This window comes from Pseudomonas frederiksbergensis, assembly GCF_017114915.1.
GTDB lineage: Bacteria > Pseudomonadota > Gammaproteobacteria > Pseudomonadales > Pseudomonadaceae > Aquipseudomonas > Aquipseudomonas frederiksbergensis_I.
Window position 1 is genome coordinate 224,320 of the sequence record NZ_JAAUOE010000001.1, and the last position, 56,091, is coordinate 280,410.

Below are 56,091 nucleotides of genomic sequence, written 5' to 3' on the forward strand. Positions count from 1 at the left end.
AGTAATGCACTGCGAATAACGCCGGGCCTTGCGCGCTCGCGTCGTGACTGACCGAAAGAATCTCCTTCAGATAGTTGCCACTGTCGTCCTTGGTAAAAAAGCGCCAGTCCTGGGCGGGGAACAACTTCAGATCGACCACCAACGCATTCCCTTTGAGCGCCAGGCCCTTGGGCAGTTGGTGAGCGTCATACGTTTGCTTGTCGATAGTCGCCAGGAACAACGGCATGGAACCCACCGCGTAGGCGGGTGTTTCTGCAAACAGATTCAGATCGTAGGTGATGCTGCTGCTTAACGGGTCGACCTGATACGCCTCAGGTGGCAGCTCGATCGGACCATCGCGCTGGCCCTTGCTGTCTTGGGTAAAGAACGTCACCGGGCTTTCGCCAGGATTGAAAGCGGTGCCGAGTAGTTCGTCATTGAAGCTTCTGGGGTGATCGAACTCGATGCGCGCGGCGCTCGGATCATCGACCGACTGGCGGATGCTGATGCTTTTTTTCAGTTGTTCCTCACTCAGCGTCGCCCCCTTGAGCCAGGTCGCAGCCTGGTCGTCATACACCACCACTGGCAAGGTCAGTGGCTGGATGGTTTTTTCCGTGGTGTGCGGGTCGAAACGGCGTACCGGCAGGTCCAGGTTCTTGCGGGTCACCGTGACCGCCGAGTAGTCCAGCAGGTTGACTTCAAGGGTGTCGATCGGCCCGTTGAAGTACACCTTGGTGTAATGCCGGGTCTGTTGCTTTTCAAACGCTCGCTGATCGTCGTCCAGCTGTTTTTCGAACGCTTCGCTCCAGGCCTTCTGCTGTTGCATCTGCGCCAGTTGTTTTTGATAGAACGCAATCTGCTCGGCGGTTTCGTTGATCGCGCCCGAGCGAGAGAGGAATTGCCCGGTGGCGTCCCTGGCCTGAACGATCAGCGGTTTGAGCGGTGTATCGTGGACCTCGGGGGCCGGCGGCGCACTGTTGCTGTATTCGATTTCGGCATGGTTTTTTTCAAGCTTCAGCAGGGTGACACTGAGGTTGTCGTTGGTGCGGGTCTGGCCGACGTCCTTCTTCGTCAGGTTGAAGCTGTAGAGTCGGCGCGGGGCGATGACTTCCACCTTGCCTTGCAGGCTCACCGGTTGTGGCAGGCTCTTTTTATCCACATCCAGGCCTTCGATGAAAGGGTAGGTCACTGTCAGATCGTCGGGGTTGGTCAGGTTGGAACTCGATGGGCTCAGTTGAATGCCGGGATCGGTTTCCGACCATTCCGGTTGAAACGCGATGACACGTTTGTTGCTGAGGGTCACCGATTGCCATTCCAGGCCATGAGGGAAAAGGAACGGGCCCGGAATGTTGAAGTTGAAGGGGAATACCGGTTGCAGATCGGTCAGGTAATCCGAGCTGGACTCCTTGTGCAGCACGAACAGACCGTTGATGTAGGTATCGACCAGCGCCTGGGGCGTGGGGTAGTGCTTGAGCACGGCGAGGGCATCTTCGCCGTATTCGGTGACCACCGGTTTGCTGTCGAGCTTGAGTTGCGCGCGCTCGAGCAGCAGCAGTGAGCCGCCGAGTTCGGTCACGACGTCCTTGAGTTTCGGATCCTCGATCGCCTCCAGAGACTTTTCGAACTGCGCGGTCTTTTCCTCGAGACTGACCTGGCGTTTCTCATCGCTGGGTGAACAACCACCGAGCAGCAATGCGAGGCAAAGTCCGGCGCTCGTTAAAGGCAATCGCCCATCCATTTCCAGTCTTCCTGTCCGACGTTCGCTGACCTGTCAATGATCTGGACACTAGCAGAAAAACTTTGTCACACACACGCAGGTTGCGGATTTCCGGGCGGTTTCTGGGTGTAACAGGCGGCTGTTATACTCGCCGCCATTTCCAGCCCCTTGTGTGAGATTCAATGGAACGCTTTATCGAAAATACAATGTACGCCTCCCGCTGGTTACTGGCGCCGATCTATTTCGGCTTGTCGCTGGGCTTGCTGGCATTGGCACTGAAATTCTTCCAGGAGGTCATCCACGTCATCCCTAACGTGTTCTCGATGGCCGAGTCGGATCTGATTCTGGTGCTGCTGTCGCTGATCGACATGGCGCTGGTGGGCGGCTTGCTGGTGATGGTGATGATCTCCGGTTACGAGAACTTCGTTTCCGAACTGGACATCGACGACAGCAAGGAGAAGCTCAACTGGTTGGGCACCATGGATTCGTCTTCGTTGAAGATGAAGGTTGCGGCTTCCATCGTGGCGATTTCGTCGATCCACCTGCTGCGGATCTTCATGGACGCCAAGAACGTCGATCCCGAGCATTTGCAGTGGTACGTGATCATCCACATGACCTTCGTGGTGTCGGCGTTTGCCATGGGTTATCTGGACAAGCTGACCAAGCACTGATCCGCGCCCTTACTTGCTTCATCACACCGCCCGTCTGTTGCGAAACAGACGGGCGGTGTCGTTTGTGGCTTGTACTTTGGCGCGTCGAGGCCTATCCATGTAAGGATCCTGGCTCGCCATTGCGTGAGGTGCGTTCATGAACCTGCAAGAGTTGAATGCGTATGCCATCGCCGGAAAGATCGATGAGCTGAACCTGATCTCGATGGAAGGCGTGTTCTATGTGCTGGAGGCGCGGATCAGTGGCGCGGCGCATCCATTACGCGATACCCATGGTGAGGTATTGCATCTGCGCTCGGTCGAGCATGCGCGTGAAGTGCTCCACGCCTTTCCCAAGTTGTCGTTCAACGTGGTGCACACCTCGGTTCAGGATGAAATGTGTGGTGCCAGCACCGAGGAAAGCCTGAAAGTACCGATCACCTTCCGTTCCGTGTAACAGGGCTGACGCCGCTCATCAACGTGGCGGCATCTGTGCTAGTCTGCTCGCCCTTTTGATTCCGGGCGCTCCGGAATGCGCTGTGCACGCACGGCAAGTTCCAGGGCCGTCCGCACAGCGGAGCAGTGTCATGTCCGAAGTAAATCTGTCCACCGACGAAACCCGCGTCAGCTACGGCATTGGCCGTCAGCTGGGCGACCAGCTGCGTGATAACCCGCCACCGGGCGTGAGCCTGGACGCGATCCTGGCGGGTCTGACCGACGCATTCGCCGGCAAGCCAAGCCGTGTGGGCCAGGAAGAAATGTCCGCCAGCTTCAAAGTGATCCGCGAAATCATGCAAGCCGAAGCCGCTGCCAAAGCTGAAGCCGCTGCTGGCGAAGGTCTGGCGTTCCTGGCTGAAAACGCCAAGCGCGAAGGCATCACCACCCTGGCCTCCGGCCTGCAGTTCGAAGTGCTGACCCAAGGTGAAGGCGCCAAGCCGACCCGTGAAGATCAGGTGCGCACTCACTACCACGGCACGCTGATCGACGGCACTGTGTTCGACAGCTCCTACGAGCGCGGTCAGCCGGCAGAATTCCCGGTGGGTGGCGTTATCGCTGGCTGGACCGAAGCCCTGCAACTGATGAACGCCGGCAGCAAATGGCGTCTGTACGTGCCGAGCGAACTGGCTTATGGCGCTCAAGGCGTTGGCAGCATTCCACCGCATAGCGTACTGGTATTCGACGTCGAACTGCTCGACGTTCTGTAATCCGGACTACCTGCAGGAGCCGGCTTGCTGGCGAATTGCATCCATACGGTTTCAAATATGTACCGCGTGGTTCGCATCGCTGGCAAGCCAGCTCCTACAGGGTTTTGTGTTTCTCATACTTCGATCTTGTTGTGCAGCTCATTCGTCGGGCGCAACGCCCGGGCATAGCAGAACAGAAACAGATTGCGCACCAGTTCCTTGAGTACCACCGGTTCGCTGGAACTCAGGCCGTTGACGTCCAGATCACCCTGATCCTGCAGCTCGTTCAAGGCCTCTTCTTCAAGTACCGCACAGACTTCCCCGGTCTCCCGATGCAGGATTCTGAGGTAAGGGTGTGGGCGGTCCAGCCAGGCATCGATCAAATAAGTCATGAGTCTCATCTCCATTGATAAGTTTCAATGAGAATAATTCCTATTCGTCAAATAGCAAGGGCCTATTGGTGGTTTGTGTTTTTTCTGTCGAGGGATTGCTGGAGGTCAAAACGACTGGCGTTTAGCGAATGCTGGGTGATGCGAGGGAGGGCGAAGCACCATCCCACGCCAGGCGCGGGATGGAATACAGCAGGCTCAGACTTTTCTGACGAACTCGGATTTGAGCTTCATCGGGCCGATACCGTCGATCTTGCAGTCGATGTCGTGATCGCCATCGCACAGACGGATGTTCTTGACCTTGGTGCCGACCTTGACCACCAGCGACGTGCCTTTGACCTTGAGGTCCTTGATCACGGTGATGGTATCGCCGTCCTGCAGGACGTTACCGACCGAGTCCTTTTTCACGGTGTCGTCGGACGCCACTTCGGCTTCGCCGTTGGCGGACCACTCATGGGCGCACTCCGGGCAGATCAGCTGTGCGCCGTCTTCGTAGGTGTATTCGGAATTGCATTTTGGGCAGGGTGGCAACGTGCTCACTAAAGCTCCTCGGATTCAGGATGGCTAAAAAGCGCACATTATATAGGGATTTCTGCGGGGCGGGGCGACACATGATTTGTAGGAGCGGGCTTGCCCGCGAATGCGGTGTGTCAGTCACATTAATGTCGACTGGTAGATCGCATTCGCGGGCAAGCCCGCTCCTACAGAGGGTGCGGATCAGTGCGTACGGGCGACTGCAAACTCGCTCAACTCCACCAGCGCATCGCGGTATTCGCTGGCGGGCAGGGCGTCGAGGCACTTGATCGCACGGGCCACGTAGTCGCGGGCCAGTTGCGCGGTGTAATCCAGCGAGCCGGAAGCTTCGACGGCTTCGCGAATGCTTTCCAGATCTTCGATGCCACCTTTCTGGATCGCCTGACGAACCAGTGCGGCCTGCTCCGGAGTGCCTTCGCGCATGGTGTAGATCAGCGGCAGCGTCGGTTTGCCCTCGGCCAGATCGTCACCGACGTTCTTGCCCAGGGTCTCGGCGTCGCCACGGTAGTCCAGCAGGTCATCGACCAGTTGGAACGCCACCCCCAGGTGATCGCCGAAGGTGCGCAGCGCTTCGCTCTGTTCCAGCGAGGCACCGGCCAGGGCCGCGGCACTGTGGGTCGAAGCCTCGAAGAGCATCGCGGTTTTGCCGCGGATGACTTCCATGTAGGTTTCTTCGGTGGTGCTGGCGTCGCGGACCTTCGACAACTGCAACACTTCGCCTTCAGCGATGATGCGCGTGGCTTGGGAAAGGATCTTCATTACCGGCATGGAGCCCAGTTCGACCATCATTTCGAAAGAACGCGAATACAGGAAATCGCCTACCAGCACGCTCGGCGCGTTGCCCCACATGGCATTGGCGGTCGAACGGCCACGGCGCATGCCGGACATGTCGACGACGTCGTCGTGCAGCAGGGTGGCGGTGTGCAAGAACTCGATGGTCGCAGCCAGCAGACGCAGGTCATCGCCTTCACGACCCAGTGCCTTGCCGCACAGCAGCACGAGCAAAGGACGCAGGCGTTTACCGCCAGCCGAGGTAATGTAGTCGCCGATTTTCGATACCAGCGGCACTCGGGAAGTCAGCTGTTTCTTGATGATGCCGTCGACGGCGCTAAAATCGTCCGCCACCGCGCGGTAGAAAGCTTGGGGTTGCATCAGCGACAGTTGCTCCAGAAGGGTTGCGCGGCATGCTAGGACCCGCGTCCGGGCCTGTCAAGGCGCGATGGGTGGCCTATTGCAAGGCGCTCGTGCCTTGCGTACAATCGCGCACCCTGAACTTCCTGGGCAGCACCTGCCTTACGCAATTGCAAGCGGGCCTTCCAGCCTCATGCAGCCATGCCAGCCAATACCTCTTCTTATAAAGAGCTGGGTGAGCAGGATTATCGGAGAAATACCATGTCTTATGCAGTAATCGTTACTGGTGGCAAGCAGTACAAAGTCGCTCCAGGTGAATACCTGAAGATCGAAAAACTGGAAATCGCTACCGGCGAATCCGTAACTTTTGATCGCGTTCTGTTGGTTGCCAATGGCGACGACGTGAATATCGGCGCTCCAGTTGTTCCTGGCGCTACCGTTGTGGCTGAAGTGATCTCCCAAGGTCGTCACGATAAAGTCCGCATCATCAAGTTCCGTCGCCGTAAGCACCACATGAAGCGTATGGGCCACCGCCAGTGGTACACCGAGATCAAAATCACCGGTATTCAGGCTTAATTTCAGCCTAATTCCTCACTAGGAGAATTGAACTCATGGCACACAAAAAAGCTGGTGGTAGTACCCGTAACGGTCGCGACTCAGAAGCCAAACGCCTTGGCGTGAAGATGTATGGCGGCCAGGTCATCAAGGCCGGCAACATCATCGTGCGTCAGCGCGGCACCCAATTCCACGCTGGCTACGGCGTTGGCATGGGTAAAGATCACACCCTCTTCGCGAAAATCGAAGGCGTGATCAAGTTTGAAGTAAAAGGCGCCTTCGGTCGTCGTTACGTGAGCGTCGTCGCAGCTTAATTGCGCGATCGCTGGAAAAGCCCTGTCTTGCGACGGGGCTTTTTCGTTTGTGGGGTGAGTCTCTTGCAAAGCTGTTTGTGATGGGCTCCAGCGCTGTATTGGCGGTCGTTGATTGAGGTCGCTGCGCTCATTTTTGCAAGAGTCTTATGTCTTGGTTGTTTTTCGGCTCGTCCGTATGGCGAGAGGCGTTTTGTTATGAAGTTTGTTGATGAAGTATCGATTCGAGTAAAGGCCGGCGACGGTGGCAACGGTTGCATGAGTTTCCGTCGGGAAAAATTCATCGAAAACGGCGGTCCGAACGGTGGTGATGGTGGTGATGGCGGTTCCATCTACATGATGGCCGACGAAAACCTCAACACGCTGGTCGACTACCGTTACACGCGGCACTTCGATGCTGAGCGCGGCTCCAACGGCGGCAGTACCGACTGCACCGGCAAAAAAGGTGAAGATCTGGTCCTGCGGGTGCCGGTCGGTACCACGGTGATCGACTCTGCCACCCAGGAAGTCATCGGCGACCTGACCAAGGCTGGTCAGCGTCTGCTCGTGGTTCAGGGCGGCTGGCATGGTCTGGGCAACACTCGTTTCAAATCCAGTACCAACCGCGCGCCGCGCCAGACCACGCCGGGCAAGCCGGGTGAGCAGCGCGACCTGAAGCTGGAAATGAAGGTGTTGGCGGACGTCGGTCTGCTCGGTTTGCCGAACGCTGGCAAAAGTACCTTCATTCGCTCGGTGTCGGCCGCCAAGCCGAAAGTCGCTGACTATCCGTTCACCACGCTGGTGCCGAACCTGGGTGTGGTCAGTGTCGATCGCTGGAAGAGCTTCGTGGTCGCGGATATTCCGGGTCTGATCGAAGGGGCTTCCGAAGGCGCGGGCCTGGGGATTCGCTTCCTCAAGCACTTGTCGCGTACCCGTTTGCTGCTGCACCTTGTCGACATGGCGCCGCTGGATGACACCAGTGCTGCGGATGCCGCTGAAGTGATCGTCAGCGAGCTGACCAAATTCAGCCCGTCCCTGGCCGAGCGTGATCGCTGGCTGGTGCTGAACAAGTGCGACCAGATCCTCGAAGAAGAGCACGATGCTCGCGTCAAGGAAATCGTTGATCGTCTGGAGTGGACCGGTCCGGTCTACGTGGTTTCGGCGATCGCCAAGCAAGGCACCGAGCGTCTGTGCCATGACATCATGCGTTACCTGGAAGATCGTGCCGATCGCCTGGCTAACGACCCGGCCTACAAGGAAGAGCTGGCCGAACTCGATCAGCGCATCGAAGACGAAGCTCGCGCCCAGTTGCAGGCGCTGGACGATCAGCGTGCCCTGCGTCGCAGTGGCGTCAAGTCGGTCCATGACATCGGTGACGACGATTGGGACGAAGAAGATGTGGATGACGAAGACGGTCCGGAAATCATTTACGTGCGTGACTGATTCGTTGCGATAAACTTAAGCGCCGCTCACTGGAGCGGCGTTTTAGTATCTGGAAATCGACTGTTGGTCACGAAGAACCACGAATAACGTCACGGGCAGTGCCAGGTCGCGCTGTCCTCAAGCTAAGGTTGAAGATGATGCGGAGCAAGGTGACAGGTGCGCAGCGTTGGGTCGTAAAGATCGGCAGCGCTTTGCTGACGGCGGACGGCAAGGGCCTGGATCGCGCGGCAATGGGTGTCTGGGTCGAGCAGATGGTTGCCCTGCACGAAGCAGGTGTTGAGCTGGTGCTGGTGTCCTCCGGGGCGGTGGCGGCGGGCATGAGCCGTCTGGGCTGGACCTCGCGACCCAGTGCCATGCATGAGTTGCAGGCGGCTGCCGCTATCGGTCAGATGGGGTTGGTGCAGGCTTGGGAGTCGAGCTTCGCCGAGCATGGTCGGCATACCGCACAGATTCTCCTGACCCACGACGATTTGTCCGACCGCAAGCGCTACCTGAATGCTCGCAGTACCCTGCGTGCGCTGGTCGAGCTCAAGGTCATCCCGGTGATCAATGAAAATGACACGGTGGTCACTGACGAAATCCGTTTTGGCGACAACGACACATTGGCGGCGTTGGTGGCGAACCTGGTCGAAGCCGATTTGCTGGTGATCCTCACCGATCGCGACGGCATGTTCGATGCCGATCCGCGCAACAATCCCGATGCCAAGCTGATTTACGAGGCGCGCGCCGATGATCCGGCGCTGGATGCAGTGGCTGGCGGCACCGGCGGTGCGCTGGGGCGCGGAGGTATGCAGACTAAATTGCGTGCCGCGCGTCTGGCGGCGCGTTCCGGGGCGCACACCATTATCGTTGGTGGGCGCATTGAGCGAGTGCTGGATCGCCTCAAGGCCGGCGAGCGCATCGGTACCTTGCTGTCGCCTGAGCGCGGCATGTTGGCGGCGCGCAAGCAGTGGCTGGCCGGGCACCTGCAGACCCGCGGCACGCTGGTGCTGGATGCGGGGGCGGTGACGGCGTTGTCCCAGGGCAACAAGAGTTTGCTGCCGGTGGGTGTGAAGTTGGTCCAGGGCAGTTTCCGTCGTGGCGAAATGGTGGTTTGCGTGGCACCGGACGGTCGTGAAATTGCCCGTGGCCTGGCCAACTACAGCGCCCTGGAAGCACAAAAAATCATCGGTCAGTCGTCTGAGGCGATTGTCGGTTTGTTGGGGTACATGGCGGAGCCGGAGCTGGTTCACCGCGATAACCTGATTCTGGTCTGAAGGAATACCTGAATGCGTGTGGCAAAAGGATTATTGGGCTTGTTGTTGGCGATGCCGCTGCTGGCCTCGGCCGAGGAGATCGGCCAGGTGTCGACGGTATTCAAATTCGTCGGCCCGAACGACCGTATTGTTGTCGAAGCGTTTGATGATCCGAAGGTGGATGGCGTGACCTGCTACTTGTCGCGCGCCAAGACGGGCGGTGTGAAGGGTGGTCTGGGGTTGGCTGAAGATCGCGCTGAAGCGTCTATTGCGTGTCGTCAGGTCGGGCCGATCAACTTCAAGGGTGAGCTCAAGGATGGCGAAGAAGTGTTCAAGGAGCGCACTTCGCTGGTGTTCAAGACCATGCAAGTGGTGCGATTCCTCGACAAGAAGCGCAATACGCTGGTGTATCTGGTCTATAGCGATCGTTTGATCGAGGGCAGTCCGCAGAATGCGGTGACGGCGATTCCGATTCTGCCGTGGGCTCACGCTCAGTAAGCTAGCGAAATGTGGGGGCAGGCCTGCTCCCACATTTTTTTTGCGGGGTATTTGGTAAATCGCAGGCAATAAAAAACCGACCCTGAGGTCGGTTTTTTAACGAGCGCGTCGCTTAGGCAGCAGCGGCAACGTTCAGGGCCTTGACGTGGCCATTCAGGCGGCTCTTATGGCGAGCGGCTTTGTTCTTGTGGATGATGCCTTTATCGGCCATGCGGTCGATAACTGGCACAGCCAGAACGTAAGCAGCTTGAGCTTTTTCAGCGTCTTTTGCGTCGATGGCTTTAACTACATTCTTGATGTAGGTACGAACCATGGAACGCAGGCTGGCGTTGTGGCTGCGACGCTTCTCAGCCTGTTTTGCACGTTTTTTGGCGGAAGGTGAGTTGGCCACCGTCGAGCTCCTCGAAAGACTTTTTAGGAAATAGCAAACAAAATAGGCCGCGAATCATGCCGATGAGTTGATGTCTTGTCAAGGGCGGTTGAAACGATCCGCTAAGTGGCAGGTATGGAACGTCGGGATATTTATTTCCGGCGTGCGACCTGTAAACTCGCGAGCTTTGGCTCTGTGCTGTTGCGGCGCGGAGTATCGCATAAGTGGGCGCATTGTTCGCCTGCTGTTTATCGACAGGCACAAACTCTTTCAATGAATCTGCTCAAATCGTTGGCCGCTGTCAGCTCTATCACGATGCTTTCCCGGGTGTTGGGGTTTGTTCGTGACACCCTTGTCGCCCGTGCATTTGGCGCGGGAATGGCGACCGACGCCTTCTTTATCGCCTTCAAACTGCCCAATCTGTTGCGGCGTATCTTCGCCGAAGGGGCATTTTCCCAAGCCTTCGTGCCCATTCTTGCCGAATACAAAAGCCAGCAGGGCGAGGAGGCGACGCGAACTTTCATTGCCTACGTCTCAGGGTTGCTGACGCTGGTGCTGGCGCTGGTTACCGCGTTGGGCATACTCGCCGCGCCCTGGGTCATCTGGGCCACGGCACCAGGTTTTACCAGTACCCCGGAAAAATTCCAGCTGACCGCCGACCTGCTGCGGGTCACGTTCCCTTATATATTGCTGATCTCCCTGTCCTCATTGGCCGGAGCGATCCTCAACACCTGGAACCGTTTCTCGGTGCCGGCCTTCGTACCGACCCTGCTCAATGTCAGCATGATCATCTTTGCGGTGTTCCTGACGCCGTACTTCGATCCGCCGGTGATGGCGCTGGGCTGGGCCGTTCTGGTGGGTGGCCTGGCGCAGCTGCTGTTTCAGCTACCGCACCTGAAAAAAATCGGCATGCTGGTACTGCCACGGCTGAACCTGCGCGATAGCGGTGTCTGGCGGGTCATGAAGCAGATGCTGCCCGCGATCATTGGCGTTTCGGTGAGCCAGATTTCGTTGATCATCAACACCATCTTTGCCTCGTTTCTGGTGGCCGGGTCCGTGTCCTGGATGTATTACGCCGACCGCCTGATGGAATTGCCCTCCGGTGTGCTGGGCGTGGCACTGGGCACGATTCTGCTGCCGACCCTGGCCAAGACCTACGCCAGTCAGGATCGCCACGAATACTCGCGAATCCTCGATTGGGGGCTGCGCCTGTGCTTCATGCTGGTGTTGCCATGCGCCCTGGCGCTGGGGATTCTGGCTGAGCCGTTGACGGCTTCGCTGTTCCAATACGGTCAGTTCAGCGCTTTCGATGCGGCCATGACCCAGCGTGCGCTAATCGCTTATTCCGTCGGCTTGCTGGGGATTATCGTGATCAAAGTGCTGGCGCCGGGCTTTTATGCGCAACAAAACATCCGGACCCCGGTAAAAATCGCGATTTTCACCCTGATCGTCACTCAGTTGTTCAACCTGGCGCTGATCGGTCCGCTGGCGCACGCCGGCCTGGCCTTGGCCATCAGTGCGGGTGCTTGCATCAATGCCGGGCTGCTGTTCTATCAACTGCGCAAGCAGCAGATGTATCAACCGCAGCCGGGCTGGGCGAAGTTCGGGTTCAAACTGCTGGTGGCGGTAGCGGTGATGTCCGCGGTATTGCTGGGTGCGATGCATTTTATGCCGGCCTGGGGGCAGGGCCATATGCTTGAGCGTCTGCTGCGTCTGGGCGCATTGGTGGTCGCCGGCGTGGTGGCGTATTTCGGCATGTTGCTGTTGATGGGCTTCCGTTTGCGCGACTTCAATCGCAAGGCCTTGAGCTGAGGCTTTTGTCTCGATAAGCACGGGCGAGCGGGCAGTTTTGTCGGCTCGATCACTTTGGGTTACGGTGTTGCCTGTCGTCGGCCGCCGGGTGTGGTTATAATCGACCACTTTATGAGCAAGAAGCGCGTTATGCAGCTGGTCCGAGGCCTCCACAACCTGCGCCCCCAGCATCGGGGCTGTGTCGCCACTATTGGCAACTTTGACGGTGTTCACCGTGGTCACCAGGCTATCCTGGCCCGGCTGCGTGAGCGTGCGCTCGAGTTGGGCGTGCCCTGCTGCGTGGTGATTTTCGAGCCGCAGCCGCGAGAATTTTTCGCCCCGGACACCGCCCCGGCCCGTCTGGCTCGCCTGCGGGACAAGCTGCAGCTGCTGGCTAAAGAAGGTGTCGACCGGGTGCTGTGCCTGGCTTTCAATCAGCGGCTGAGCAAACTCAGCGCCAGAGCTTTCGTCGATACCATCTTGGTGGATGGCCTCGGCGTGCAGCATCTGGAGGTCGGTGACGATTTCCGTTTCGGCTGTGACCGGCTAGGGGATTTCGATTTCCTGCAACAGGCCGGCGTCCTTCAGGGGTTTACCGTCGAAGCGGCGCGGACCGTCGAGCTGGACGGCATTCGTGTCAGCAGCACTCAGGTGCGTAATGCCCTGGCCGCTGCCGATTTTGCCCTGGCCGAGCGGTTGCTTGGTCGTCCGTTCCGGATTGTCGGGCGGGTCCTGCACGGCCAGAAGCTGGGGCGCCAGTTGGGTACGCCCACGGCCAATGTGCAGCTCAAGCGTCGTCGTGTGCCGCTGAGCGGGGTTTACCTGGTCAGCGTCAACATCGACGGCAAGACCTGGCCAGGCGTCGCCAATATCGGCGTGCGGCCAACGGTCGAAGGGGATGGCAAAGCCCACCTCGAAGTGCATCTTTTAGATTTTGCCGGCGATCTGTATGACCGGCGTTTGACGGTGGTTTTCCACCACAAGCTGCGTGAAGAGCAGCGTTTCGCCTCTCTGGAGGCGCTTAAGACGGCGATCAATGCGGATATCGCCGCCGCCCGTGCCCTGTCGCACCTAGCGCCAATCGCTAATGAAGAGCCTTAAATGACCGACTATAAAGCCACGCTAAACCTTCCGGACACCGCCTTCCCAATGAAGGCCGGCCTGCCTCAGCGCGAACCGCAGATTCTGCAGCGCTGGGACAGCATTGGCCTGTACGGTAAGTTGCGCGAGATTGGCAAGGATCGTCCGAAGTTCGTACTGCACGACGGTCCTCCGTACGCCAACGGCACGATTCACATCGGTCATGCGCTGAACAAGATCCTCAAGGACATGATCATCCGCTCGAAAACCCTGTCGGGTTTCGACGCACCTTATGTTCCAGGCTGGGACTGCCACGGTCTGCCGATCGAGCACAAAGTCGAAGTGACCCACGGCAAGAACCTGGGCGCCGACAAGACCCGCGAACTGTGCCGTGCCTACGCCACCGAGCAGATCGAAGGCCAGAAGTCTGAATTCATCCGTCTGGGCGTGTTGGGCGACTTCGCCAACCCGTACAAGACCATGGACTTCAAAAACGAGGCCGGTGAAATCCGCGCCCTGGCGGAAATCGTCAAGGGTGGCTTTGTGTTCAAGGGCCTCAAGCCGGTGAACTGGTGCTTCGACTGCGGTTCGGCCCTGGCTGAAGCGGAAGTCGAGTACGAAAACAAAAAGTCCGCGACCATCGATGTGGCGTTCCCGATCGCCGACGAAGCCAAACTGGCGGCCGCATTCGGTCTGCCGTCGTTGGGCAAACCGGCTTCGATCGTGATCTGGACCACCACCCCGTGGACCATCCCGGCCAACCAGGCGCTGAACGTTCACCCTGAGTTCAACTACGCCCTGGTCGACGTCGGCGACAAGCTGCTGGTGCTGGCCGAAGAGCTGGTCGAATCCTGCCTGGCCCGCTACGGCGTGGAAGGTTCGGTGATCGCCACCACCACCGGTAAAGCGCTGGAACTGATCAACTTCCGTCACCCGTTCTACGATCGCCTGTCGCCGGTTTACCTGGCCGACTACGTCGAACTGGGCGCAGGCACAGGCGTGGTTCACTCCTCGCCAGCCTACGGCGTAGACGACTTCGTGACCTGCAAAGCCTACGGCATGGTCAACGACGACATCCTGAACCCGGTACAAAGCAATGGCGTGTATGTGCCATCGCTGGAGTTCTTCGGCGGCCAGTTCATCTGGAAGGCCAACCCGGCCATCGTCGACAAACTGACCGAAGTCGGCGCGCTGCTGCACACCACCACCATCGAACACAGCTACATGCACTGCTGGCGTCACAAGACCCCGCTGATCTACCGCGCCACCGCGCAGTGGTTCATCGGCATGGACAAAGAGCCTGCGGCGGGCGACACCCTGCGCAAACGCGCAATCAAAGCCATCGAAGACACCAGATTCGTTCCTGCCTGGGGCCAGGCGCGTCTGCACTCGATGATCGCCAACCGTCCGGACTGGTGCATCTCCCGTCAGCGTAACTGGGGTGTGCCGATCCCGTTCTTCCTGAACAAGGAAAGCGGCGAACTGCACCCACGCACCGTCGAACTGATGGAAATCGTCGCCCAGCGCGTCGAAGTCGAAGGCATCGAAGCCTGGTTCAAGATGGACGCCGCCGAGTTGCTCGGTGATGAAGCGCCGCTGTACGACAAGATCAGCGATACCCTGGACGTCTGGTTCGACTCGGGCACCACGCACTGGCATGTCCTGCGCGGTTCGCACCCGATGGGCCACGAGAGCGGTCCACGCGCCGACCTGTACCTGGAAGGCTCGGACCAGCACCGCGGCTGGTTCCACTCGTCGTTGCTGACCGGTTGCGCCATCGATGATCACGCACCGTACCGCGAGCTGCTGACCCACGGTTTCACCGTCGACGAATCCGGTCGCAAAATGTCCAAGTCCCTAGGCAACGTGATCGCGCCGCAGAAAGTCAACGACACCCTGGGCGCCGACATCATGCGCCTGTGGGTCGCTTCCACCGATTACTCGGGTGAAATGGCGGTTTCCGAGCAGATCCTGCAACGCAGTGCGGACGCCTACCGACGCATCCGTAACACCGCGCGCTTCCTGCTTTCCAACCTGACCGGTTTCAACCCGGCCACTGACCTGCTGCCGGCCGAAGAGATGCTCGCCCTGGACCGTTGGGCCGTGGACCGCACCCTGTTGCTGCAGCGTGAGCTGCAGGAGCACTACGGCGAATACCGCTTCTGGAACGTCTATTCCAAGATCCACAACTTCTGCGTGCAGGAGCTGGGTGGTTTCTACCTGGACATCATCAAGGACCGTCAGTACACCACTGGCGCCGACAGCAAGGCCCGTCGTTCGTGCCAGAGCGCGCTGTTCCATATCAGCGAAGCGCTGGTGCGCTGGATCGCGCCGATCCTGGCGTTCACCGCCGACGAGCTGTGGCAGTACCTGCCGGGCGAGCGTAACGAATCCGTGATGCTCAACACCTGGTACGAAGGCCTGTCCGAATTGCCGGAAGGCTTCGAACTGGACCGCGCCTACTGGGATCGGATCATGGCGGTGAAGGTGGCGGTCAACAAGGAAATGGAAATCCAGCGCGCGGCGAAGGCCGTCGGTGGCAACCTGCAAGCCGAAGTGACGCTGTTCGCCGAAGACGCGCTGACCGCCGACCTGGCCAAGCTGAGCAACGAACTGCGTTTCGTGCTGATCACTTCGACCGCCAGCGTTGCGCCATTGGTGCAGGCACCGGCCGATGCCGTGGTCACCGAAGTCAGCGGCCTGAAGCTCAAGATTGTCAAGTCGAGTCACGCCAAGTGCGCCCGTTGCTGGCACTGCCGCGAAGACGTCGGCGTGAACCCGGAGCATCCGGAAATCTGCGGCCGTTGCGTCGACAACATCAGCGGCGTCGGCGAGGTTCGTCACTATGCCTAATGCCGTTGGCCGTTTCGGACGGCTGAGTTGGCTCTGGTTGAGCGTGCTGGTCCTGGTCATCGACCAGGCCAGCAAGTTCTACTTCGAAAGCTCGCTGAGCATGTACCAGCAAATCGTGGTGATCCCCGATTACTTCAGCTGGACCCTGGCCTACAACACCGGCGCGGCGTTCAGCTTCCTTGCCGACAGCTCCGGCTGGCAGCGCTGGCTGTTCGCCCTGATCGCAGTGGTGGTCAGCGCGGTGCTGGTGGTCTGGCTCAAGCGTCTGGGGCGCAATGAAACCTGGCTGGCGGTCGCCTTGGCGCTGGTGCTGGGTGGTGCGCTGGGTAATCTGTACGACCGCATTGCCCTGGGCCATGTGATCGATTTCATTCTGGTGCACTGGCAGAACCGCTGGTATTTCCCGGCGTTCAACTTTGCTGACAGTGCCATTTCTGTCGGTGCCGTGATGCTTGCACTGGATATGTTCAAAAGTAAAAAGACCGGAGAAGCCGTTCATGACTGAACAGGTATTGGCTGAGCAACGCATCGGCCAGAACACGGAAGTCACTTTGCACTTTGCATTGCGCCTGGAGAACGGCGACACCGTCGACAGCACCTTCGACAAAGCCCCGGCGACTTTCAAGGTCGGCGACGGCAACCTGTTGCCAGGCTTCGAAGCCACGCTGTTCGGCTTCAAGGCCGGCGACAAGCGCAGCCTGACCATCGAGCCGGAAAACGCCTTTGGTCAGCCTAATCCGCAAAACGTGCAGATCATCCCGCGTTCGCAGTTCCAGGACATGGAACTGTCGCCAGGATTACTGGTGATCTTCAACGATGCGGCCAATACCGAGCTGCCAGGCGTAGTGAAAGAGTTCGATGACGCGCAAGTGACCATCGACTTCAACCACCCGCTCGCCGGTAAAACCTTGACCTTTGACGTCGAGATCATCAACGTCAAAGCGCTGTAAACGCTGTTCTGTAGGAGCTGGCTTGCCAGCGAAGGGGCCATCAGGTTCGCCGCAACGCTCATGGGCCTCATCGCCGGCAAGCCGGCTCCTACAATGATCTAATTTTCCTTGCGCGCAAGACACGAGGCACAGCATGCAAATCAAACTCGCCAACCCCCGTGGCTTCTGCGCCGGTGTGGACCGGGCGATCGAAATCGTCAACCGCGCCCTGGAAGTCTTCGGGCCGCCGATCTATGTGCGCCACGAAGTGGTCCACAATAAATTCGTCGTCGAAGACCTGCGTGCCCGGGGAGCGATTTTCGTCGAAGAACTGGATCAGGTGCCGGACGACGTGATCGTGATCTTCAGTGCCCACGGCGTTTCCCAGGCCGTGCGCACCGAAGCCGCTGGCCGTGGCCTGAAGGTATTCGACGCGACCTGCCCGCTGGTGACCAAGGTGCACATCGAAGTCGCGCGTTACAGCCGCGACGGTCGTGAATGCATCCTCATCGGCCACGCCGGCCACCCGGAAGTCGAAGGCACCATGGGCCAGTACGATGGCAGCAATGGTGGCGCGATCTATCTGGTCGAAGACGAGAAAGACGTCGCCGCGTTGCAGGTGCACAACCCTGAAAGACTGGCCTTCGTCACCCAGACCACCTTGTCCATGGACGATACCAGTCGCGTGATCGATGCCCTGCGTACACGTTTCCCGGCGATCGGCGGTCCGCGCAAGGACGACATCTGCTACGCCACGCAAAACCGTCAGGACGCCGTCAAGCAACTGGCGGACGAATGCGATGTAGTGCTGGTGGTCGGCAGCCCGAACAGCTCCAACTCCAATCGTTTGCGTGAACTGGCCGAACGCATGGCCACTCCGGCCTATCTGATCGACGGCGCCGAAGACTTGCAAAAGAGCTGGTTCGACGGTGTCGAGCGTATTGGCATCACCGCCGGTGCCTCCGCTCCGGAAGTGCTGGTGCGTGGCGTGATCCAGCAATTGCAGGCCTGGGGCGCCACCAGTGCCGATGAACTGGCCGGTCGCGAGGAGAACATCACCTTCTCCATGCCTAAAGAGCTGCGCGTGCGTTCCTTGCTTTAACGTTTTTCCCGGGACACAACGCCTGCTCAGCCTTATGGCTGCGCAGGCTGACGCGGCCGGTCCGGGCCAGTACCACCTGGAGCTGGCTGACCGGCTCGCGGCTTGCGCAAATGTGCAACGTCCCCGCTTGAAAGGCCCGTCTGGGCATCAGCGGTTCGCCCAGACTGCTGAAACGCACGAAACGCCTGACCGCCCAATTGCCGACAATCGGCACCCGGGTGCTGCTCGCATGCTCAACCAGCAGCGGATTGCTGCTGTCCTCCGGTCCTTTGCCGCTGATATCCAGAATGATCCGCCAGCCCTGACCCCAGTCGCCGTTGATGCCGTGTATCACAACACTCTGATTGCGTGTGATAGCAGCGGTTCTTGCATTACGCATACCACTGATAATCGATTGCGCCGCCTGCTCCCGATGGTTCGATTCTGTCAGCGCGGCGAACGCTGGACTGACCAATAGCAGAACAATCCCGACAATTGTCAGTCCCATGAGCAGTTCGATCAGGCTGAAACCTTGCTGAGGCATGTCATCTCCCTCCGTGGAGTGCTGCGGCCCGCGCGATCCTTGCGCGAGTAATGGCAAAACAACCGTACATCTGCCGGTCGAATGTTCTAGCGTGTAGAAGCAGGTATAGCCGACGGCAACGGAGGGCACCGATGGATCATCGTACAAAAGGTTTCACACTGATCGAGCTGCTGGTCACGCTCGCGGTGTTTCTGATCCTGATCACCCTGGCTGTTCCGGCGTTTACCCGCTCGGTGCAAAGCACCAAGGCCGACACCGAGATCGGCGACCTGCAGCGCGCGCTCAACTACGCACGGCTTGAGGCGATTGATCGGGGCCTTACCACCCGGGTTCGCCCGACAGTCGGCGGCAGCGTCTGGACCGGCGAGTTGACCGTTTATGACGGTACTGGCAATCCGGCCAATGTATTGCGGGTTGTTCCAGCAATGAGCAGCGGCGCAACTCTGACGCTAACCTCAGGAGTGACCGCGATTGATTTCAACAATCTGGGCGGTTTGTCAGCGCCGTCCACGGCGGTGGTGATCAGTTATGTATTGGGGGCACAAAGCCGGACGCTGAATGTGTGCTTGAACGGACGAATTCTACTGGGTGGAAGCTGCGGATGAGGGGTTGGAGCAAGCGTGCACAGGAGGGCATGACGCTGATCGAGGTACTGGTCGCGTTGTTGGTGCTGGCTGTGGGTTTGTTGGGCGCGGCGGCGATTCAGCTCAATGCGCTGAAGTACACCGACAGCTCGCGAATGACCAGCCAGGCGAGTTTTATCGCCTACGACATGATGGACCGCATTCGCGCCAACTCCGGCGCCGATTACACCGTCACGCCACCAACCTCGGGCAACCTGAGCGTGGCCCGGGATCAGGACCTCTACGACTTCACCACCAACATCGCCAATTTTGGCGGCGCCACCGCTACCGGCAGCATCACCCGCAATCAGCGTGTGTACACCATCACCATTACCTGGGATGACTCGCGGGCCGCCAATACCGCGGACTCGCGTCGCAGTTTTGTCCTCACCAGTCGCGCCACCGTCGACCCGGCGACGACACCATGACCAGAGCCAGCAAAGGTTTCGGCCTGATCGAGTTGCTGATCGCCCTGGCGTTGAGTCTGGTCGTGGTGCTGGGCGTGGCGCAGATTTTCATCGCCGCTAAAAACACCTACGCCAGCCAGAACACCGCCGCCGGCATGCAGGAAGATGCACGATTCGTGCTGAGCAAAATGATTCAGGAAATTCGCATGGTCGGCATGTTCGGTTGCCTGGGCGCGATTACCGACGCTAGCTCGGCGGGGAGTTTCAATGCCAGTCAAATCACGCCGATCAGTTGGGACAATGCCAACCTCAAATTAACGCTGGTCACCGCCGATGTCGGCGACAGTGGCGGGGTGCCAACCTGGACAGTAGTTTCCGACTGCCGCAACACCGCGACGGCCTACGCCGGTAAACGCGCGCCGGTATCGGGGCAGCTGGCGTTTCCGATCCGGCGGCTGATCTACAGCTTCAACAACAATCAACTGCTGATGGGCTCCGGCACCGGCACGCCGACGCAGCAGGTGCTGGTGAACAATGTCAGAGCCTTCAATGTGAGCTTCGGCCTCGCCAGTTCGGCCACGGATACGGCCGCCTCTAGCTATAGCAGCAACCCATCCGACCCGGCACGAATCCGTAGTGTGCGCCTTACGCTGACCCTCAACGACCCAAACAATCGGGTCCACGATCAAACCTTCCACGTGGTTGCCGCTTTGCGCAACCGGTTGCCATGAGGGGAGGGCCGATGAGTATTTCTCCCATGACCTCTCATGCCGAACGCGGGATGGCGCTGTTGGTCAGCCTGGTGTTTCTCCTGGTGCTGACGTTGATCGGCCTTGCGTCGATGCAGAGCGCTACGTTGCAGGAAAAAATGGCCGGCAGCGTGACCCTGCGCAACCAGTCGTTCCAGGGGGCGGAAGCGGCGTTGCGCGTCGGCGAAAGCGCAGTGCAACTGGACAGCTATTCATTGCCGGTTTGCAGCGGTACCAGCCAGTGCGCGCCGCCGGCCGAGGCGTCGGTCATCACCGCGGCCGGGTTCAATTCCACCTCGGGGGTGACCTGGATCGCCGCCGGAAACGGCTTTTACGGGGTGCAAAACATCGGCACCACCCTGACGGCCGTGAACGTGCCGAGCAACACATCGGCAACGCTGTACCGGGTGACGGCTGTGGCCATCGTGGGCAATTCGCGCAGTGTGGTGGAGAGTATCTATGCGAAGTACTGAGGCCCGCACCGGCTGGCGCCATTGGTTGTTGCAGCTGTTCTGCGGCGTTGCGTTGAGCCTTTATCTGGCAGCCCCGACTTACGCCTTCACGCCCTCGGACTCGCCGCTGTTGAACGCTGCCGCCGTGGCTCCCAATGTGATGCTGTTGCTCGACGATTCGGAGAGTATGAACAGTATTATCTGGGCGCCGGGCTTCGACCCGACGGTCGCACGCACCCCGGTGACTATTTGCCTCTCCAATGGTTCGTGCAACAAAGGCCGTGAGCTTGACATGACCGATGGCAATATTCCCTTGTCGAGTTTGACTCATGGAACATGCTCGAAGGCCGGATGGTACGGTTTTTATAAAAACAGCTTCTCCGGTCTGGATTCGCATTGCCTCAAGCTTCCCGATCCGGTGGGGAGCGAGGACACTCTCTATTCGGCGAATTACCTGTCTTATCTGATAAGCCTGGCCAACAATTCCGACCGGGATTTCACCGATGGATCGATTCCCAATGATTACCGGATGAATGTGGCACGCAACGTTTCCAAGACGTTGGTGGCCAGCAATCGCTCGCTGCGCATTGGCCTGTCCACGTTCAACCTGAAGGTCGGCAACCATAAGAATGACGGCGGATATATCGTTCGTTCGGTCAGTGACTTGTCGCCCGTCAGCGGCACCGTCACCCAGGCTCAGGCCGATGCCAACTACAACGAATTGATCGCCGGAATCGACGAGTTGAGCGCGCAGGCCAACACGCCGCTGGCGGAAGCCTATTACGAGATCACCCGCTATTTCCGTGGCATTACGCCATACAACAACTCGACGCCCACCACCTACACCAGTCCGATTCAGTATCGCTGCCAGAGAAATTATGGGGTGGTGATCACCGGTGGTTTGCCGACCTTCGACCACACCTTTCCGACCGACGATCCGCAGGATGACAGCGCGTTACCGAACTGGGATGGTATCAGCAGTAACGATGGCGCAAATCCCTTGGGCGACAAGGAGGGCGACACCTTGTACCTGGATGACATCGCCAAGTTCGCCTTCGACATCGATATGCGCTCCACGGGAACCGATGCCGCAGGCAAAAGCTGGAACGCCGTGGATTTTCCCCGGCAGAACATGAATACCTATACCGTGGGTTTTACCGCGGTAAACCAGATGCTGGCAGATGCTGCGACCTACGGACAGGGAAGGTACTACCAGGCGATTGATGGTACGGGGCTGAACAGCGCACTTTCTTCGGCTTTAAGCGACATCACCGCCAAGGCCGGCTCAGGTGGCAGCGGCGTGGCCAGCGGCACCACACTGACCAGTAACTCAACCTACTTCCAGACCACTTACGACCCCAAGGACTGGCGGGGCACCATCAAGTCCTTTGGCTTCACGTCGGCGGGCGCGGTGAACACAGCCGCGGTGCTGTGGACTACCGATACCACCATCGTGCCCGGCGCCACCGCACCAACCTACCAGTCCTGGAACACGCAGACCAACGCTGCTGTCACCCTGGCCTACAGCAATTTCTCCCCGGCCCAGCAGACTTCCCTCAGCCAGAGCTTGCCCACCGGCATCACCGGCAGCGATCTGGTGGAGTGGAGCAAGGGCACTAACAGAACCGGGTTGAAAACGCGCAGCGTATTACTGGGCGACATCATCAATTCGCCACTTGTGCTGGCCGCGCCCACGGACCAGACCGCGTCCGATCTGGTGGGCGACACCACCTACAGCACCTACCTGGCCACCAAAGCAGCCAACATGAATGCCAGCCTGGTGGTGAACGCCAATGACGGCTTTGTAAATGTCATCAACTCGGCCAACGGTGTCAGGCGTTATGCCTACATGCCCTCCAGCGTGCTGCCATCATTGCGCTACATCGCTGATCCCACCTACATCAACGGTGTAAGCCACAAGTTTTTGGTCGACGGTCAGGTCGGTGTGTTCGATGCTCAACTCGATAGCGCCTGGAAAACCCTGGCGATTGGCGGAACAGGGGCGGGCGGCAAAACGTTCTATGCGCTGCAACTGTTCGACGCATCGGCCGGTAACGTGACTAAGGCGCTCTGGGAAATCAGTGCACCGGCCATGGCCAGTACGGCGAACGTTTTCAATGATCTGGGTTATGCCTATGCACGCCCGGAAGTGGCACGCTTGGCTGATGGGCGCTGGGCTGCGTTTATCTCCAATGGCTATGGCAGCAACTCCGGGGTGGCAGCGCTGTATGTGGTGGATATCCGCGATGGCTCGCTGATCAAGAAAATCGTGGTCGACAGCACGGAAACCACCAATGGCCTGTCGTCGGTGAAGCTCAGGGTCAACTCGCAGAATGTCGTGCAGGCCGCCTATGGGGGGGACTTGAAAGGGCGGTTGTGGAAGTTCGATTTGAGTGGCGCCGCCGCCGATACCTGGGGCGTGGCGTTTTCCGGCAAGCCGTTGTTCACCACGGCGGGCGGCGCGACCCAGCCGATTACCGCGCAACCGTTACTGGCGGATCACGCATCGGGCGGCAAGCAAGTGTTTTTCGGCACCGGCAAATTGAATGAGGCCGCCGACAAGACCAACAAGGATCTACAGGCGTTCTACGCGGTATGGGATGCCGAGGGGGGCTCAGGTCAAATCACTGTGTCCAGCTTGCAGGCGCAGGCGGTGACCGGCGTTTTTTCGGGCAGCACCGGGCAATTCATCACCACCAGCCAGAACGAGGTGACCTACCCGGCAAAGAAAGGCTGGTACTTGCCTCTGGTATACAACAACGTGCTGACGGGGGAGCGGGTGATCAATCAGGCCACTTTAGTCTCGGAGCGAATCGTTTTTACCACGGCCAGTATGGACACCACGGACCCCTGTGCCGGCTTCGGCAGCGGCAAACTGGTCGAACTCGATGCGTTCAGCGGTAAGATGCTCAATTACGCGGTGCTCGACACCAATGCCGACGGGAAGGTCGACAGCACTGATACGATTTCCAGCGGGGTGATCTTCACCGGCGGTATTCCGACCCTGAACGCGGTCGTCAATGACGCAACCGGCAAGATTGTGAACGACTCTGGTGGCGGCATCAGCACGCTGGTGGAAAAATCCGGTGGCGGTAGCGGCCGTCGCATCATGTGGCGACAAATACAGTAAGTGAGAGTTGAGGCATGCGCAGATCCAACCGAGGTTTTACCCTGATCGAAATCATGATCGTGATTGCGATCATCGGTATCGTTATCACCATTGGCTACCCGAGTCTCACCGAGTACGTGAAAAAGGGCCGCCGCACTGAAGTTGCCGGGTTGCTTTCCGAGCAGGCGCAGATCCTCGAGCGTTTCTATTCGAAAAATAACGTCTACACCAATGCCACCGGTCTGAGCACCGGCAATGATTTCTATACCATCACCCCAACCCTGACCGATCAGACCTTCCTGCTGACGGCCACACGCAAGGCCGGTTCGACCATGGCGAGCGACAAGTGCGGTGATTTCACCCTTACCAATACCGGTGTCAGGAGCATGGTCAATGCCACGTCCGGCCTGACCACCAAGGATTGCTGGGGTCGCTGAGTTTCTTTTTCGGGTGCCTTTTGCGCCCTCTGTCTATTGAACGGTTGGATCAAAACATGAGCAGGCAACAGCAAGTGGTGATTGTCGGTGGCGGGGTGATTGGCCTGCTGACGGCGTTCAATCTCGCGTCCGAAGTGCAGAGCGTCGTGCTGCTGGACCGTTCGAATGTCGGTCAAGAGTCGTCCTGGGCCGGTGGTGGAATCGTTTCGCCCCTCTACCCATGGCGCTACAGCCCGGCGGTCACTGCGTTGGCTCATTGGTCCCAGGATTTTTATCCACAGCTGGCGGAACGCCTGTTCGCCGCCACGGGTGTCGATCCTGAAGTGCACACCACCGGATTGTATTGGCTGGACCTGGATGACGAAGCCGAAGCGCTCGCCTGGGCCAAGCGGGAAAATCGTCCGCTGAAGGCTGTGGATATCTCTGCGGCGCACGATGCGGTGCCGGTATTGGGCACCGGTTTTTCGCGGGCGATCTACATGGCCGATGTGGCCAATGTGCGTAATCCACGGCTGGTGAAATCTCTCAAGGCAGCGTTGCTGGCGCTGCCGAACGTGACGATTCATGAGCAGTGCGAAGTCAGCGGGTTTATCCGTGAAGGCGCTGCGGTGGTCGGGGTACAGACCTCGATGGGGGCCATTGCGGGTGATCAGGTGGTTTTGACGGCAGGGGCCTGGAGCGGTGACTTGCTGAAAAGCCTGGGCCTGGAGTTGCCGGTCGAACCGGTCAAAGGCCAGATGATTCTCTACAAGTGCGCGGCGGACTTCCTTCCAAGCATGGTCTTGGCCAAGGGGCGTTATGCCATTCCCCGGCGCGACGGACACATTCTGATCGGCAGTACGCTGGAGCATGAAGGCTTCGACAAGACGCCGACCGACACCGCGCTGGAAAGCCTGAAGGCCTCGGCGGTGGAGTTGATTCCGGCGCTGGCGGATGCCGAGGTGGTGGGGCATTGGGCCGGGTTGCGGCCAGGGTCGCCGGAGGGGATTCCCTATATTGGCCGGGTGCCGGGATTTGACGGGCTCTGGCTCAACTGCGGGCATTACCGCAATGGGTTGGTGCTGGCGCCTGCGTCGTGTCAGTTGTTTGCGGATGTGATGCTAGGGCGGGCGCCGATTATCGATCCTGCGCCATATGCCCCAGTGGGGCGGATCTGACCGAGCGATATTTGTTGTTAGTCAGATCGCCTTCGCGGGCAAGCCTCGCTCCTACGGGGTTGAGTCGATCAACATGTTTGCGAATGACTGCCCGCGAAGGGGCCCTCAATCCAGCCCCAACTTCTTGAGCCTGTAACGCATCGACCGAAACGACAGGTTCAACCGCTGAGCCGCCGCTGTGCGATTCCAGCGGGTTTCTTCCAGCGCCTGGAGAATGAGTTTGCGTTCGATGTTTTCCAGATAGGCTTCCAGGTTGTCGATCTGTGTCAGGTCCGGCACGTCGCCGTCCGGGTTGCAGTTACCTTCGGCCAGTCGCAGGTCGCTGGCTTCGATCTGTTTGTCCTCGCACAGTGTGTGGGCCCGCTCAAGCATGTTCTCCAATTCCCGCACATTCCCCGGAAATCGATAATTTTTCAGTGCATCGAGGGCTTGGGGGTGGAGTCTTGCAGCGGGTTGGCCAGTGCCGGTCGCCAGTCGCTTGAGCATATTGTTGGCCAGAAGCTCAATGTCGTCGCGGCGTTCGCGCAAGGACGGCACCCGCAGTTCGATCACGTTGAGTCGGTAGTACAAGTCCTGGCGAAAGCGTTCGGCGGCGACTTCGGCACCCAGGTCTTTGTGGGTGGCGCAGAGGATGCGCACATCGACCACGGTTTCCTGTTGCCCACCGATGCTGCGAACGGCTTTCTCCTGAATCGCCCGCAGCAGTTTGACCTGCATCGCCAGCGGCAAGTCAGCCACTTCGTCGAGGAACAAAGTGCCGCCATGGGCGGCCTGGAACAGACCGGGTTTGTCTTCGATGGCGCCGCTGAAACTGCCTTTGCGATGGCCGAAAAATTCGCTTTCCATCAGTTCCGACGGGATTGCCCCACAGTTCACCGGGACGAACGGTCGGCTGGAGCGCGGGCCTTGTTCGTGGATCAGTCGGGCGACCAGTTCCTTGCCACTGCCGGACTCGCCACTGATGTACACCGGGGCCTGGCTGCGGGCCAGTTTGTCGATTTGTTTGCGCAGGTTGCGCATCGGCAGTGAGTCACCCAGCAGCCGACGGTCGATGGCGCTGCTGGCGCCGCCCGGCGCTGGCAAACTCAGGGCGCTGGTGACCAGTTCACGCAGGCGGGTGAGGTCGACCGGTTTGGTCAGAAAGTCGAAGGCGCCGGCCTTGAGGGCGTTGATGGCGGTCTCCAGGCTGCCATAGGCGGTGATCATCGCCACTGGCACTTGTGCATAGCACTGCTGGATGTGCTGCACCAGTGCCAGACCGGTGCCGTCGGGCAAGCGCATGTCGGTCAGGCACAGGTCGAACGTATCCCGAGCCAGCAGCGCCTGCGCCTCTGCGAGGTTGCGTGCGCTGAAGGTGTCGAGCTTCATCCGTCCCAGGGTTATTTCCAGGAGTTCGCGGATATCCGGTTCGTCGTCGACAATCAGGATTTTTTGCCGTGTGTTCGTGTTCAACTTTGTTTCCGTCCGTGAGCAAAGGTGATGCGAAAGCAGCCGCCGCCTTGGCGTGGTTTGAAGTCTAGGCGGGCCTGATTGCTTTCGCACAGCTCACGGGACAGATAAAGCCCCAGGCCAGTACCCTGGCTGCTGGTGGTGAAGAACGGTTCGAACAAGTGCGCGCGCTGGTCCGACGCCACACCGGGGCCATCGTCCAGGACTTCAAGGGTCGGCAGCTGGCTGTCCGGGTCGACAAACAATTCGAGCCAGGCCTGCGCCTTATCGTGATTCAGGGCGCTATGGCGCCAGGCATTGCGCAACAAATTGTCGAGAATCTGGGTCAGCTGATTCGGATCCATCAAGGTTTTGAAGTCTCCCGAACCGATGCGCAGGTGGATTTGCTGACCTTCGGTCGCTCTTTCGCGGGTTTCGGTGACGAAGTGCTCCAGCCACGGCTTCAAATCGAGCCGTTGCGGCACGGTTTGCTGGCGGCGAGACAATTGCAGGACGTTTTCGATTACCCGATTCATTCGCTCAGAGTGGTCTTGAATAATCTGCGTCAGACGCCGATCCGCGCCGTTCAGTTCCTCGGATTCCTGCAGTAGCTGCGCGGCATGACTAATGGCGCCCAGTGGATTGCGGATCTCATGGGCAATACCGGCGGTCAGGCGACCGAGGGCGGCGAGTTTCAGTTGTTGGGCCTGCTGGGCGATTTGGGCAAGGTCTTCGAGAAAGACCAGCGTCTGGTGGTGCGGGTTTTGGTCCAGGGCAATGAAGCTCGGTTGCAGGACCAGGCCATTGCTGGCGATTTTCAGGCTTTGCGGGCGCAACGTCGGGTTGTTGAACCACAGTTGGAGTCGCTCGACCAACGGCATCGAATGATCGTCGAGCAACTGACCCTCCAGTTTCTCCTGTCCCAGCAAGGTCAAAGCGCTGTGATTGGCCAATTGCACTCGCCGCTGGTCGTCGAGCACCAGAATGCCGGTGCGCATGCGCTGCAGGATCAGCGCGTTGAGCGCTTCGAGTCCGAGCACTTCGCTGGCTCGCTGCTCGGCCAGGGTTTCGCTGACCTCCAGTCGTCGGATCAAGCCTTGGACCAGCAATGCCGCGGCAAAACACAGGGCGCCGAGGGTGCCGGCTTGCAGGTAATCGTTGGGGCTGGCGGGGTGGCTGAAACTCAGCAGGAAGCTTAAACCCACGATACCGAGGGCACCGACCGCCGCAATCAACAGGCCGATTCGCCCGCGCAGCAGTGTATTGCCGATAGCCACCGACACGATCAACAAGTTGCCGATGGCGCTGGCCACGCCTCCTGCGGCGTAGAACAGGCCGCACAGCAGCAGGACATCGACCAGCGTCAGGCTGAACAGCTGCGCCGGACGCCGAGTGTTCCCCAGAAAGACCACCAGCAGGATGTTCAGCACCAGATACAACCAGCTGCCATTGCGCAGCAGGTCGTCATTGGCGAACGTCAGCAACTGGTTGTCCATGTTGCTGGAGATCAACAGCACCAGAGTGATGCCGACGCTTAAGCGGTAGAGGTGATAGAGGCGCAGCAGTCGCAGGGCCTGTTTGTTGCCGGGACTGGACGTCTCAGCGATCACGGGAGCCCGGGCCTTGCTCAAGGTGAGCCTGGCTGCAGTACCACTGTTGTTCGAGTTTCAGCGCGCGGTCACGGGGCAGATGCACACCGCAATGAGCGCAGCGAACCATGGGCGGAGCATCGTGCTCGCGCGGCGTATTGGTGACCGACGTCGGTCCCTTGAACTTGCGCCAGAACCATACGGCAGCGGCAATCAGAGCGATCCAGAACAATAGACGAAGCATGGTGGGCGGCTTTTTGATTAATGAATGGGCAGTTTAGCCAAGGACGGGGCAGGCGCACAGCGCAATACGCTCCCCTGAAATCGGGCAATAAAAAAGGCGCCTCGAAAGGCGCCTTCTCGGTACAACAACCCAGCGTCAGTCGAACACGCCAAAGGTCATGTAGCTGAACCACGAACGGTCGGTGCTGTTGGCTTCGGACTCGTGTTCCTCTTCTTCGATCACATCGCCGTGTTCATCTTTAGGCTTGAGCTCGTTCGGAATCGCGTCCTTGGCATCCTGGAACTGCTTCTGCACGTCCTGGTTGGCGCGGGTTTCGCCCGGCGGCAGCGGCGGACGGGATTCGATCAGGCCCAGGGTGGCCTTGCTCAACCACGAACGGTTGTCGGCTTCGTCTTTCGACGGCACGAACTGACCGTCCACCAGGCTCGGGTGGTTCGGGTAGTTGAGTTTCAGGGTTTCGAGGCTGGTCGCGGCCAGTTCGTCCAGGTGCAGACGCTGGTAGGCTTCGGTCATTACCGCCAGGCCGTCACCGACCGAAGGGGTTTCCTGGAAGTTTTCCACTACGTAACGACCACGGTTGGCGGCGGCGACATAGGCCTGACGAGTCAGGTAATAGTCGGCAACGTGAATCTCGTAGGCCGCCAGCAGGTTGCGCAGGTAAATCATGCGCTGCTTGGCGTCCGGCGAGTAGCGGCTGTTCGGGAAGCGGCTGGTCAGCTGCGCGAACTCGTTGTAGGAGTCGCGGGCAGCACCCGGGTCACGCTTGGTCATGTCCAGCGGCAGGAAACGCGACAGCAGGCCGACGTCCTGGTCGAAAGACGTCAGGCCCTTGAGGTAGTAGGCGTAATCGACGTTCGGGTGCTGTGGGTGCAGACGAATGAAACGCTCGGCGGCAGACTTCGCAGCCTCAGGCTCGGTGTTCTTGTAGTTGGCATAGATGAGTTCGAGTTGAGCCTGATCGGCGTAGCGACCGAACGGATAACGCGACTCCAGAGCCTTCAGCTTGGCTGTAGCGGCGGTGTAGCTATTGTTGTCCAGGTCGTGCTGAGCCTGCTGGTACAGCTCGACTTCGCTCAGGTTTTCGTCTACGACTTCCTTCGATGAGCAAGCAGCGGTCAATGCGAGGATGGCGATCAGCAGCAGGTGTTTCACTTGCATGGCGGCTTGCGTCCCTATGACGGCCGCTGTCTTGGGCGGGGCCGTCCTGTTATGATGAGTGCCCCGTTGAAAAGCCTCGGGGCAAAAGACGCCGTATTTAACCACAAGCGCGCAGCCGAAACCAAAGGCTGTGCCGACGCCTAGTCTGAGCATGTCCGATAAAATTGAACTTCGCGCAGAGGTGCCGTCCGAATTGGGCGGCCAACGCCTCGATCAAGTCGCCGCACAACTATTCGCTGAGCACTCGCGCTCGCGCCTTTCCGCCTGGATCAAAGACGGCCGCCTGACTGTGGATGGGGCGGTTATCCGCCCGCGAGACATCGTTCACGGTGGCGCCATTCTTGAACTGACTGCCGAGCAGGAAGCTCAGGGCGAATGGATCGCTCAAGACATCGAGCTGGACATCGTCTATGAAGACGACGACATCCTGGTGATCAACAAGCCTGCGGGCCTGGTGGTGCATCCGGCCGCCGGTCACGCCGACGGCACCTTGCTCAACGCTTTGCTGCACCACGTGCCGGACATCATCAATGTGCCCCGCGCCGGTATCGTGCATCGCCTGGACAAGGACACTACCGGTCTGATGGTGGTGGCCAAGACCATTCAGGCGCAGACACAACTCGTCACGCAATTGCAGAGCCGCAGCGTCAGCCGGATCTACGAGTGCATCGTGATCGGTGTGGTGACCGCCGGCGGCAAGATCAATGCGCCGATCGGTCGCCACGGCCAGCAACGCCAGCGCATGGCCGTGATGGAAGGTGGCAAGCAAGCCGTCAGCCATTACCGCGTGCTCGAGCGTTTCCGCTCCCACACTCACGTGCGGGTCAAGCTGGAAACCGGTCGTACGCACCAGATTCGCGTACACATGGCGCATATCAACTACCCGTTGGTCGGAGATCCTGCCTACGGCGGTCGTTTCCGTATTCCGCCGGCCGCCAGCGTGACCATGGTCGAATCCCTGAAGAATTTCCCGCGTCAGGCGCTGCATGCGCGCTTCCTGGAGCTGGATCATCCGACCACCGGTAAACGCATGAGCTGGGAATCGCCACTGCCGGACGACTTCGTCTGGTTGCTGTCGTTGCTCAAGCAAGACCGCGAGGCGTTCATCGGATGACCTGGCTGACGCCTGACTGGCCTGCGCCGGCCAGCGTCAAAGCCTGCGTTACCACCCGTGCGGGCGGCGTCAGTCTGGCGCCGTTCGACAGCCTCAACCTGGGCGATCACGTTGACGACAGTCCAGAAGCTGTCGCCGAAAACCGCCGTCGCCTCACCGATCATTTCTCGATTCAACCGGCCTGGTTGCAACAGGTACACGGCATTGCCGTGGCTGATGCCGACCCGAGTCGGGTAGTCACCGCTGACGCCAGCTGGACGGCAACGCCCGGTATTGCCTGCGCGGTGATGACCGCCGATTGCCTGCCGGCGCTGTTCTGCGACCGTGCCGGCACCCGCGTTGCCGCCGCCCATGCCGGTTGGCGCGGGTTGGCGGCGGGTGTGCTGGAAGCAACCCTCGACAGTCTGGCTGTGCCGCCCGAAGACATACTGGTCTGGCTTGGTCCGGCCATTGGTCCACAAGCCTTCGAAGTCGGCCCCGAAGTGCGCGAAGCCTTCGTTCAGCAACTGCCCGGAACCGCTAACGCCTTTGTGCCGAGCCACAACGCGGGCAAATTCATGGCTGACATCTATGAGCTGGCGCGTTTGCGTCTGGCCGCTCGTGGCGTCACGGCCGTTTATGGCGGTGGTCTCTGCACGGTGACCGATCCACGTTTCTTTTCTTACCGCCGCAGCCCACGCACCGGCAGGTTTGCCTCTCTGATCTGGCTCGAACGCTAGACTTCTCTGATCTACATCAACTGCACGACGCTTGAATCTCCCAGAATCGACCACATCTATAGCGGTATCTGGCAGGTTTCTTCACTCGGGATGTTTATAGGTCCGGCCTGCTCAAAAGGAAGGTGACCCATGCGTATAGACCGTTTAACCAGCAAGTTGCAGTTAGCCTTGTCCGACGCCCAATCCCTGGCCGTCGGTCTCGATCATCCGGCCATCGAGCCGGCACACTTGATGCAGGCCATGCTTGAACAACAGGGTGGTTCGATCAAACCCCTGTTGATGCAGGTGGGGTTCGACGTCAGCAGCTTGCGTAAAGAGCTGACCAAAGCACTTGATCAGTTGCCGAAAATCCAGAACCCGACCGGCGATGTGAATATGTCGCAGGATCTGGCGCGCCTGCTCAACCAGGCCGATCGCCTGGCGCAGCAGAAGGGTGACCAATTCATTTCCAGCGAACTGGTGCTGCTCGCCGCGATGGACGAGAACAGCAAGTTGGGCAAATTGCTGCTCGGTCAGGGCGTGAGCAAGAAAGCCCTGGAAAACGCGATCAATAATCTGCGTGGCGGTGAGGCGGTCAATGACGCCAACCAGGAAGAGTCACGCCAGGCGCTGGATAAATACACCATCGACCTGACCAAGCGCGCCGAAGAGGGCAAGCTCGATCCGGTGATCGGCCGTGACGATGAGATTCGCCGCACCATTCAGGTTCTGCAACGCCGCACCAAGAATAATCCGGTGCTGATCGGTGAACCTGGCGTGGGTAAAACCGCCATCGCCGAAGGCTTGGCTCAGCGCATCATCAACGGTGAAGTGCCGGATGGTCTCAAAGGTAGGCGTCTTTTGTCCCTGGATATGGGGGCATTGATTGCCGGTGCCAAATACCGTGGCGAGTTCGAAGAGCGCCTCAAGGCTCTGCTCAACGAGCTGTCGAAACAGGAAGGACAGATCATTCTGTTCATCGACGAATTGCACACCATGGTCGGCGCCGGCAAGGGCGAAGGCTCGATGGACGCCGGCAACATGCTCAAACCGGCATTGGCCCGTGGTGAGCTGCACTGCGTCGGCGCGACCACGCTCAACGAATACCGCCAATACATAGAGAAGGATGCGGCCCTCGAACGGCGTTTCCAGAAAGTCCTGGTGGACGAGCCGAGCGAAGAAGACACCATCGCCATCCTGCGTGGCCTGAAAGAGCGTTACGAGGTTCACCACAAGGTGGCGATCACCGATGGCGCAATCATTGCCGCGGCCAAGCTCAGTCATCGCTACATCACTGACCGTCAGTTGCCGGACAAAGCCATCGACCTGATCGATGAAGCAGCCAGCCGCATCCGCATGGAGATCGACTCCAAGCCGGAAGTGCTGGACCGTCTGGAACGTCGTCTGATTCAGCTGAAGGTGGAATCCCAGGCGCTGAAGAAAGAAAGCGACGACGCGGCGAAGAAACGTCTGGAAAAACTGCAGGAAGAGATCGCCCGCCACGAGCGTGAGTATTCGGACCTCGAAGAGATCTGGAATTCGGAGAAAGCCGAGGTTCAGGGTTCGGCGCAGATCCAGCAGAAAATCGAACAGTCCCGTCAGGAACTGGAAGCCGCGCGCCGTAAAGGTGATTTGAACCGCATGGCCGAGCTGCAATACGGGGTGATCCCGGACCTGGAGCGCAGCCTGCAAATGGTCGATCAACATGGCAAAAGCGAAAACCAGTTGCTGCGCAGCAAGGTGACTGAAGAAGAGATCGCTGAAGTGGTGTCGAAGTGGACCGGCATCCCCGTGGCGAAAATGCTCGAGGGCGAGCGCGAAAAACTGATGAAGATGGAAAGCCTGTTGCACCAGCGTGTGATTGGTCAGGACGAAGCAGTGATCGCCGTCTCCAACGCAGTGCGGCGTTCCCGTGCCGGGCTGTCCGACCCGAATCGCCCGAGCGGTTCGTTCATGTTCCTGGGCCCCACCGGTGTCGGTAAAACCGAGCTGTGCAAGGCGCTGGCCGAGTTTCTGTTCGATACCGAAGAGGCGATGGTACGGATCGACATGTCCGAGTTCATGGAGAAACATTCCGTGGCACGGCTGATTGGTGCGCCACCAGGCTATGTCGGCTATGAAGAGGGCGGTTACCTGACCGAAGCGGTGCGTCGCAAGCCGTATTCGGTGATCCTCCTGGACGAGGTTGAGAAGGCCCATCCAGAGGTGTTCAATATTTTGCTGCAAGTGCTCGAAGATGGCCGTTTGACCGACAGCCATGGTCGGACGGTGGATTTCAAAAATACCGTGATCGTCATGACCTCCAACCTGGGCTCAGTGCAAATCCAGGAACTGATCGGCGATCGTGACGCTCAGCGTGCGGCGGTGATGGATGCGATTTCCACACACTTCCGGCCGGAGTTCATCAACCGGGTCGATGAAGTGGTGATTTTCGAGCCGTTGGCCCGGGATCAGATCGCCGGCATTACCGAAATCCAATTGGGTCGCCTGCGTAGCCGCCTGACCGAGCGCGAGCTCAAGCTGGAACTCAGCCCTGAGGCGATGGATAAGCTGATCGCCGTCGGTTACGACCCGGTTTATGGCGCACGACCGCTCAAACGGGCAATCCAGCGCTGGATCGAGAACCCGCTTGCGCAGCTGATCCTGTCAGGCCGTTTCATGCCCGGAGAGACCGCCAAAGGTGTGGTGGAGAACGACGAAATCGTTTTCGTCTGATCCCCGGCAGCAACAAAATGAACGAGGCCTCGCATTGCGAGGCCTTTTTTTCGATAGGCTGTTGAACTCAAAGGAAAATGCTTGTAAAGTGCGCCCCGCAGTAAGTCACCCCGAGAGGGTTTCTGCTCCCCAAGCAGGAATCTGAAATAAGTTGCAAATCATTAACTTGAAAGCGATTTAGGGGGTTGACAGAGGTGCTTAAGATTGTAGAATAGCGCGCCTCAGACACACGAACGCAGCGATGCGAACGGGTCGAAGAGGTGAAGCAAGCTTCACAGTTGTAAAATGAAACACCAGTTGTAAATTGAAATATGTAGTTCCGTGATAGCTCAGTCGGTAGAGCAAATGACTGTTAATCATTGGGTCCCAGGTTCGAGTCCTGGTCACGGAGCCAATTTCAAACCGGGGTATAGCGCAGTCCGGTAGCGCGCCTGCTTTGGGAGCAGGATGTCAGGAGTTCGAATCCCCTTACCCCGACCATTTTTGGGTCGTTAGCTCAGTTGGTAGAGCAGTTGGCTTTTAACCAATTGGTCGTAGGTTCGAATCCCACACGACCCACCATTTTTGAAACCAGTTAACGCTGGAATCGAATCTTAAGATCAGACGCCAAAAGCTCTGTTCGCAGAAGGTGCCTTTCAAGGGGTGCCTTTTTTTTACCGGGGTATAGCGCAGTCCGGTAGCGCGCCTGCTTTGGGAGCAGGATGTCAGGAGTTCGAATCCCCTTACCCCGACCATACAAAAAATCCTCGTATCGAAAGATACGGGGATTTTTTTTGCCTTCAATAATGCAGACCGTTTCCCGTGCTACCGAGGCCAGACGGAAAAAAGCCCCGCTTTTCGATGGAGAAGCAGGGCTGGCGCTTCAGGGGTAAGTCTTCAGGGGCTTAACTATTGTCTTTCAAGTGCTCGAACAAGCCCTTCGGCATCTGTTTGCCATTGGCTTCGTAGTTGGCTTTCACGTTATCGAAGGCCTCTTGCTCCGAGATCTGGCCATCGTGGTTGGTGTCGATCTTGTCGAAGTCGGCCTTGGGGGCCACTTTCAGGAATTCCGCGCGGGATACCTGGCCGTCGCCATCGGTGTCGGTCCTGGCCATCGAGGCATCGCCGCACTTGCCTTCGCCACATTTGCCTTCCGGGGTTTTCACCGAGGTTTCGGCCGAGGCGACCATGTAGCCCTGGGTCAGTGGCTGCGCGGCGAATACGGAACCGGACAACATCATGCCGCCGGCCAGGACAGCGCCAAGCAGGCCAACGGTGTTTTTGCTGAGAGTAGTGGTACGGGACATTACAAATCTCCTGGGTTGCACGACACAACCGCTCGATAAAGGACGCCACGTAAGTGCGGCGATGACCGAAGCAGGCGGTGCCTTGCTCGGGTGTGGCCATTTAGCGGGCGTGGTGTATCGCTACTGTGTCGTGCAAGGGAGCGTTTGTAAGCGAAGGGGGGCAATCGAGGGGGAGATACAGTGAGATACCCTGGTGTCAGGGAGTTGGACCGAGGCGTCTGCTTCGCGGGCAAGCCTCGCTCCTACAGTTCGGAGTCGAATCGAAATGATGCGATCGACTCAGCCCCGTAGGAGGGAGGCTTGCCCGCGAAGAGGCCCTCAGTGACGCCGAGGCTCTTAATGCAACTTGAGCCGTGGCTCGGTCCCACGCCCAATCTTGCTGCCGAGCATCAGCATCGCCGTGCGAAACGCGCCATACAGCGCCATCTGATGCATGCGGTACAGCGACACATAAAACATCCGCGCCAGCCAGCCTTCAAGCATTACGCTGCCGGTGAGGTTGCCCATCAAGTTACCCACAGCCGAAAAACGCGACAGCGAGATCAGTGAGCCGTAGTCGGTGTATTTGTACTCCGGCAGGGTTTTGCCTTCGATCCGCAATTTCAGCGATTTGGCCAGCAACGAAGCCTGCTGGTGAGCCGCCTGGGCGCGTGGCGGTACGTTGCGGTCGCTACCCGGTTGCGGGCAGGCCGCGCAGTCGCCGAAGGCGAAGATGTTTTCATCGTGGGTGGTTTGCAGGGTCGGCAGCACTTGCAGCTGGTTGATGCGGTTGGTTTCCAGGCCATCGATGTCCTTGAGGAAACCCGGTGCACGAATCCCGGCGGCCCAGACTTTGAGGCTGGCGTTGATCACTTGGCCGTCGGCGGTAATCAGGCTGTCTGCGGTCACTTCGCTGACCGCGGCATTGGTCATGACGTTGACCCCGAGTTTCTCCAGGGTTTTATGCACAGGCCCGCCGATCCGATCCGGCAGTGCCGGGAGAACCCGTGGCCCGGCTTCGATCAGGGTGATGTGCATGTTTTCCGGCTTGATCCGGTCCAGGCCGTAGGCCGCAAGCTCATGGGCGGCGTTGTGCAGTTCCGCTGCCAGTTCGACCCCGGTGGCTCCGGCGCCGACGATGGCCACGCTGATCTGTTGCACGGTGTCGGTCTGTCCGGCATGGGCACGCAGGTAGTGATTGAGCAGTTGCTGATGGAAGCGCTCGGCCTGCTTGCGGGTGTCGAGAAACAGACAGTGCTGCGCCGCGCCTTGAGTGCCGAAGTCATTGGTGGTGCTGCCGACGGCAATCACCAGAGAGTCGTAAGGCACTTCGCGCGCTGGCACCAGTTCCAGGCCGGCTTCGTCGTAAGTGGCGGCCAGCTGGATTTTCTTCTGTGTGCGATCGAGCCCGCTCATGCGCCCCAGCTGGAACTCGAAGTGGTTCCATTTTGCCTGGGCAACATAGTTGAGTTCGTCTTCGGAAGAGTTGAGCGATCCGGCGGCCACTTCGTGCAACAGCGGTTTCCAGATGTGGGTCAGGTTCGCGTCGACCAGCATCACACTGGCCGTGCCGCGCTTGCCCAGAGTCTTACCCAGACGGGTAGCCAACTCCAGACCGCCGGCGCCGCCGCCAACGATGACAATACGATGAGTCATGGGGATATCTCGCAAGGCTAAAAGAAATCGGTGCAGTCAACCGAGCGAGCGCGATGCAGCTCATAGCGTCAGGTAACTGATAAGTCGGCTCAACAGGCCCAGACCAATGGTCACTGCCAGCACCACCACCAGGAGCATCCACGGCCGGAAAGGCCGGCGCTCGACTTGGTGTTGGGACAATTGCAGGTACTCTTCGACATGCTTCTGGTCGTCGGGGTTCAGGCGGCTGGTCATAAAGGCCTCGTCGGGTAGACGTTGCTGAATGTGCAGACGTTACAGCAGTTTGTCTGCGGGCGTTGAACGATGCATGTGGTTCGGGCGAATGATTGCGCTTTGTAACATCCGGCCAGTGATTGCGCCATCCTGTGACCTGTTGCCGGTATCTGCGGCGGGACTCACAGGCTGATCCCGACGTCGAAGACGATGCTGCGACCCAGGTTGCTGCGCAGGAAGTCCGGGGCATCCGGGTGGGCGAAGAGCACCCGGGCGAAGGTGGGTCCAACCAGCGATAACGAGCGCCAGCCCTGGCGCAGGTATTCGGTGGGCGGCGGAAAGTGGCTGTTGAGGTCCAGCACTTCGCGCTTGAGGCTGGCGAAGGCAATGATGTCCAGATCCCCCAGGTCCATACCGCGTTCTTTGTAGTTGTGGGCTTTTTTGCGTAGGGTCGGCGCCAGTCTCAGCAGAAACTCATTAGCCGGGATGCGTCGGGGCTTGGCCTCGCGACGCACCAGTTGGCTCAGGGAAAACGCGCTGCGCCGGCGTTGCAGCTCATCACGCCATTCGTCATTGAGGCGCCGGCCCTCATCGAGCACGAAGAACACCTCGAAATTCGCATCGCGAAACAGCACGTCCGGCGGCTCTGCGGCGGGGGCAAATTCGTCGGCGCGATAGGGAATGTTCAGGCCCTGCAGCAGGCGCTGGCAAACCCAACGCTCACGCTCCCATTTGCGGGCATTGGAAAGGAACGTGTTGGCTTGCTCGGCCGCAATGGTCAGCAGGCGTAAATAATCTGAATCATCCATAGGCCCAAGCTTAGCGTTCAAATGTGATCTGAATAATAAAGTCTGTCGCAAAAGAAAAAAGGCTGTCGCGATTTCTTCAGATGAACCTTACCTGCTTTTTCTGGCATGCCTATGGGCGTTCGCGCTGTTGCAGCCTTTCCATGCTGTGCTTGATGACATCCATCACCGCGGCGGTCATGACCGAGGTGGAGACACCAAACATCAGAATGCCGTTGGCGGCCTCCAATGGGCCAAGCAGGCGCCAGCGTGAGGACATGATGATGTCGCCGTAGCCCAGGGTGGCGAAGTTGACTGCCGAGTGATACAGCGCCGTGGCGAATTCGTCGAATTCGTCGAGCAGCATGAACAGCGCGGCCCAGATGGCGATCTGCACGAAATTACCGAGCAACATCAGCACCATCACCATCGACAGCAACAGGATATTCAGCCATTGCGATTCACGATCGGGTTGGGCATGCCTGAAACGCACGTAACGACGCAAACATATAGCCACGAAAACGGCTTGCATCACCAGGCAGAACAGCATCACGGGGAGGCCGGCGAGTAGATTCATCAGCATGGGAATATCCTCGGCAGCCGCGTCAGGTTTGTCCCTGGTTGTCTGGCCCCGGTTCTTGCCCTTGATCCTCTACCCATTGCCAGAACAGCCGATAGCCGACCGCAAGTATCACGGGGCCGATAAACAGGCCGAGGATACCGCTCGTCACCATGCCGCCCAAGGCACCGATCAGCACCACGGGCATCGGTACATCGACACCACGACCCAGCAGCAGCGGTTTGAGGACGTTATCGACCAGGCCCGCAACGAAGACATAGATGGCAAACACAATGGTCGCGGTACTGGCACCTTCGCTCGCGAAAACGAAGACGATGACCGGAAGGGTAATCAGGGTGGCCGGTAATTGCATGATGCCAAGCAGCAGCACCGCCAAGGCGAGAAGACCTGCGCCGGGGATGCCCATGAACACAAAGCCGATGCCCACCAATAGCATCTGTATGAAAGCGATGCCGACCACACCCAGTGCCACTGCCCGGATGGTAGCGGTGCACAGTTCGGCGATTTTCGGTCCCTTGGCTGGGCCGCAGAAACGCGAAACGATCTGCAATGCGCTGCGTTGGCCACTTTCACCAAAGGCTATGAAAATACCGGCAATGATCAGGGCGAAGATGAATAAAAGGAGCCCCATGCCGACACCCGCAAGCTTGCTCAGCAGGGAGAGGCTGACACCTTTGATTTGCGGTATGAACTTCTCTACTAGATCGGGCAGGTCGGTGACGGCTTGTGTCCATAAGTTATGAAGAGGTTTCCCCACGAGTGGCCAGTTGGCTACCGCATCGGGCGGGAGGGGAACATGGAAACTGTCACTTTTGACCATGTGCATCCCCCGCTCCACGGAATCCACAAGCGAGGTTCCCAACAAATAGACGGGCACCATAAGGATACTGATGGCGATCAATACGATCAGTGTCGCGGTGAGCCCATCCTTGTTTCCCAACACGCCTTTGAGCCTGAGGTGCAATGGGTAGAGGGTGATTGCCAGGACGAACGACCACAGCATCAGATCGAGGAATGGGCTGAATATCTGGAAGCAGAAAATCACCAGAACGGCAATCAGCCCGGCACGAATCAGTACATCGAGCAGACCTCGGGAAAACGCCTTCTCGGAAATGGGCGTGGGAACCATTGATTTTTCCTCCTGTAGATAGGAGCAAAGGCATGAGAGCGCTAAGACCAGCATAGACGTGCTGACAATTCTCGTATGCCCGTATTTCCCCGCCCAACGCTCGGTTCAGGACATTGCACAAAACGGATAGCGATCTGCGCAAAGCGGCTATTGCCCCGTGCCTTGCGTCTTTACCCTCGGCTGTACGGACGTTCGCCGCGTTACCGACTCTTAAAAAAACAACAACAAGAGATAAATGCCATGCGCAAGATTGACGTACATGAGGTTATCGACAACGCACGATTCAATCGCTTTCACTGGATGGTGTTGTTCTGGTGTGCCCTGATCATCATTTTCGACGGTTACGATCTGGTGATCTACGGCGTGGTGTTGCCGATGCTGATGAAGGAGTGGGGGCTCAGTCCCCTGCAAGCCGGCGCGCTGGGAAGTTATGCGCTGTTCGGGATGATGTTCGGCGCGCTGTTTTTCGGCCCGCTGTCCGACAAGATCGGTCGCAAAAAAGCCATCACCCTGTGCGTGATGCTGTTCAGCGGTTTTACCGTGCTCAACGGTTTTGCCAGTAATCCCACCGAGTTTGGCCTGTGCCGGTTCATCGCCGGGCTGGGCATTGGCGGGGTGATGCCTAACGTCGTTGCACTGATGAACGAGTACGCACCGAAGAAAATCCGCAGCACGCTGGTGGCGATCATGTTCAGCGGCTACTCGGTGGGCGGCATGCTCTCGGCGGGGCTCGGCATCGTGCTGATCCCGAGTTTCGGCTGGCAATCGGTGTTTTACGTGGCGGTGCTGCCCTTGCTGTTGTTGCCGTTGATCATGTACTTCCTGCCCGAGTCGGTGGGTTTCATGCTGCGCCAGGGGCGCGATGAAGAGGCGCGCAACATCCTGGAACGGGTTGACCCGGCTTACGTCGCGCATGCCAGCGATCAGTTGCACATGAGCGAAGTGAAGGGCACCGGCACCCCGGTGTTGCAGTTGTTCCGTGAGGGACGGGCGCTGCGCACGCTGATGTTGTGGCTGGCATTCTTCTGCTGTTTGCTGATGGTCTACGCCTTGAGTTCCTGGCTGCCGAAACTGATGGCCAACGCCGGTTACAGTCTGGGTTCGAGTCTGTCGTTCCTGCTGGTGCTCAACTTCGGTGCCATTTTCGGCGCGGTCGGTGGCGGTGTACTGGGGGACAAGCTCAACCTGCCGCGCGTGTTGGCGGTGTTCTTCGTCATTGCTGCGGCATCGATCACGTTGCTTGGCTTCAACAGCCCGATGCCGGTGTTGTACCTGCTGATCGCCATCGCCGGCGCCACCACCATCGGTTCGCAGATTCTGCTGTACGCCTGCGCCGCGCAGTTCTACTCCATGACCATTCGCTCCACGGGCCTGGGCTGGGCGTCGGGTATCGGCCGCAACGGTGCCATCGTCGGCCCACTGCTGGGGGGTGCCTTGCTGGGGATCAGCCTGCCGCTGCAACTGAACTTCATGGCGTTTGCCTTGCCCGGTGCGGTGGCCGCCCTCGCCATGAGTGTGTTCGCCATCAGCAGTCGGCGCAGCAGCAAACGTGCTGCCCACGCGCTCGCGCCGACCAACGCCTGAACCTCGCTCCTGCTGCCGAGCGTCCGGCTGCCCCCCCCCCGCGTCGAAACACTGCGGGTGGCGCACAGCAACCTGTCGATCAATAACAATAAGAGAACAATGATGAATCAGATTTTCCCCACAAGCGGTTCGGTGGTGTCCTTGGCGCTCGTCTCGGGTTTTTCCAGTGGCGTGATGGCCGCCGAGAGCGGCTTCATCGAAGACACCACGGCCACCTTGCAAGCGCGCAATTATTACTTCAGCCGGGATTTTTCCGACATCGTCGGGGCCAACCAGCAGTCGAAGGCCGAAGAGTGGGCGCAGGGCTTCATCCTCAACGTCAAATCCGGTTATACCCAGGGCTCCGTTGGTTTTGGTGTGGATGTCATTGGCCTGCTCGGCCTCAAACTCGACAGCAGCCCGGACCGGGTCAATACCGGTTTGTTGCCGGTGCGCGATGATGGACGCGCAGCGAATGAATACAGTCGTCTGGAAGCTGCGTTGAAGGTGCGTTATTCGAAAACCGAGTTGAAAGTGGGTGAACTGCAACCCAACGTGCCGGTGCTGGCCTTCAGCGACATCCGCCTGCTGCCGCCCAGTTATCAAGGCGCAAGCATCAGTTCCAATGAGATCGATGGCCTGACCTTGCAGGGCGGCCACTTGAGTTCGACCAGCCTGCGCAACGAGGCCGGCGACGACAAGATGCAAGCCATGCTTGGTCATGTGCCGCAGCGTCAGGTCAGCAGTGACGGCTTCAACTTTGCCGGCGCTGACTACGCCTTCAATGACAAACGCAGCTCGGTCAGTGCCTGGTTCGGGCAATTGGAGGATATCTACAACCAGCGTTTTTTCGGCTTCAAGCACAGCGAGCCGTTGGGTGACTGGATCCTGGGCGCTAACCTTGGCTATTACGACTCGCGCGAAGACGGCAAAAAGTTGCTGGGCAACATCGACAACCAGGCGTTCTTTTCCCTGCTGTCGGCCAAGCGTGGCGGCCACACGTTTTATGTCGGCTATCAGGGCATGTTCGGTGACAGTGCCTTCCCGCGAGTGTTTGCCAATATCTCACCCCTGGGCAACGAGGTGCCGACCTACGAGTTCGCCTTCACCGATGAGCGTTCCTGGCAGGCGCGTTACGACTACGATTTCGCCGCCCTCGGCGTGCCGGGGCTGACCAGCACCGTGCGTTACATCACCGGCAATAATGTCGATACCGGCAAGGGGATTGAAGGCAAGGACCGCGAGCGTGATCTGGATATCGGTTATGTGTTGCAAAGCGGGAGCCTCAAAGGCCTCGGGATCCGCGTGCGCAACGTGATGGCGCGCTCCAACTATCGCAGTGATATCGACGAAAATCGCCTGATTCTCAGCTACACATGGAAGTTGTTATGAGTCGGCGATCACAGATCGGTGGTGCAGTTGCCCATGACTTCGTAGGTGACGCGATGGGTCTGGCCCTGATGATCGACGTACTCCATGGTTGCTGGCACGACTGCGCAGGCGGTTGCGGTGTCTGTCACTGAAACTACCTTGGCGATGTCCAGCGGCTGTGCCGGGTTGTACGGGGTGGCAGCGGCTGGCTCGTTGGCGGCCAGGGCTGAGGTGGTGGCGAGGGTCAGGAACAGGCCGATCAAGGTTTTCATTTTTCTGTGCTCTGTGTGGGGTCCGATGTCTGAATTTTAGTCTTTGCCCGTGAGCGATAAAGGGGGCTGGGTCTGATTCAGTCTTGCAGAAGATGTAACAATCGGTGGGTCTTTGATCGTGTGCATATCCGTTTCTGCGGTAACGGCGGCTGGCGGTTTCGCTCTTACAGCGAGTCACTTTGGAAGAGCCCCAAAGTAACCAAAGGGCTTTTGCCCCTTTCGTTCGGTGCCTCGCCCAGGCTCGGCATGCCCTCGCTCCGGTCCTGCTCCGTGGGCCCGCCGCGATCGGCCATCCATGGCCGTACGCGGCTAACCCGGCATCCATGCCGGGTTGCCCACTGCGCAGAACCTCCACTCGGCCTCTCGAGGGGGCGGTTACCGCAAAAGCAAAAGCGAGGCGGCCTACCGGCCGGCCTGGTTGGACGCGGGTACGTATTCCCCCTGTAGGAGCTGCCGAAGGCTGCGATCTTTTGATCTTGCCGTGGCTTTGGCTTTGGCTTTGGCTTTGGCTCTTGATCTTGATCTGTCCGCCCCTTTCCCAGAGGCCGAACGCAGGTATTGCGCAGGGGGCACCGCGGCAGGGATGCCGCGGTAGCCGCCCCCGGCCATGGATGGCCGATGGCGGCGGGCCCCCGGTGCAATGCCGGAGTGAGGGCATGCCGAGCCTAAGCGAGGCACCGAATGGCGGGGCAAAAGCGCTTTGGTTACTTTCGCGCTTTTCGAAAGTGACCCGCCATAAGGGCGGAACCCTAAGTGGCCGTTACAAATAAAACGGATATGTACGCAACCAAAGAGCCGCCAATACCGCAGAAACGGATATGCCCCCAATCTAAAACGCCCCCCTCCAGAGCAAAGTCCAAGGCCGGTGTAGACTAAGAGCCTGTTCTCATCGGGGCAAAACAAGGGAGTGTACCCAACCATGATCGCTGCCGAGTTACTGTCATCCCAAACCCTGACGATGGGGTGGCTGATCTATGTACCGGTACTGATCTGGGCCGTTGCGCGAGCCCCATGGGTCGAGCTGTTCAGCGACAGCCGCCGCCAGCATCTATTGTTCGGCACGGTGTTCGCGCTGTTCATGCTGTGGCTGGTGCGACGGGACTTCGATACCGGCGTGTCCTATCACTTCATCGGCATGACTGCCGTGACCTTACTGCTGGATTGGCCGCTGGCGATTGTCGGCGGGTTGGTCGCCCAAGCAGGCCTGGTGTTGCTCGGGCGTCAGGACCTGGCCGCTGTCGGCGTGAACGGCGCGCTGCTGATTTTGCTGCCGGTGCTGGTCACCGAATGCTGCGCCATCCTGGTGGAGCGCGCGCAGCCGCGTAATCCCTTTGTGTATATCTTCTGTTCCGGTTTTTTGGCCGCCGCGCTGTCGGCCTTGTTGTGCCTGATGCTGGCGCTGACATTGCTGTGGTACGACGAGCGTTTCGCCATGCCGTATTGGCTGGAGGATTTTGTCGGTTACCTGTGGCTGCTCATTTTTCCGGAAGCGTTCATCAACGGCATGGTGGTCAGCGCGTTGGTGGTGTTCTGCCCCGAGTGGCTGGAGACGTTCAATCGCACGCGCTACCTTTCGGCGCCCTGGAAGGACGACGATCCCAAATCTTGATCCACATCAAACCCAAAAAACGCTGTCGAATCCATGCTCCGGAAAACCTTCAGGAGCATCGAAATGAGTGTGTATGAGTGGGCCAGGCAGGAGCTGCGTCAAAGTCTGGATGTGGCGCAAGAGGTGGGTTTCGATCCGGGATTGAGCCTGCGCGCCTTGCTCAGTGCAGTGGTGCAGCAGAGCAAGGCGGTACGTAATGTCGATGACCTGGCCGATGAGTTGCGGTTTCTCGCCGAGAACCTCGACGAGGGGCAGGATTATGGCTTTATGCGTCCCTGACTGTTGGGGTCAGTGACGCGGGTCGAAGTCGCCGCTGAACAACTCATCCTCGGCATCGGGGGCCACCGGAATCTTGTGTTCTTCCGATGCCCAGGCACCCAGGTCGATCAGTTTGCAGCGGTCCGAACAGAACGGCCGGTTGACGTTGCTGGCGACCCATTCGACGGGAGCGCCGCAGGTTGGGCAATTGACGGTTGGGGTCTGGCTCATGACTGGCCTCCACGTAAAGTCAGGTAAAAGTGATGCAAGCGTTCGACTTCGCTGTGCAGCCAGGCGAGGTCGCGGTCGTTGACCACCACATCGTCGGCATGGCTCACGCGATCTTCGCGGCTGGACTGGGCCTTGAGGATCGCCTGGACCTGCTGTTCGCTGGTCTGGTCACGCTGCAGGGTGCGTTCGATTTGTAACTGTTGCGGGGCATCGATCACCAGAATCCGTTGGGTCATGGCGTACTGCCCGGACTCGATCAGCAGCGGCGAAACCAGAATCGCATAAGGCGATTGTGCCTTGGCCAGATGGTGGGCGATTTCCTCGGCGATCAGCGGATGCAGCAGCGCTTCGAGCCAGCGGCGTTCATCCGGCACTTCGAAGATCAGTTTGCGCAGCGCCGCACGATCCAGTTGGCCGTCGGCCAGTAGCACGCCAGGGCCAAAGTGCTCGGCGATCTTTGCCAATGCCGGGCGACCGGGTTCCACCACCCAACGAGCCGCATGATCGGCGTCGACCACGTGCACGCCCAGGTCGATGAAGTGCTGGGCGGCCGCGCTTTTACCGCTGCCGATGCCGCCGGTCAGGCCGAGAATCCAGGGTTTTTCCACAGGGGTATTCATTTGAAACCGACAAACTGCCAATAGAAGCCGGTTATTTGACCACCCCAGAGCAAGGCAATCCAGCCGGCAATGGCCAGATAGGGGCCAAAAGGAAGCGGCGTCGAGGTTTTCGCATCCCGCAGACGCAGCAAAATCACCCCGAGAATGGCCCCTGCCAGCGATGACAGCAGGATGGTCATGGGCAGGATCTGCCAGCCGCCCCAGGCACCGAGCATCGCCAACAGCTTGAAGTCACCATAGCCCATGCCGTCCCTGCCGGTGATCAGCTTGAACAGCCAGAACACCGACCACAACATCATGTAGCCGGCCACCGCGCCCCAGAGCGCGTCATGCAGTGACACGAAGAGCCCGAAGCTGTTGAGGATCAACCCCAGCCACATCAACGGCAGCACCAGCACATCCGGCAACAGCTGATGTTCGGCGTCGATCAGGCTCATCGCCAACAGGCCCCAACTCAGGACCAGGACCATGCAGGCCTGCCAGCCGAAACCGAAATGCCAGGCGACGAATGCCGACAGTAACCCGCACGCCAGTTCGGTCAGCGGGTAACGTTTACTGATCGGCATTGCACAGTTCGAGCATCGCCCACGTAAAAACAGATAACTGAGTACGGGAATGTTTTCCCATACACGGATCCGATGGCCGCAGTGGGGGCACTCGGAGTGAGGCAGTATCAGGTTGTAAGTCGGGCCAGGGGCTTCGGCTGGCATATCCAGTACGTCATGGGCCTGCAGGCGCCATTCACGCTCAAGCATTTTCGGCAGGCGCCAGATCACCACGTTGAGAAAACTGCCGATCAGCAGACCGATCACCGATGCGGTGATCACGAAGGCCAGCGGATCGAGGCTCAGAAATTCGTTCAAGGACATATCAGATCGCTGAGCCGAGTTGGAAGATAGGCAGGTACATTGCAACCACCAGACCGCCGACGATAACCCCCAGCACCACCATGATGAACGGTTCCATCAGGCTGGTCAGGTTATCGACCATGTTGTCCACCTCGGCCTCGTAGAAACTCGCGACCTTGTCGAGCATATCGTCCAGTGCGCCGGACTCTTCGCCAATGGCCGTCATCTGGATCGCCATGGTTGGAAAGATGCCGGAGGTGCGCATGGAAAAATTCAGCTGCATGCCGGTCGAAACGTCCTGCTTGATGCGTAATACCGCTCGCTTGAACACGATGTTGCCGGCCGCGCCCGCCACGGAGTCCAGTGCTTCGACCAGTGGCACCCCGGCGGCGAAGGTTGTCGATAGCGTGCGGGCGTAACGGGCCACGGCGGACTTGTACATGAGCGCGCCAACCAACGGCAGTTTCAGCAGCCAGGTGTCCATTCGGTCGCGAAAGCCCGGGGAGTTTTTGATGGCGTGGCGCAGGCCGAAGATCCCCCCAGCCAGCACGCCGAGCATCATCCACCACCAGGCCTGCATGAACTCCGACAAGCCGATGACCATCACGGTGAACGCCGGCAGTTCGGCGCCAAACCCCGAAAATACCGACTCGAACTGCGGGACGACTTTGACCAGCAGAATCCCGGTCACGATGATTGCGACGAACACCACGGCCAGCGGGTAGGTCATGGCTTTCTTGATCTTGGCCTTGAGGCTTTCGCTCTTTTCCTTGTAGGTCGCCACCCGTTCCAGCAGGGTGTCCAGGGCCCCGGCCTGCTCGCCGGCATCCACCAGGTTGCAGTACAGCTCATCGAAATACTGAGGCTTTTTGCGCAAGGCCGCGGCGAAGCTGTTACCGGCCGCGACTTCCTGTTTCACCTCGTCCACCAGCTTGCGCATGTTCGGGTTATCGAAGCCCTCGCTGATAATGTCGAACGATTGCAGCAGTGGTACACCGGCTTTCATCATGGTCGCCATCTGCCGGGTAAACAGGGCAATGTCCAGAGCCTTGATGCGTTTGCCGGCACTGAAAATGGACGCGGATTTTTTCCGCACCTTGCCCGGGTTGATGCCCTGCTTGCGCAACTGGGCCTTGATCAGCGCGGGGTTTTGCCCGGTCAGCTCGCCGGTCATTTTCGCGCCTTTGCGATCCGTGCCTTCCCAGGCATATACGCTGATTTTCGCTGCTTTGACCGCCATGTTCAGTCCTTGGTGACCCGATTGATTTCTTCAAGGCTGGTGATGCCTTGCATGGCCTTGAGCAGGCCCGACGTGCGCAGGTCGTTGAAACCGTCCTTGCGCATCTGGGTGTCGATCTCCAGTGAATTGCCTTCGGCCATGATCAGCCGTTGCAATTCCGGTGTGTTCTTGACCACTTCATAAATCCCGACTCGGCCTTTGTAGCCACCGTTGCATTGATCGCAACCGACCGGTTCATAGATCGTGAATGAGCCGATACGTTCCTCGGGGAAGCCTTCCTTGAGCAGCGTCTCGCGGGGAATCTCGATGGGTTTCTTGCAATGAATGCACAGTTTGCGCGCCAGGCGCTGGGCGATGATCAGGCTGACCGAGGTCGCGATGTTGAACCCCTGAATCCCCATGTTGTGCAGGCGGGTCAGGGTTTGCGCGGCGCTGTTGGTGTGCAGGGTGGAAAGCACCATGTGCCCGGTCTGGGCGGCCTTGATGGCGATTTCGGCGGTTTCGAGGTCACGGATTTCGCCGACCATGATCACGTCCGGGTCCTGGCGCAGAAACGAGCGCAGCGCCTGGGCGAAGTCCAGTCCCTGGCGGGGATTGACGTTGACCTGGTTGATGCCTTCGATGTTGATTTCTACCGGGTCCTCGGCGGTAGAAATATTGATGTCCACGGTGTTGAGGATGTTCAGGCCGGTATAGAGCGACACGGTTTTGCCCGAGCCGGTGGGGCCGGTCACCAGGATCATCCCCTGTGGCTGCTTGAGGGCGGCCATGTACAGGTCTTTCTGTTCGGGTTCATAGCCGAGGGCGTCGATGCCCATTTGTGCGCTGGACGGATCGAGGATCCGGATCACGACCTTCTCGCCCCACAGGGTCGGCAGGGTGTTGACCCGGAAGTCGATGGACTTGCTCTTGGACAGGCGCATCTTGATCCGCCCGTCCTGGGGTTTGCGCCGCTCGGAGATGTCGAGACTGGCCATGACCTTCAGCCGAGAAGCGATGCGGTTGGCCAGTTGCGCCGGTGGCTTGGCGACCTCATGCAGGATGCCATCGGTGCGCATCCGCACGCGGTAGGTTTTTTCATAAGGCTCGAAATGCAAGTCGGAAGAGCCGCTCTTGATCGCATCGAGCAACATCTTGTGGACGAAGCGCACCACGGGGGCATCATCGGCATCTTGCCCCACGAGGGCGTCCTGTTTCTGCTCATCGACCGACTCGATGTCCAGCCCGTCGAGATCGACATCGGCCATGTCTTCCAGGCCGGTGGAGTGGTTGTCGAAGAATTTTTCGATGGCGTCGCTGAGCTTGTCTTCCTCTACCAGGATGGCTTCGGTGCTCAGCCCGGTGCTGAACTGGATATCATTGATGGCCTGATGATTGGTCGGATCGGAAACCCCCACGAACAGTTTGTTGCCCCGCCGCCAGAGGGGCAGGGCGTGGTGCTGACGGATCAGCTTCTCGCTGACCAGCCCGCGGGGTTGGGTGTCCTTGTCCAGGCAGTTGAGGTCCAGCAGGGCCATGCCGAAATGGTCTGAAGCGATCTCCGCGACCTGCCGGCTTTTCAGTAGTTTGTTCTGCACCAGACAGCTGACCAGCGAGATTCGATCGCGTTGGGCTTGCTGATACGCCTGTTGCGCACTTTGATCAGTGATCAGCTCGGCCAGTACCAATTGTTTGGCCAAACCGCTAAGGGCAATGTCGTTCATTGGGATTCCGGACGCAGACGGTTAATGACTTATAGCCTAGTCAAGCAGTGGAACCAAACCAGCCGGGGTGAGGTGACAAAAAGTGTCAGATTGTGCGGTTTCTGGGAGTAGGAAAGGTCGTTGTCGTGATCTCGCGCCCCGCCCGCAGGGGCGTGCACGACTTGGCATGACCTGTGCTGTACCCTGTTCAGATCATGAGATTTCGACTCATGCATGGAGCCTGTCTATGAAAAATCAAAATGGTTTTACCCTGATCGAACTGCTGATCGTGGTGGCGATCATCGGGATTCTGGCGACGTTTGCGCTGCCGCAGTATTCGAAATATCAAGCGCGGGCGAAGGTCACCGCTGCGGTTGCAGAAATCTCGGCACTGAAGGTGCCTTTCGAAGACGTTATCAATCAAGGCACCGATATTGCCGCCCCCGCCGGGATCGGCGCGACGAGCCCCACGGGTAATTGCACGATTACGGCGACGGGTACCGCTTCTACCGGTGCGGGCACTATTGGCTGCACGATTCTCAACGCACCGGGGCCGGTGCTGGGCAAAACCGTTACGCTTACGCGCACACTCAACGGTGGCTGGACGTGCGCTACGACAGTCGAGCAGGAATACGCGCCTAAAGGCTGCCCTACTGCCGCCGCTAGCTGATCTATTGTCATCCCGCCAATGCCCCGCGTTTCACGACGCGGGGCATTTTTTTCGTCATTTGGGGGCGATTCAGAACGTGACGCCCCCCAAAATCACGGCCTTATGCCTGCGTTAAAACCCGCAAGTTGCATGTAGATAATTTCGCACTCATGCATTTTGCATGATTTCGAAGAGTGTCTTTTTTATTAAGTTATTGATTTATAGGTGTTTATTCTTTGAGGAGTAGTTGGCATAGCGTTCGCACTATCCCTGTTAACCCTGCTGACAAGGCGACATGCAGCAGACTTTCCAGAAGAACAGGAGTTACTCGTATGAAGAAGTTCGCTATCGCTGCCGCGACTGCTACCGCGCTGACCCTGACCATGGCAAGCGCTGCATTTGCACAGGCCACTCAGGCGACTCATGCCCCAATGATGCTGGCCGCCGGTGAAGTCACTGAAGTGAAAGAGGATGTTTCCGACACCTGGATCACGACCAAAGTCAAAGCAGACCTGGTAACCGAAAAAGGCATCCCAGGCACCGACATCAAGGTCGAAACCAACAAAGGCGTTGTTTCCCTATCTTCCACCACCGTGCTGACAGATGCTCAGAAAACAACCGCCGTGCAAATCGCCAAGAACATCAAAGGCGTCAAAGCGGTGTCCGCTGACGGCCTGAAAGCCCAGTAAGGAAAGGCTTCTCGCCTGGACCGGGAGAAGGAGCGACAGACGGGCCGAGCCATACGTCTGCCGCAGCTTGGAGTTCATGCGAAAGGCCACAGGACGTGGCCATTGCAGGCCCCGGCATTCGTGTCGGGGCTTGTTCTGTTTGCAGGCTCCATATTGGTTTGTGGATTCAATTACCGCGTTTGCTGGTGATTTGAACCAACCGGTTTCCTTCAAAGCGCAGGTATTGGTACATCCCGCTGTTGGGCCCGTAGGTCCATTCCTCGACCTGAAACTCTTCCCGTCGATTGGCGCTGCGCTTGTAGCCCAGCAGGTCGCGGGCTACGGGCTCTCCGCATTTTTGCAGCACTTCGCTGGACCTGTCCCCCACGCTGATCAATTGACTGCCACAGCGCAGGGTATCGGCCGCCGCTGCCTGGCCGGCAGCCAGCAGCAGGGCCAGATTCAGCAGCCATCGCGCGCTCATCACTCAGCATCCAGATGCATGGCCGTCACTACGCGGCCATCGCTTTCGGCCTCACCGAGGCTGGCGTCGATGAAGTACACGCGGTCATCGGCCAACTGACCTTTGTCCACCAGATAGTCCTTGATGCTGCTGGCCCGTTCTTGCCCCAGTTGGCGCAACAGCACCTCGCTGGAGCTCCAGAAGTCGATCACGCTTTCACGCATTTTTTTGCTGCGCTCTTCCTTGCCCAGGTCCTTCCATTCCGCGGGCGGCTGGATCTTGAGGCGCGTGCGGTAGATCCCTTCGAGCAGCGGGCCTTTTTCATTGTCCGGCACTTGCAGTAATGAAGCCTGGGCCGGCACTTTGTCACCGCGGCGCTGGAGCATTTTGTAGTAGTTGTACTGGTATTCCCGTTCCAGGCGTTGCTCGGCGAGCAGCGGGCCGTCGCTGCTCTTGGCGGCAGTGCCTTCGATTTCCAGACGCAGGGCCGGACGCTCCTTGAGCGCCTGGGACAGTTTGATCAGTGTCGCTTCGGCCTCCTTGCTCAAGTCACTTGAACCTGGTGCAAACGCCACGGTACCCAGGTCCTCTGAACCAGCGCCGCTGACCAGCCCGCCAATCATCTTGAACGGTGCCGCAGCCGCTTTCACGATCAGATTGCGCAGGGTCTGCCAGATAATTGGCATGACACTGAACTGCGGGTTATTCAGGTCGCCGCTCACCGGCAGTTCGATGGAAATCTTGCCGTCGACATCCTTGAGCAAGGCAATCGCCAGTTTCAGCGGCAGGCTCACCGCGTCCGGGCTGTCGACTTTTTCACCCAGTTGCAGCTGCTCGACCACCACTTTGTTTTCGGCCTGGAGCTGGCCGTTGGTGATCCGGTAATGCAGATCGAGATTGAGTCGGCCCTTGCGGATGCGGTAACCGGCAAATTTGCCGGAGTAGGGCGTCAGGGTGGTCAGTTCCACCCGTTTGAAACTGGTGGCAATGTCCAGGCTGGCCATTGGGTCGAACGGGTTGACCGAGCCCTTGATGGTCACCGGCGCATAGCGGTCGACCTTGCCTTTGACGTCGACGCTGGCCGGTTTTGCCTGGCGGCTGTCGATGGCGCCGATCTTCCCGTTCAGCTGTTGAATGGCCGTTGCAAAGTTTGGGGTCAGGCTGAAGTCGGCGAAATTCGCCGAACCGTCATTGATGGCAATGCCGCCAATGTGGATGCCCAGCGGTTTTTCTTTTCCGGCTGCCGGTTTGGTCGCGGCGGTTGCGGTCGTTGTGGCGCCGGAGTCGGCCGGTTGCGGGATCAGCAGGTCATCAATATTGGTTGTGCGGTCATCGTTGATCATGAAGCGCGCATAGGGCTGGAACAGGTTGACCTTGTCGATCGACAGGCTATCGCCATGTTGATAGTTCAATCCTTCGAGCACCAACTGCTGCCACTTGAGGAAGTCGCGGGTTTTCAGGGTGTCGAGGGTATGCAACTGATCGATCTGGGCTTTACCTGTGACGCCGAACGCCAGCGGCTCGGTGCTTTTCAAGTCGACTGCCAGATCACTGCCCAGCATGCCACTGCGCAGTTCGAGGCGAATGAACGGGTTGATGTAGGACTGGGCGACGCGCAGGTCGATATCCCTGGTCTGCACGTTCAGTTTGGCGTTGATCGGGGCCAGATTGACCGTGCCGTCCGCCATGATCTTGCCTTGCTTGCCCACGCCCGTGTCGAGCTTGAGGTTGAAAGGGGAACCATTGAGGCTGTCGAAATTTTGCAGGTCGAGGTTCAACGGACCCAGCTCCAGCGCCACGGCGGGTTGTGCCTTGCGGTCGGCCAGGTGCACCTGATAATTGCGCAGTTGCACGTCTTTGAGCAGTACCTGCCAGGGCTTGCTCGGTGCGGTTGGTTCGGGCTGCGGTGAATCGGCTGCCGCGGGTGTGCTGGTGGGTTCGGCGTTGGCTTTGGCCGCCTGTTTGGACGGCTGGCTGGCGAACAGTTTTTGCCAGTCGAGTTGCCCGTCGGCTTCGAGGGCGGCCCAGGTTTCCAGTTTCTGGCTGCGGATCTTGCCGACCACCACTTGCTGTTTGGCCAGGTCCACGGTGGTTTCGCTGATGTCCAGCCGCTCGAGCTTCGCCAGCGGTCGGCCGTCCGGCGCCTTGATGGCGAAAGGCGCGACGCTGACGGCGACGTTGTTCAGCAGCAGTTCGGTGCCCTTGTTCAGATTGAGTTTGTAGTCGGTGCTGAGGCTGACGACGCCGTTTTCCAGGACCAGTGGCACAGCATCGCGCACATAGGGCCAGAAGGATTTCATCTTGCCATCGGTGATTTTCAGCTTACCTTCGGAGGCGATCGGGCTCAGGCTGAAGTTGCCGGTCCAGTCGATTTGCCCGCCGGCCGGGCCGACTGCGACCAGGGTCATATCGGCGTTGTCATCGGGCAGGGTACTGAGGTTTTTCAGCTCGAAATCGAGTTTGTCGTAGAGGAACTCGATGGGCTCGCTGGGCCGGGCATCTTCGAAGTGCACATAGCCGCCAGCCAGCTTGATTCGCTCCACGCGCAGCGGGAAGGGTTTGGCGTCCGGGTCGACCGGGGTTGGTTCGCTGGCGGGTATTTTGAACAGCCCGAGCAGGTTGAGCTGGCCGTCCTTGCCGAAGAGGATTTCAGTCTTGGGTTTGTCCAGCTCGATGTCGGACAGGTGTAGCGCCTTGGTCCACAGGCTGTCGATCTGCAGGTTGGCGTACAGGCGTTCGAAGCCCAGTTGTTCCTTACCCGGCTCGCCGATGACCAAACCCCAAAGGGTGACTTCAAGGCTGAAAGGATTGAGTTCGATCCGCGAAATCGTCGCGGGCGTCGTGGCGTAGTTGGCCAGTTGCTGGTTGGCAACCCGCAACGCGATGCCCGGCAATATCAGAAACCCCAACAGGCTATAAAGAGCCAGGGCAGTCAACAAGGCGCCGATAGCGCGAATCAATCCTTTGGGCATGTGCGGTTTCAACTGTCGGAATCGGAGTGCCTTGGAGTATGGCATGCGTTTGCGGTTCCGAAGCAATCACGCTTTATAGGATTTGTCTGATTATCGGTATGGATTTTCAGAGCTGCAGAATCAGCGTTTTCAGCGGCGGCTGTTGATCCATCGACGGAAAGTCACTGCCCGGTGTCAACACGCTCCACTCTCGCACCGGGCGCCCGGCCTTCTCTGCGCAGCGCAGCACCTGTTCGCGCCAATCGTCCATGCCGACCTTCGCCAGGTTGTTGCAGCAGATCAGTACGCCGTCTTCGGCAGTGGTCAGCAGTGCCGGTTTGAGCAGGCTCTGATAGTCGCGCAACAGGTCGACGGTGCCGAAAGCGCTCTTGGCCCAGGCCGGTGGATCGAGCAGCACCAGATCGTATTGACGCGGGTCCAGGCGTTGATAGCTCGGCAGTTTCTGCCCGCGCCGCTGGCTGATCGGCAGGCCGGCCAATTGACGGATCGCCGGGAAGTAATCGGACTGGATGAATTCCATTGTCGGTAATTGCGGATTGAGCAGGCCGTTCTCACGGCCGACCGCCAGATTGCCTTCGGCAAAGTCCAGGTTGCACACCTCGCTTGCTCCACCGGCCGCGGCACAGAGGCCGACGCCACAGGTGTAGGCAAACAGGTTCAGCACACTTTTGTTTTTGCTGTGTGCCTTGACCCAGCCACGGGCATTGCGAAGGTCGAGGAACAGCAACGGATCCTGACCGGCATGGCGCCCGCGAACCCGATAATTGAGCCCCCATTCGTGACCGATCAAATCTTGCAGGGCGGCCTCGTCGGCGCGGTAGACAGTGTCTTCGCGGTCGATGCGTGAGTTGCCGCGGGAGCGATCGTTGTAGACCAGCAGGGTGTCGAGGCCCAGCTGTTGATTGACGGTCTCGTGCAATTGGAGCAAGGCGTCACGCTCCAGCGCCTGGTGAAAACTTTGCACCAACAGTTGCGGGCCGTAGCGGTCGATGGTCAAGCCGCCGGCACCTTCCTGGCTGCCGTGGAACAGGCGATAGCAATCGGTGCCTTGTTGATGCAGCTCGGCGAGCAGGTCCTGGCGACGATCGAGGGCGGCGCACAGCGCCTGATTCAAGGAAGACATGCTGGGCGCCTTGCAGGGGAGAATTGGGGGCGCGGGAGTTTAACAGCTATGGACTGATCGTTCCCACGCGTGGGAACGATCATTGCGCGAACGATTTACGAGTTCAGGCGTTTGTCGATCAAGCCCTGCACCACGCTCGGGTCGGCAAGAGTCGAGGTGTCGCCCAGGCTGTCGAGTTCGTTGCAGGCGATCTTGCGCAGAATCCGTCGCATGATCTTGCCCGAACGGGTTTTGGGCAGGCCCGGGGCCCACTGGATCAAGTCCGGTTTGGCGAAACTGCCGATTTCCTGGCTGACATGGGCCAACAGTTCTTTCTTCAATTCATCGTTGGGTTCGACGCCGTTCATGGGCGTGACAAAGGCGTAGATGCCCTGGCCCTTGATGTCATGGGGATAACCGACCACGGCGGCCTCGGCAATGCTGTTGTGCAGCACCAGGGCGCTTTCCACTTCGGCGGTGCCGATGCGGTGCCCGGAGACGTTGATCACGTCGTCGATGCGCCCGGTGATCCAGTAGTCGCCATCCTCGTCGCGGCGTGCGCCATCGCCGGTGAAGTAGTAGCCGGGATAGGGCTTGAAGTAGGTTTCGACCATCCGTTTCGGGTCGCCGTAGACGCTGCGGATCTGCGCCGGCCAACTGGACTTGATCGCCAACACGCCGCTGCCGGCGCCTTTGATTTCCTTGCCGTGTTCATCGAGCAACACCGGTTGCACGCCGAACATCGGTTGGGTGGCGCAACCGGGTTTGACCCGTTGGGTGCTGAC

At 59.0% G+C, this 56,091-nt stretch carries 56 protein-coding genes and 4 tRNA genes (2 of these 60 cut by a window edge); 34 read left to right on the top strand and 26 right to left on the bottom strand.

All coding sequences use genetic code 11. From position 1 onward, the window contains the following. A protein-coding gene (locus HCU66_RS01105) for a hypothetical protein (protein WP_205886632.1) crosses the window boundary here: on the bottom strand, positions 1–1,717 show its 5' portion. It extends 113 nt beyond the left edge of the window; only the first 1,717 of its 1,830 coding nucleotides appear in the window; it begins with the start codon at positions 1,715–1,717; its stop codon lies beyond the left edge, outside the window. 161 nt (positions 1,718–1,878) lie between these two features. Between HCU66_RS01105 and HCU66_RS01110 the strand changes: the two genes are divergently transcribed. The 3 genes from HCU66_RS01110 to HCU66_RS01120 all read left to right on the top strand — a co-directional run bounded on the left by HCU66_RS01110 (position 1,879) and on the right by HCU66_RS01120 (position 3,548). Next, positions 1,879–2,367 carry a TIGR00645 family protein gene (locus HCU66_RS01110; protein ID WP_007938436.1) on the top strand — a complete coding sequence of 163 codons (489 nt, stop codon included), beginning with the start codon at positions 1,879–1,881 and terminating at the stop codon, positions 2,365–2,367. Between the two features lie 136 nt (positions 2,368–2,503). Then, on the top strand, positions 2,504–2,800 hold the full coding sequence (locus HCU66_RS01115) for a DUF6482 family protein (RefSeq protein ID WP_205886633.1): 297 nt from the start codon (positions 2,504–2,506) through the stop codon (positions 2,798–2,800). Positions 2,801–2,930: 130 nt separating this feature from the next. Then, entirely contained in the window at positions 2,931–3,548 is a 618-nt protein-coding gene (locus tag HCU66_RS01120) for a BamJ family beta-barrel-assembly machinery protein (protein ID WP_007938433.1), read from the top strand. 113 nt (positions 3,549–3,661) lie between these two features. On the opposite strand, the gene HCU66_RS01125 is transcribed toward HCU66_RS01120, so the two are convergent. The 3 genes from HCU66_RS01125 to HCU66_RS01135 all read right to left on the bottom strand — a co-directional run bounded on the left by HCU66_RS01125 (position 3,662) and on the right by HCU66_RS01135 (position 5,602). Beyond that, on the bottom strand, positions 3,662–3,919 hold the full coding sequence (locus HCU66_RS01125) for a PA4570 family protein (RefSeq protein ID WP_205886634.1): 258 nt from the start codon (positions 3,917–3,919) through the stop codon (positions 3,662–3,664). 195 nt (positions 3,920–4,114) lie between these two features. Beyond that, the gene (locus HCU66_RS01130) at positions 4,115–4,456 is read right to left on the bottom strand and encodes a zinc ribbon domain-containing protein YjdM (RefSeq protein WP_007938431.1); all 342 of its coding nucleotides are present in this window, start codon (positions 4,454–4,456) and stop codon (positions 4,115–4,117) included. A 177-nt stretch (positions 4,457–4,633) separates the two neighbouring features. Further along, on the bottom strand, positions 4,634–5,602 hold the full coding sequence (locus HCU66_RS01135; RefSeq protein ID WP_019650960.1) for a polyprenyl synthetase family protein: 969 nt from the start codon (positions 5,600–5,602) through the stop codon (positions 4,634–4,636). Between the two features lie 240 nt (positions 5,603–5,842). Here HCU66_RS01135 and rplU point away from each other — a divergent pair, with 240 nt between their 5' ends. From rplU to HCU66_RS01160, 5 genes are all read left to right on the top strand, one after another. Then, positions 5,843–6,157, top strand: a complete 315-nt coding sequence (rplU, locus tag HCU66_RS01140) for a 50S ribosomal protein L21 (RefSeq protein WP_007901869.1) — start codon at positions 5,843–5,845, stop codon at positions 6,155–6,157. 35 nt (positions 6,158–6,192) lie between these two features. Beyond that, complete coding sequence (gene rpmA, locus HCU66_RS01145; RefSeq protein WP_003228360.1) at positions 6,193–6,450, top strand: 50S ribosomal protein L27; 258 nt, start codon at positions 6,193–6,195, stop codon at positions 6,448–6,450. 195 nt (positions 6,451–6,645) lie between these two features. Next, the gene (cgtA, locus tag HCU66_RS01150) at positions 6,646–7,869 is read left to right on the top strand and encodes an Obg family GTPase CgtA (RefSeq protein ID WP_205886635.1); all 1,224 of its coding nucleotides are present in this window, start codon (positions 6,646–6,648) and stop codon (positions 7,867–7,869) included. 137 nt (positions 7,870–8,006) lie between these two features. After that, entirely contained in the window at positions 8,007–9,125 is a 1,119-nt protein-coding gene (gene proB / locus HCU66_RS01155) for a glutamate 5-kinase (protein WP_019581269.1), read from the top strand. A gap of 12 nt (positions 9,126–9,137) precedes the next feature. Further along, positions 9,138–9,602, top strand: coding sequence for a CreA family protein (locus HCU66_RS01160; RefSeq protein WP_008008690.1), 465 nt, complete (start codon positions 9,138–9,140; stop codon positions 9,600–9,602). 112 nt (positions 9,603–9,714) lie between these two features. On the opposite strand, the gene rpsT is transcribed toward HCU66_RS01160, so the two are convergent. After that, the gene (rpsT, locus tag HCU66_RS01165; RefSeq protein WP_020798646.1) at positions 9,715–9,993 is read right to left on the bottom strand and encodes a 30S ribosomal protein S20; all 279 of its coding nucleotides are present in this window, start codon (positions 9,991–9,993) and stop codon (positions 9,715–9,717) included. 252 nt (positions 9,994–10,245) lie between these two features. Between rpsT and murJ the strand changes: the two genes are divergently transcribed. From murJ to ispH, 6 genes are all read left to right on the top strand, one after another. After that, positions 10,246–11,784: a murein biosynthesis integral membrane protein MurJ gene (gene murJ, locus HCU66_RS01170; protein ID WP_205886636.1), complete on the top strand. Its 1,539-nt coding sequence runs from the start codon at positions 10,246–10,248 to the stop codon at positions 11,782–11,784. Positions 11,785–11,913: 129 nt separating this feature from the next. Next, positions 11,914–12,864 carry a bifunctional riboflavin kinase/FAD synthetase gene (gene ribF / locus HCU66_RS01175; protein ID WP_205886637.1) on the top strand — a complete coding sequence of 317 codons (951 nt, stop codon included), beginning with the start codon at positions 11,914–11,916 and terminating at the stop codon, positions 12,862–12,864. Beyond that, a complete protein-coding gene (gene ileS / locus HCU66_RS01180) occupies positions 12,865–15,696 on the top strand; it encodes an isoleucine--tRNA ligase (protein WP_205886638.1) in 2,832 nt (943 codons plus the stop codon). It begins immediately after the preceding gene. Further along, entirely contained in the window at positions 15,689–16,201 is a 513-nt protein-coding gene (lspA, locus tag HCU66_RS01185) for a signal peptidase II (protein ID WP_205886639.1), read from the top strand. Before ileS ends, lspA begins: the two co-directional genes overlap by 8 nt. A 7-nt stretch (positions 16,202–16,208) precedes the next feature. After that, positions 16,209–16,646: an FKBP-type peptidyl-prolyl cis-trans isomerase gene (fkpB, locus tag HCU66_RS01190; protein WP_205886704.1), complete on the top strand. Its 438-nt coding sequence runs from the start codon at positions 16,209–16,211 to the stop codon at positions 16,644–16,646. 133 nt (positions 16,647–16,779) lie between these two features. Further along, on the top strand, positions 16,780–17,727 hold the full coding sequence (gene ispH, locus HCU66_RS01195; RefSeq protein WP_205886640.1) for a 4-hydroxy-3-methylbut-2-enyl diphosphate reductase: 948 nt from the start codon (positions 16,780–16,782) through the stop codon (positions 17,725–17,727). Here ispH and HCU66_RS01200 read toward each other — a convergent pair. Then, complete coding sequence (locus HCU66_RS01200; protein WP_205886705.1) at positions 17,696–18,250, bottom strand: GspH/FimT family pseudopilin; 555 nt, start codon at positions 18,248–18,250, stop codon at positions 17,696–17,698. The two genes, ispH and HCU66_RS01200, sit on opposite strands and share 32 nt — an antisense overlap. 131 nt (positions 18,251–18,381) lie before the next feature. On the opposite strand from HCU66_RS01200, the gene HCU66_RS01205 reads away from it, so the two are divergent. The 7 genes from HCU66_RS01205 to thiO are packed head-to-tail and all read left to right on the top strand — an operon-like array spanning position 18,382 to position 25,184. Beyond that, positions 18,382–18,855: a GspH/FimT family pseudopilin gene (locus tag HCU66_RS01205; RefSeq protein ID WP_205886641.1), complete on the top strand. Its 474-nt coding sequence runs from the start codon at positions 18,382–18,384 to the stop codon at positions 18,853–18,855. Continuing rightward, a complete protein-coding gene (gene pilV, locus HCU66_RS01210; RefSeq protein ID WP_205886642.1) occupies positions 18,852–19,301 on the top strand; it encodes a type IV pilus modification protein PilV in 450 nt (149 codons plus the stop codon). The genes HCU66_RS01205 and pilV overlap by 4 nt, the downstream gene beginning before the upstream one ends. After that, positions 19,298–20,011, top strand: coding sequence for a PilW family protein (locus HCU66_RS01215; protein WP_205886643.1), 714 nt, complete (start codon positions 19,298–19,300; stop codon positions 20,009–20,011). Before pilV ends, HCU66_RS01215 begins: the two co-directional genes overlap by 4 nt. 11 nt (positions 20,012–20,022) lie before the next feature. Then, complete coding sequence (locus tag HCU66_RS01220; RefSeq protein WP_205886644.1) at positions 20,023–20,502, top strand: pilus assembly PilX family protein; 480 nt, start codon at positions 20,023–20,025, stop codon at positions 20,500–20,502. Next, positions 20,489–23,611: a pilus assembly protein gene (locus tag HCU66_RS01225; RefSeq protein ID WP_205886645.1), complete on the top strand. Its 3,123-nt coding sequence runs from the start codon at positions 20,489–20,491 to the stop codon at positions 23,609–23,611. Before HCU66_RS01220 ends, HCU66_RS01225 begins: the two co-directional genes overlap by 14 nt. A 14-nt stretch (positions 23,612–23,625) precedes the next feature. After that, entirely contained in the window at positions 23,626–24,027 is a 402-nt protein-coding gene (locus HCU66_RS01230; RefSeq protein ID WP_205886646.1) for a type IV pilin protein, read from the top strand. Positions 24,028–24,083: 56 nt separating this feature from the next. Continuing rightward, on the top strand, positions 24,084–25,184 hold the full coding sequence (thiO, locus tag HCU66_RS01235; RefSeq protein ID WP_205886647.1) for a glycine oxidase ThiO: 1,101 nt from the start codon (positions 24,084–24,086) through the stop codon (positions 25,182–25,184). 105 nt (positions 25,185–25,289) lie between these two features. Here thiO and HCU66_RS01240 read toward each other — a convergent pair whose 3' ends face one another. The 4 genes from HCU66_RS01240 to HCU66_RS01255 form a co-directional block, all read right to left on the bottom strand. Next, positions 25,290–26,636, bottom strand: coding sequence for a sigma-54-dependent transcriptional regulator (locus tag HCU66_RS01240; protein WP_205886648.1), 1,347 nt, complete (start codon positions 26,634–26,636; stop codon positions 25,290–25,292). Then, the gene (locus HCU66_RS01245; RefSeq protein WP_205886649.1) at positions 26,633–28,222 is read right to left on the bottom strand and encodes an ATP-binding protein; all 1,590 of its coding nucleotides are present in this window, start codon (positions 28,220–28,222) and stop codon (positions 26,633–26,635) included. Before HCU66_RS01245 ends, HCU66_RS01240 begins: the two co-directional genes overlap by 4 nt. After that, positions 28,212–28,445: a PP0621 family protein gene (locus HCU66_RS01250; RefSeq protein ID WP_205886650.1), complete on the bottom strand. Its 234-nt coding sequence runs from the start codon at positions 28,443–28,445 to the stop codon at positions 28,212–28,214. The genes HCU66_RS01245 and HCU66_RS01250 overlap by 11 nt, the downstream gene beginning before the upstream one ends. 135 nt (positions 28,446–28,580) lie before the next feature. Beyond that, entirely contained in the window at positions 28,581–29,603 is a 1,023-nt protein-coding gene (locus HCU66_RS01255) for an outer membrane protein assembly factor BamD (protein ID WP_205886651.1), read from the bottom strand. Between the two features lie 151 nt (positions 29,604–29,754). Here HCU66_RS01255 and rluD point away from each other — a divergent pair, with 151 nt between their 5' ends. The 7 genes from rluD (at position 29,755) to HCU66_RS01290 (ending at position 34,864) form a co-directional block, all read left to right on the top strand. Beyond that, on the top strand, positions 29,755–30,717 hold the full coding sequence (gene rluD / locus HCU66_RS01260; RefSeq protein WP_007901932.1) for a 23S rRNA pseudouridine(1911/1915/1917) synthase RluD: 963 nt from the start codon (positions 29,755–29,757) through the stop codon (positions 30,715–30,717). Continuing rightward, positions 30,714–31,436 (top strand): peptidoglycan editing factor PgeF, encoded by a 723-nt coding sequence (pgeF, locus tag HCU66_RS01265; RefSeq protein ID WP_205886652.1) that lies wholly within the window; start codon positions 30,714–30,716, stop codon positions 31,434–31,436. The genes rluD and pgeF overlap by 4 nt, the downstream gene beginning before the upstream one ends. Positions 31,437–31,565: 129 nt before the next feature. Further along, a complete protein-coding gene (clpB, locus tag HCU66_RS01270) occupies positions 31,566–34,130 on the top strand; it encodes an ATP-dependent chaperone ClpB (RefSeq protein ID WP_205886653.1) in 2,565 nt (854 codons plus the stop codon). A gap of 318 nt (positions 34,131–34,448) precedes the next feature. Beyond that, positions 34,449–34,524 (top strand) — tRNA-Asn (locus HCU66_RS01275). Between the two features lie 9 nt (positions 34,525–34,533). Further along, positions 34,534–34,610: transfer RNA gene (locus HCU66_RS01280), tRNA-Pro, on the top strand. A gap of 5 nt (positions 34,611–34,615) precedes the next feature. Beyond that, positions 34,616–34,691, top strand: a tRNA-Lys gene (locus HCU66_RS01285). Positions 34,692–34,787: 96 nt separating this feature from the next. Next, a tRNA-Pro gene (locus HCU66_RS01290) sits at positions 34,788–34,864 on the top strand. Positions 34,865–35,014: 150 nt separating this feature from the next. On the opposite strand, the gene HCU66_RS01295 is transcribed toward HCU66_RS01290, so the two are convergent. From HCU66_RS01295 to HCU66_RS01320, 6 genes are all read right to left on the bottom strand, one after another. After that, on the bottom strand, positions 35,015–35,416 hold the full coding sequence (locus tag HCU66_RS01295) for an HvfA family oxazolone/thioamide-modified RiPP metallophore (RefSeq protein ID WP_205886654.1): 402 nt from the start codon (positions 35,414–35,416) through the stop codon (positions 35,015–35,017). Positions 35,417–35,752: 336 nt separating this feature from the next. Further along, entirely contained in the window at positions 35,753–37,051 is a 1,299-nt protein-coding gene (locus HCU66_RS01300) for an NAD(P)/FAD-dependent oxidoreductase (RefSeq protein ID WP_205886655.1), read from the bottom strand. Between the two features lie 60 nt (positions 37,052–37,111). Beyond that, the gene (locus tag HCU66_RS01305) at positions 37,112–37,285 is read right to left on the bottom strand and encodes a DUF3094 domain-containing protein (RefSeq protein ID WP_008154890.1); all 174 of its coding nucleotides are present in this window, start codon (positions 37,283–37,285) and stop codon (positions 37,112–37,114) included. A 161-nt stretch (positions 37,286–37,446) separates the two neighbouring features. After that, the gene (locus HCU66_RS01310) at positions 37,447–38,073 is read right to left on the bottom strand and encodes a DUF1780 domain-containing protein (RefSeq protein WP_205886656.1); all 627 of its coding nucleotides are present in this window, start codon (positions 38,071–38,073) and stop codon (positions 37,447–37,449) included. 109 nt (positions 38,074–38,182) lie between these two features. Further along, positions 38,183–38,632, bottom strand: coding sequence for a potassium channel family protein (locus HCU66_RS01315; protein ID WP_205886657.1), 450 nt, complete (start codon positions 38,630–38,632; stop codon positions 38,183–38,185). 22 nt (positions 38,633–38,654) lie between these two features. Continuing rightward, entirely contained in the window at positions 38,655–39,758 is a 1,104-nt protein-coding gene (locus tag HCU66_RS01320) for an AI-2E family transporter (RefSeq protein WP_205886658.1), read from the bottom strand. Positions 39,759–39,998: 240 nt separating this feature from the next. Here HCU66_RS01320 and HCU66_RS01325 point away from each other — a divergent pair, with 240 nt between their 5' ends. Then, the gene (locus HCU66_RS01325; protein ID WP_205886659.1) at positions 39,999–41,342 is read left to right on the top strand and encodes an aromatic acid/H+ symport family MFS transporter; all 1,344 of its coding nucleotides are present in this window, start codon (positions 39,999–40,001) and stop codon (positions 41,340–41,342) included. 102 nt (positions 41,343–41,444) lie between these two features. Next, complete coding sequence (locus HCU66_RS01330; RefSeq protein ID WP_205886660.1) at positions 41,445–42,713, top strand: OprD family porin; 1,269 nt, start codon at positions 41,445–41,447, stop codon at positions 42,711–42,713. An 8-nt stretch (positions 42,714–42,721) separates the two neighbouring features. On the opposite strand, the gene HCU66_RS01335 is transcribed toward HCU66_RS01330, so the two are convergent. Next, positions 42,722–42,964: a DUF2790 domain-containing protein gene (locus HCU66_RS01335; RefSeq protein ID WP_205886661.1), complete on the bottom strand. Its 243-nt coding sequence runs from the start codon at positions 42,962–42,964 to the stop codon at positions 42,722–42,724. A 919-nt stretch (positions 42,965–43,883) separates the two neighbouring features. On the opposite strand from HCU66_RS01335, the gene HCU66_RS01340 reads away from it, so the two are divergent. Further along, positions 43,884–44,573 carry an energy-coupling factor ABC transporter permease gene (locus HCU66_RS01340; RefSeq protein ID WP_205886662.1) on the top strand — a complete coding sequence of 230 codons (690 nt, stop codon included), beginning with the start codon at positions 43,884–43,886 and terminating at the stop codon, positions 44,571–44,573. A 63-nt stretch (positions 44,574–44,636) separates the two neighbouring features. Next, on the top strand, positions 44,637–44,852 hold the full coding sequence (locus HCU66_RS01345; RefSeq protein WP_205886663.1) for a hypothetical protein: 216 nt from the start codon (positions 44,637–44,639) through the stop codon (positions 44,850–44,852). 9 nt (positions 44,853–44,861) lie between these two features. Here the strand turns inward: HCU66_RS01345 and yacG are convergent, their stop codons facing one another. Genes yacG through pilB form a run of 5 tightly spaced genes read right to left on the bottom strand, consistent with a single transcriptional unit; the run spans position 44,862 to position 49,473 of the window. Further along, positions 44,862–45,062: a DNA gyrase inhibitor YacG gene (yacG, locus tag HCU66_RS01350; RefSeq protein ID WP_205886664.1), complete on the bottom strand. Its 201-nt coding sequence runs from the start codon at positions 45,060–45,062 to the stop codon at positions 44,862–44,864. Then, positions 45,059–45,682, bottom strand: coding sequence for a dephospho-CoA kinase (gene coaE / locus HCU66_RS01355; protein WP_205886665.1), 624 nt, complete (start codon positions 45,680–45,682; stop codon positions 45,059–45,061). The genes yacG and coaE overlap by 4 nt, the downstream gene beginning before the upstream one ends. Next, positions 45,679–46,551 (bottom strand): prepilin peptidase, encoded by an 873-nt coding sequence (locus tag HCU66_RS01360; protein WP_205886666.1) that lies wholly within the window; start codon positions 46,549–46,551, stop codon positions 45,679–45,681. Before HCU66_RS01360 ends, coaE begins: the two co-directional genes overlap by 4 nt. Position 46,552: 1 nt before the next feature. Continuing rightward, positions 46,553–47,770: a type II secretion system F family protein gene (locus HCU66_RS01365; protein ID WP_205886667.1), complete on the bottom strand. Its 1,218-nt coding sequence runs from the start codon at positions 47,768–47,770 to the stop codon at positions 46,553–46,555. A gap of 2 nt (positions 47,771–47,772) precedes the next feature. Then, entirely contained in the window at positions 47,773–49,473 is a 1,701-nt protein-coding gene (pilB, locus tag HCU66_RS01370) for a type IV-A pilus assembly ATPase PilB (RefSeq protein ID WP_205886668.1), read from the bottom strand. A 226-nt stretch (positions 49,474–49,699) separates the two neighbouring features. Here pilB and HCU66_RS01375 point away from each other — a divergent pair, with 226 nt between their 5' ends. Then, positions 49,700–50,122, top strand: coding sequence for a pilin (locus HCU66_RS01375; protein ID WP_205886669.1), 423 nt, complete (start codon positions 49,700–49,702; stop codon positions 50,120–50,122). Positions 50,123–50,433: 311 nt separating this feature from the next. Beyond that, positions 50,434–50,790: a BON domain-containing protein gene (locus tag HCU66_RS01380; protein WP_205886670.1), complete on the top strand. Its 357-nt coding sequence runs from the start codon at positions 50,434–50,436 to the stop codon at positions 50,788–50,790. A 166-nt stretch (positions 50,791–50,956) separates the two neighbouring features. Here HCU66_RS01380 and HCU66_RS01385 read toward each other — a convergent pair whose 3' ends face one another. The 4 genes from HCU66_RS01385 to acs all read right to left on the bottom strand — a co-directional run. Further along, positions 50,957–51,253, bottom strand: coding sequence for a DUF2845 domain-containing protein (locus tag HCU66_RS01385; RefSeq protein WP_205886671.1), 297 nt, complete (start codon positions 51,251–51,253; stop codon positions 50,957–50,959). Beyond that, positions 51,253–54,249, bottom strand: a complete 2,997-nt coding sequence (locus tag HCU66_RS01390) for a DUF748 domain-containing protein (protein WP_205886672.1) — start codon at positions 54,247–54,249, stop codon at positions 51,253–51,255. The genes HCU66_RS01385 and HCU66_RS01390 overlap by 1 nt, the downstream gene beginning before the upstream one ends. A gap of 61 nt (positions 54,250–54,310) precedes the next feature. Further along, positions 54,311–55,327: a class I SAM-dependent rRNA methyltransferase gene (locus HCU66_RS01395; RefSeq protein WP_205886673.1), complete on the bottom strand. Its 1,017-nt coding sequence runs from the start codon at positions 55,325–55,327 to the stop codon at positions 54,311–54,313. Positions 55,328–55,422: 95 nt separating this feature from the next. Further along, a protein-coding gene (acs, locus tag HCU66_RS01400) for an acetate--CoA ligase (protein ID WP_205886674.1) crosses the window boundary here: on the bottom strand, positions 55,423–56,091 show its 3' portion. Its footprint extends 1,269 nt past the window's final position; 669 of the gene's 1,938 nt are visible here — the last part of the coding sequence; its start codon lies off the right edge, out of view — the gene reads right to left on this strand; the stop codon is at positions 55,423–55,425.

Coding starts and splice junctions, on each gene's coding strand:
- HCU66_RS01320 (WP_205886658.1), bottom strand. CDS start 39,758: ATGGTTCCCACGCCCATTTCCGAGAAGGCGTTTTCCCGAGGTCTGCTC.
- lspA (WP_205886639.1), top strand. CDS start 15,689: ATGCCTAATGCCGTTGGCCGTTTCGGACGGCTGAGTTGGCTCTGGTTG.
- proB (WP_019581269.1), top strand. CDS start 8,007: ATGCGGAGCAAGGTGACAGGTGCGCAGCGTTGGGTCGTAAAGATCGGC.
- HCU66_RS01220 (WP_205886644.1), top strand. CDS start 20,023: ATGAGTATTTCTCCCATGACCTCTCATGCCGAACGCGGGATGGCGCTG.
- pilV (WP_205886642.1), top strand. CDS start 18,852: ATGAGGGGTTGGAGCAAGCGTGCACAGGAGGGCATGACGCTGATCGAG.
- HCU66_RS01230 (WP_205886646.1), top strand. CDS start 23,626: ATGCGCAGATCCAACCGAGGTTTTACCCTGATCGAAATCATGATCGTG.
- HCU66_RS01340 (WP_205886662.1), top strand. CDS start 43,884: ATGATCGCTGCCGAGTTACTGTCATCCCAAACCCTGACGATGGGGTGG.
- HCU66_RS01135 (WP_019650960.1), bottom strand. CDS start 5,602: ATGCAACCCCAAGCTTTCTACCGCGCGGTGGCGGACGATTTTAGCGCC.
- HCU66_RS01255 (WP_205886651.1), bottom strand. CDS start 29,603: ATGCAAGTGAAACACCTGCTGCTGATCGCCATCCTCGCATTGACCGCT.
- yacG (WP_205886664.1), bottom strand. CDS start 45,062: ATGAGCCAGACCCCAACCGTCAATTGCCCAACCTGCGGCGCTCCCGTC.
- coaE (WP_205886665.1), bottom strand. CDS start 45,682: ATGAATACCCCTGTGGAAAAACCCTGGATTCTCGGCCTGACCGGCGGC.
- HCU66_RS01310 (WP_205886656.1), bottom strand. CDS start 38,073: ATGGATGATTCAGATTATTTACGCCTGCTGACCATTGCGGCCGAGCAA.
- HCU66_RS01380 (WP_205886670.1), top strand. CDS start 50,434: ATGAAGAAGTTCGCTATCGCTGCCGCGACTGCTACCGCGCTGACCCTG.
- HCU66_RS01335 (WP_205886661.1), bottom strand. CDS start 42,964: ATGAAAACCTTGATCGGCCTGTTCCTGACCCTCGCCACCACCTCAGCC.
- HCU66_RS01120 (WP_007938433.1), top strand. CDS start 2,931: ATGTCCGAAGTAAATCTGTCCACCGACGAAACCCGCGTCAGCTACGGC.
- HCU66_RS01200 (WP_205886705.1), bottom strand. CDS start 18,250: ATGCCTCAGCAAGGTTTCAGCCTGATCGAACTGCTCATGGGACTGACA.
- HCU66_RS01330 (WP_205886660.1), top strand. CDS start 41,445: ATGAATCAGATTTTCCCCACAAGCGGTTCGGTGGTGTCCTTGGCGCTC.
- murJ (WP_205886636.1), top strand. CDS start 10,246: ATGAATCTGCTCAAATCGTTGGCCGCTGTCAGCTCTATCACGATGCTT.
- HCU66_RS01325 (WP_205886659.1), top strand. CDS start 39,999: ATGCGCAAGATTGACGTACATGAGGTTATCGACAACGCACGATTCAAT.
- ribF (WP_205886637.1), top strand. CDS start 11,914: ATGCAGCTGGTCCGAGGCCTCCACAACCTGCGCCCCCAGCATCGGGGC.
- HCU66_RS01205 (WP_205886641.1), top strand. CDS start 18,382: ATGGATCATCGTACAAAAGGTTTCACACTGATCGAGCTGCTGGTCACG.
- HCU66_RS01375 (WP_205886669.1), top strand. CDS start 49,700: ATGAAAAATCAAAATGGTTTTACCCTGATCGAACTGCTGATCGTGGTG.
- HCU66_RS01305 (WP_008154890.1), bottom strand. CDS start 37,285: ATGACCAGCCGCCTGAACCCCGACGACCAGAAGCATGTCGAAGAGTAC.
- rluD (WP_007901932.1), top strand. CDS start 29,755: ATGTCCGATAAAATTGAACTTCGCGCAGAGGTGCCGTCCGAATTGGGC.
- clpB (WP_205886653.1), top strand. CDS start 31,566: ATGCGTATAGACCGTTTAACCAGCAAGTTGCAGTTAGCCTTGTCCGAC.
- HCU66_RS01360 (WP_205886666.1), bottom strand. CDS start 46,551: ATGTCCTTGAACGAATTTCTGAGCCTCGATCCGCTGGCCTTCGTGATC.
- HCU66_RS01110 (WP_007938436.1), top strand. CDS start 1,879: ATGGAACGCTTTATCGAAAATACAATGTACGCCTCCCGCTGGTTACTG.
- HCU66_RS01300 (WP_205886655.1), bottom strand. CDS start 37,051: ATGACTCATCGTATTGTCATCGTTGGCGGCGGCGCCGGCGGTCTGGAG.
- HCU66_RS01250 (WP_205886650.1), bottom strand. CDS start 28,445: ATGCTTCGTCTATTGTTCTGGATCGCTCTGATTGCCGCTGCCGTATGG.
- ispH (WP_205886640.1), top strand. CDS start 16,780: ATGCAAATCAAACTCGCCAACCCCCGTGGCTTCTGCGCCGGTGTGGAC.
- HCU66_RS01390 (WP_205886672.1), bottom strand. CDS start 54,249: ATGCCATACTCCAAGGCACTCCGATTCCGACAGTTGAAACCGCACATG.
- thiO (WP_205886647.1), top strand. CDS start 24,084: ATGAGCAGGCAACAGCAAGTGGTGATTGTCGGTGGCGGGGTGATTGGC.
- HCU66_RS01385 (WP_205886671.1), bottom strand. CDS start 51,253: ATGAGCGCGCGATGGCTGCTGAATCTGGCCCTGCTGCTGGCTGCCGGC.
- HCU66_RS01365 (WP_205886667.1), bottom strand. CDS start 47,770: ATGGCGGTCAAAGCAGCGAAAATCAGCGTATATGCCTGGGAAGGCACG.
- HCU66_RS01395 (WP_205886673.1), bottom strand. CDS start 55,327: ATGTCTTCCTTGAATCAGGCGCTGTGCGCCGCCCTCGATCGTCGCCAG.
- rpmA (WP_003228360.1), top strand. CDS start 6,193: ATGGCACACAAAAAAGCTGGTGGTAGTACCCGTAACGGTCGCGACTCA.
- ileS (WP_205886638.1), top strand. CDS start 12,865: ATGACCGACTATAAAGCCACGCTAAACCTTCCGGACACCGCCTTCCCA.
- pilB (WP_205886668.1), bottom strand. CDS start 49,473: ATGAACGACATTGCCCTTAGCGGTTTGGCCAAACAATTGGTACTGGCC.
- HCU66_RS01215 (WP_205886643.1), top strand. CDS start 19,298: ATGACCAGAGCCAGCAAAGGTTTCGGCCTGATCGAGTTGCTGATCGCC.
- HCU66_RS01315 (WP_205886657.1), bottom strand. CDS start 38,632: ATGCTGATGAATCTACTCGCCGGCCTCCCCGTGATGCTGTTCTGCCTG.
- HCU66_RS01160 (WP_008008690.1), top strand. CDS start 9,138: ATGCGTGTGGCAAAAGGATTATTGGGCTTGTTGTTGGCGATGCCGCTG.
- pgeF (WP_205886652.1), top strand. CDS start 30,714: ATGACCTGGCTGACGCCTGACTGGCCTGCGCCGGCCAGCGTCAAAGCC.
- rplU (WP_007901869.1), top strand. CDS start 5,843: ATGTCTTATGCAGTAATCGTTACTGGTGGCAAGCAGTACAAAGTCGCT.
- HCU66_RS01115 (WP_205886633.1), top strand. CDS start 2,504: ATGAACCTGCAAGAGTTGAATGCGTATGCCATCGCCGGAAAGATCGAT.
- HCU66_RS01225 (WP_205886645.1), top strand. CDS start 20,489: ATGCGAAGTACTGAGGCCCGCACCGGCTGGCGCCATTGGTTGTTGCAG.
- HCU66_RS01125 (WP_205886634.1), bottom strand. CDS start 3,919: ATGACTTATTTGATCGATGCCTGGCTGGACCGCCCACACCCTTACCTC.
- cgtA (WP_205886635.1), top strand. CDS start 6,646: ATGAAGTTTGTTGATGAAGTATCGATTCGAGTAAAGGCCGGCGACGGT.
- HCU66_RS01345 (WP_205886663.1), top strand. CDS start 44,637: ATGAGTGTGTATGAGTGGGCCAGGCAGGAGCTGCGTCAAAGTCTGGAT.
- HCU66_RS01295 (WP_205886654.1), bottom strand. CDS start 35,416: ATGTCCCGTACCACTACTCTCAGCAAAAACACCGTTGGCCTGCTTGGC.